The organism is Pseudomonas sp. GW460-LB5, assembly GCF_059423245.1.
On record NZ_JBWKXT010000002.1, the window covers coordinates 1 to 48,532 of the forward strand.

At 63.4% G+C, this 48,532-nt stretch carries 47 protein-coding genes and 1 pseudogene; 27 read left to right on the forward strand and 21 right to left on the reverse strand.

Annotated features, from left to right (window positions below; genetic code table 11):
* Both AC07XM_RS02075 and AC07XM_RS02080 read left to right on the forward strand, forming a co-directional pair.
* Positions 1-216: VOC family protein (locus tag AC07XM_RS02075; RefSeq protein WP_172455953.1), on the forward strand; the 216-nt coding region annotated here is incomplete at its 5' end.
* Between the two features lie 244 nt (positions 217-460).
* Positions 461-1,363 (forward strand): sterol desaturase family protein, encoded by a 903-nt coding sequence (locus tag AC07XM_RS02080; RefSeq protein WP_095114864.1) that lies wholly within the window; start codon positions 461-463, stop codon positions 1,361-1,363.
* On the opposite strand, the gene AC07XM_RS02085 is transcribed toward AC07XM_RS02080, so the two are convergent.
* A complete protein-coding gene (locus AC07XM_RS02085) occupies positions 1,325-2,011 on the reverse strand; it encodes a helix-turn-helix domain-containing protein (protein ID WP_016486072.1) in 687 nt (228 codons plus the stop codon). The genes AC07XM_RS02080 and AC07XM_RS02085 overlap by 39 nt on opposite strands.
* A gap of 207 nt (positions 2,012-2,218) precedes the next feature.
* Here AC07XM_RS02085 and AC07XM_RS02090 point away from each other — a divergent pair, with 207 nt between their 5' ends.
* Positions 2,219-3,892 (forward strand): MFS transporter, encoded by a 1,674-nt coding sequence (locus tag AC07XM_RS02090; RefSeq protein WP_016486073.1) that lies wholly within the window; start codon positions 2,219-2,221, stop codon positions 3,890-3,892.
* A 104-nt stretch (positions 3,893-3,996) separates the two neighbouring features.
* Here the strand turns inward: AC07XM_RS02090 and AC07XM_RS02095 are convergent, their stop codons facing one another.
* Together AC07XM_RS02095 and AC07XM_RS02100 are read right to left on the reverse strand one after the other, a co-directional pair.
* Complete coding sequence (locus AC07XM_RS02095) at positions 3,997-4,566, reverse strand: hypothetical protein (protein WP_102690222.1); 570 nt, start codon at positions 4,564-4,566, stop codon at positions 3,997-3,999.
* A gap of 30 nt (positions 4,567-4,596) precedes the next feature.
* Positions 4,597-4,983 carry a VOC family protein gene (locus tag AC07XM_RS02100; protein ID WP_102690223.1) on the reverse strand — a complete coding sequence of 129 codons (387 nt, stop codon included), beginning with the start codon at positions 4,981-4,983 and terminating at the stop codon, positions 4,597-4,599.
* Positions 4,984-5,146: 163 nt separating this feature from the next.
* On the opposite strand from AC07XM_RS02100, the gene AC07XM_RS02105 reads away from it, so the two are divergent.
* The 6 genes from AC07XM_RS02105 (at position 5,147) to AC07XM_RS02130 (ending at position 10,034) form a co-directional block, all read left to right on the forward strand.
* Positions 5,147-5,332, forward strand: a complete 186-nt coding sequence (locus AC07XM_RS02105) for a hypothetical protein (RefSeq protein WP_024717937.1) — start codon at positions 5,147-5,149, stop codon at positions 5,330-5,332.
* Positions 5,333-5,482: 150 nt separating this feature from the next.
* Positions 5,483-6,388 (forward strand): LysR family transcriptional regulator, encoded by a 906-nt coding sequence (locus tag AC07XM_RS02110; RefSeq protein ID WP_095114865.1) that lies wholly within the window; start codon positions 5,483-5,485, stop codon positions 6,386-6,388.
* A gap of 235 nt (positions 6,389-6,623) precedes the next feature.
* A complete protein-coding gene (locus AC07XM_RS02115) occupies positions 6,624-7,220 on the forward strand; it encodes a paraquat-inducible protein A (RefSeq protein WP_060516354.1) in 597 nt (198 codons plus the stop codon).
* Entirely contained in the window at positions 7,217-7,846 is a 630-nt protein-coding gene (locus tag AC07XM_RS02120) for a paraquat-inducible protein A (RefSeq protein WP_102690224.1), read from the forward strand. Before AC07XM_RS02115 ends, AC07XM_RS02120 begins: the two co-directional genes overlap by 4 nt.
* A complete protein-coding gene (locus AC07XM_RS02125) occupies positions 7,846-9,486 on the forward strand; it encodes a PqiB family protein (protein ID WP_060516350.1) in 1,641 nt (546 codons plus the stop codon). The genes AC07XM_RS02120 and AC07XM_RS02125 overlap by 1 nt, the downstream gene beginning before the upstream one ends.
* A gap of 11 nt (positions 9,487-9,497) precedes the next feature.
* Positions 9,498-10,034 (forward strand): PqiC family protein, encoded by a 537-nt coding sequence (locus AC07XM_RS02130; RefSeq protein ID WP_102690225.1) that lies wholly within the window; start codon positions 9,498-9,500, stop codon positions 10,032-10,034.
* Positions 10,035-10,044: 10 nt separating this feature from the next.
* Here AC07XM_RS02130 and AC07XM_RS02135 read toward each other — a convergent pair whose 3' ends face one another.
* The 3 genes from AC07XM_RS02135 to AC07XM_RS02145 all read right to left on the reverse strand — a co-directional run bounded on the left by AC07XM_RS02135 (position 10,045) and on the right by AC07XM_RS02145 (position 14,201).
* Entirely contained in the window at positions 10,045-11,559 is a 1,515-nt protein-coding gene (locus AC07XM_RS02135; protein WP_016486081.1) for an MDR family MFS transporter, read from the reverse strand.
* A gap of 10 nt (positions 11,560-11,569) precedes the next feature.
* Positions 11,570-12,238 carry a TetR/AcrR family transcriptional regulator gene (locus AC07XM_RS02140; protein WP_016486082.1) on the reverse strand — a complete coding sequence of 223 codons (669 nt, stop codon included), beginning with the start codon at positions 12,236-12,238 and terminating at the stop codon, positions 11,570-11,572.
* A gap of 208 nt (positions 12,239-12,446) precedes the next feature.
* On the reverse strand, positions 12,447-14,201 hold the full coding sequence (locus tag AC07XM_RS02145) for a phosphoethanolamine transferase CptA (protein WP_080641008.1): 1,755 nt from the start codon (positions 14,199-14,201) through the stop codon (positions 12,447-12,449).
* Between the two features lie 204 nt (positions 14,202-14,405).
* Between AC07XM_RS02145 and AC07XM_RS02150 the strand changes: the two genes are divergently transcribed.
* A complete protein-coding gene (locus AC07XM_RS02150) occupies positions 14,406-14,564 on the forward strand; it encodes a DUF2986 domain-containing protein (RefSeq protein ID WP_016486084.1) in 159 nt (52 codons plus the stop codon).
* Between the two features lie 232 nt (positions 14,565-14,796).
* Here AC07XM_RS02150 and AC07XM_RS02155 read toward each other — a convergent pair whose 3' ends face one another.
* Together AC07XM_RS02155 and AC07XM_RS02160 are read right to left on the reverse strand one after the other, a co-directional pair.
* Positions 14,797-15,171, reverse strand: coding sequence for a hypothetical protein (locus AC07XM_RS02155; RefSeq protein WP_031311767.1), 375 nt, complete (start codon positions 15,169-15,171; stop codon positions 14,797-14,799).
* Between the two features lie 204 nt (positions 15,172-15,375).
* The gene (locus tag AC07XM_RS02160; protein ID WP_016486086.1) at positions 15,376-15,966 is read right to left on the reverse strand and encodes a biliverdin-producing heme oxygenase; all 591 of its coding nucleotides are present in this window, start codon (positions 15,964-15,966) and stop codon (positions 15,376-15,378) included.
* A 183-nt stretch (positions 15,967-16,149) separates the two neighbouring features.
* On the opposite strand from AC07XM_RS02160, the gene AC07XM_RS02165 reads away from it, so the two are divergent.
* Positions 16,150-16,641: a GNAT family N-acetyltransferase gene (locus tag AC07XM_RS02165; protein WP_016486087.1), complete on the forward strand. Its 492-nt coding sequence runs from the start codon at positions 16,150-16,152 to the stop codon at positions 16,639-16,641.
* A gap of 14 nt (positions 16,642-16,655) precedes the next feature.
* On the opposite strand, the gene AC07XM_RS02170 is transcribed toward AC07XM_RS02165, so the two are convergent.
* Positions 16,656-17,564 carry a LysR family transcriptional regulator gene (locus tag AC07XM_RS02170; RefSeq protein WP_016486088.1) on the reverse strand — a complete coding sequence of 303 codons (909 nt, stop codon included), beginning with the start codon at positions 17,562-17,564 and terminating at the stop codon, positions 16,656-16,658.
* A gap of 93 nt (positions 17,565-17,657) precedes the next feature.
* Here AC07XM_RS02170 and AC07XM_RS02175 point away from each other — a divergent pair, with 93 nt between their 5' ends.
* The 7 genes and pseudogenes from AC07XM_RS02175 to AC07XM_RS02205 all read left to right on the forward strand — a co-directional run bounded on the left by AC07XM_RS02175 (position 17,658) and on the right by AC07XM_RS02205 (position 23,450).
* Positions 17,658-18,605, forward strand: a complete 948-nt coding sequence (locus AC07XM_RS02175) for a ketopantoate reductase family protein (RefSeq protein WP_016486089.1) — start codon at positions 17,658-17,660, stop codon at positions 18,603-18,605.
* Positions 18,602-19,000 (forward strand): VOC family protein, encoded by a 399-nt coding sequence (locus AC07XM_RS02180; protein ID WP_016486090.1) that lies wholly within the window; start codon positions 18,602-18,604, stop codon positions 18,998-19,000. The genes AC07XM_RS02175 and AC07XM_RS02180 overlap by 4 nt, the downstream gene beginning before the upstream one ends.
* Positions 18,997-19,452 carry a MaoC family dehydratase gene (locus AC07XM_RS02185; protein ID WP_016486091.1) on the forward strand — a complete coding sequence of 152 codons (456 nt, stop codon included), beginning with the start codon at positions 18,997-18,999 and terminating at the stop codon, positions 19,450-19,452. Before AC07XM_RS02180 ends, AC07XM_RS02185 begins: the two co-directional genes overlap by 4 nt.
* Complete coding sequence (locus AC07XM_RS02190) at positions 19,449-20,681, forward strand: CaiB/BaiF CoA transferase family protein (RefSeq protein WP_023047296.1); 1,233 nt, start codon at positions 19,449-19,451, stop codon at positions 20,679-20,681. The genes AC07XM_RS02185 and AC07XM_RS02190 overlap by 4 nt, the downstream gene beginning before the upstream one ends.
* Complete coding sequence (gene aroE, locus AC07XM_RS02195; RefSeq protein WP_016486093.1) at positions 20,678-21,496, forward strand: shikimate dehydrogenase; 819 nt, start codon at positions 20,678-20,680, stop codon at positions 21,494-21,496. The genes AC07XM_RS02190 and aroE overlap by 4 nt, the downstream gene beginning before the upstream one ends.
* A gap of 3 nt (positions 21,497-21,499) precedes the next feature.
* Entirely contained in the window at positions 21,500-21,937 is a 438-nt protein-coding gene (gene aroQ / locus AC07XM_RS02200; protein WP_102689903.1) for a type II 3-dehydroquinate dehydratase, read from the forward strand.
* 95 nt (positions 21,938-22,032) lie between these two features.
* Positions 22,033-23,450: pseudogene (locus AC07XM_RS02205) on the forward strand (MFS transporter).
* 28 nt (positions 23,451-23,478) lie between these two features.
* Here the strand turns inward: AC07XM_RS02205 and AC07XM_RS02210 are convergent.
* Positions 23,479-24,255 (reverse strand): LysR family transcriptional regulator, encoded by a 777-nt coding sequence (locus tag AC07XM_RS02210; RefSeq protein WP_016486095.1) that lies wholly within the window; start codon positions 24,253-24,255, stop codon positions 23,479-23,481.
* A 122-nt stretch (positions 24,256-24,377) separates the two neighbouring features.
* On the opposite strand from AC07XM_RS02210, the gene AC07XM_RS02215 reads away from it, so the two are divergent.
* Positions 24,378-25,109 (forward strand): SDR family oxidoreductase, encoded by a 732-nt coding sequence (locus AC07XM_RS02215; RefSeq protein WP_060516338.1) that lies wholly within the window; start codon positions 24,378-24,380, stop codon positions 25,107-25,109.
* Between the two features lie 48 nt (positions 25,110-25,157).
* Here the strand turns inward: AC07XM_RS02215 and AC07XM_RS02220 are convergent, their stop codons facing one another.
* Both AC07XM_RS02220 and AC07XM_RS02225 read right to left on the reverse strand, forming a co-directional pair.
* Positions 25,158-26,663: a nucleobase:cation symporter-2 family protein gene (locus AC07XM_RS02220; protein ID WP_102689904.1), complete on the reverse strand. Its 1,506-nt coding sequence runs from the start codon at positions 26,661-26,663 to the stop codon at positions 25,158-25,160.
* 121 nt (positions 26,664-26,784) lie between these two features.
* Positions 26,785-28,158, reverse strand: a complete 1,374-nt coding sequence (locus AC07XM_RS02225; RefSeq protein WP_016486098.1) for an 8-oxoguanine deaminase — start codon at positions 28,156-28,158, stop codon at positions 26,785-26,787.
* Positions 28,159-28,352: 194 nt separating this feature from the next.
* Between AC07XM_RS02225 and AC07XM_RS02230 the strand changes: the two genes are divergently transcribed.
* Positions 28,353-29,564, forward strand: coding sequence for an MFS transporter (locus tag AC07XM_RS02230; protein ID WP_095114874.1), 1,212 nt, complete (start codon positions 28,353-28,355; stop codon positions 29,562-29,564).
* Here AC07XM_RS02230 and AC07XM_RS02235 read toward each other — a convergent pair.
* The 6 genes from AC07XM_RS02235 to phnD form a co-directional block, all read right to left on the reverse strand.
* Positions 29,534-30,469, reverse strand: coding sequence for a LysR family transcriptional regulator (locus AC07XM_RS02235; protein WP_095114875.1), 936 nt, complete (start codon positions 30,467-30,469; stop codon positions 29,534-29,536). The two genes, AC07XM_RS02230 and AC07XM_RS02235, sit on opposite strands and share 31 nt — an antisense overlap.
* A gap of 69 nt (positions 30,470-30,538) precedes the next feature.
* Positions 30,539-30,844, reverse strand: coding sequence for a type 2 periplasmic-binding domain-containing protein (locus AC07XM_RS02240; RefSeq protein ID WP_371919283.1), 306 nt, complete (start codon positions 30,842-30,844; stop codon positions 30,539-30,541).
* Positions 30,845-30,972: 128 nt separating this feature from the next.
* Positions 30,973-32,082, reverse strand: a complete 1,110-nt coding sequence (gene psrA, locus AC07XM_RS02245; RefSeq protein ID WP_023047304.1) for an iron-containing alcohol dehydrogenase PsrA — start codon at positions 32,080-32,082, stop codon at positions 30,973-30,975.
* Positions 32,083-32,275: 193 nt separating this feature from the next.
* The gene (phnE, locus tag AC07XM_RS02250; protein ID WP_016486103.1) at positions 32,276-33,094 is read right to left on the reverse strand and encodes a phosphonate ABC transporter, permease protein PhnE; all 819 of its coding nucleotides are present in this window, start codon (positions 33,092-33,094) and stop codon (positions 32,276-32,278) included.
* Positions 33,091-33,891 carry a phosphonate ABC transporter ATP-binding protein gene (gene phnC, locus AC07XM_RS02255; protein ID WP_102689905.1) on the reverse strand — a complete coding sequence of 267 codons (801 nt, stop codon included), beginning with the start codon at positions 33,889-33,891 and terminating at the stop codon, positions 33,091-33,093. The genes phnE and phnC overlap by 4 nt, the downstream gene beginning before the upstream one ends.
* A complete protein-coding gene (gene phnD / locus AC07XM_RS02260; RefSeq protein ID WP_082421969.1) occupies positions 33,888-34,757 on the reverse strand; it encodes a phosphonate ABC transporter substrate-binding protein in 870 nt (289 codons plus the stop codon). The genes phnC and phnD overlap by 4 nt, the downstream gene beginning before the upstream one ends.
* 112 nt (positions 34,758-34,869) lie before the next feature.
* On the opposite strand from phnD, the gene AC07XM_RS02265 reads away from it, so the two are divergent.
* The gene (locus AC07XM_RS02265) at positions 34,870-35,736 is read left to right on the forward strand and encodes a LysR substrate-binding domain-containing protein (RefSeq protein ID WP_016486106.1); all 867 of its coding nucleotides are present in this window, start codon (positions 34,870-34,872) and stop codon (positions 35,734-35,736) included.
* A gap of 31 nt (positions 35,737-35,767) precedes the next feature.
* Here the strand turns inward: AC07XM_RS02265 and AC07XM_RS02270 are convergent, their stop codons facing one another.
* Both AC07XM_RS02270 and AC07XM_RS02275 read right to left on the reverse strand, forming a co-directional pair.
* On the reverse strand, positions 35,768-37,348 hold the full coding sequence (locus tag AC07XM_RS02270) for an aldehyde dehydrogenase (NADP(+)) (protein WP_102689906.1): 1,581 nt from the start codon (positions 37,346-37,348) through the stop codon (positions 35,768-35,770).
* A 118-nt stretch (positions 37,349-37,466) separates the two neighbouring features.
* On the reverse strand, positions 37,467-38,849 hold the full coding sequence (locus AC07XM_RS02275) for an APC family permease (RefSeq protein ID WP_060516325.1): 1,383 nt from the start codon (positions 38,847-38,849) through the stop codon (positions 37,467-37,469).
* 282 nt (positions 38,850-39,131) lie between these two features.
* Here AC07XM_RS02275 and AC07XM_RS02280 point away from each other — a divergent pair, with 282 nt between their 5' ends.
* The 3 genes from AC07XM_RS02280 (at position 39,132) to AC07XM_RS02290 (ending at position 43,089) form a co-directional block, all read left to right on the forward strand.
* Entirely contained in the window at positions 39,132-39,974 is an 843-nt protein-coding gene (locus AC07XM_RS02280) for a helix-turn-helix transcriptional regulator (RefSeq protein ID WP_016486109.1), read from the forward strand.
* 42 nt (positions 39,975-40,016) lie between these two features.
* Positions 40,017-41,399, forward strand: coding sequence for an aspartate aminotransferase family protein (locus AC07XM_RS02285; RefSeq protein WP_102689907.1), 1,383 nt, complete (start codon positions 40,017-40,019; stop codon positions 41,397-41,399).
* 196 nt (positions 41,400-41,595) lie between these two features.
* Positions 41,596-43,089 carry an aldehyde dehydrogenase gene (locus AC07XM_RS02290; RefSeq protein ID WP_016486111.1) on the forward strand — a complete coding sequence of 498 codons (1,494 nt, stop codon included), beginning with the start codon at positions 41,596-41,598 and terminating at the stop codon, positions 43,087-43,089.
* Between the two features lie 213 nt (positions 43,090-43,302).
* On the opposite strand, the gene AC07XM_RS02295 is transcribed toward AC07XM_RS02290, so the two are convergent.
* Positions 43,303-45,015 (reverse strand): FAD-dependent oxidoreductase, encoded by a 1,713-nt coding sequence (locus AC07XM_RS02295; RefSeq protein ID WP_023047999.1) that lies wholly within the window; start codon positions 45,013-45,015, stop codon positions 43,303-43,305.
* Between the two features lie 194 nt (positions 45,016-45,209).
* Here AC07XM_RS02295 and AC07XM_RS02300 point away from each other — a divergent pair, with 194 nt between their 5' ends.
* The 3 genes from AC07XM_RS02300 to AC07XM_RS02310 all read left to right on the forward strand — a co-directional run bounded on the left by AC07XM_RS02300 (position 45,210) and on the right by AC07XM_RS02310 (position 48,026).
* Complete coding sequence (locus AC07XM_RS02300; protein ID WP_016486113.1) at positions 45,210-45,986, forward strand: IclR family transcriptional regulator; 777 nt, start codon at positions 45,210-45,212, stop codon at positions 45,984-45,986.
* A 140-nt stretch (positions 45,987-46,126) separates the two neighbouring features.
* A complete protein-coding gene (locus AC07XM_RS02305; protein ID WP_102689908.1) occupies positions 46,127-47,179 on the forward strand; it encodes a Gfo/Idh/MocA family protein in 1,053 nt (350 codons plus the stop codon).
* 31 nt (positions 47,180-47,210) lie between these two features.
* The gene (locus AC07XM_RS02310; protein ID WP_016486115.1) at positions 47,211-48,026 is read left to right on the forward strand and encodes a sugar phosphate isomerase/epimerase family protein; all 816 of its coding nucleotides are present in this window, start codon (positions 47,211-47,213) and stop codon (positions 48,024-48,026) included.
* Positions 48,027-48,532 lie beyond the last annotated feature (506 nt).

The window sequence follows — 48,532 nt, forward strand, 5'->3', positions numbered from 1 at the left end:
GCACCGGGGGTGGAGGGGCGCAACCTGCACCATTTCTGCCTGCGGATCGAGCCGTTCGACGAGGCCGCATTGACCGCCTACCTGGAAGCCGCCGGGGTAACGGTCGAGCCCGCAGAAAAGCGTTATGGCGCCGAAGGCGAGGGGCTGTCCCTGTACTGCTACGACCCGGATGGCAACCAGGTGGAGTTGAAGGGGCCAGTCGCGGAGGCGATATGAGCGACCTGTACATTCGCGAGCACTGGATCGAACGGTTTTCTCGACTTTGACGCGGCCCCTGTGGAAACAGGCTTGGCCCGCGAACACCGGCAAAGCCCGCTTCCACAAGACCACTGTCTCTGTGTGGCAGCAGAACCCAAGGGGGCATTCATCCCCGATTCAGCGGCGTGCATGCGCCGTTCTTTCAAGCGCCTACCTGGCCTCAGGCCCGACACTGGTGGCTCCTGACAACCTGGAGTCACCCATGCGCACCCTCTACGCCCCGCTATTTTTCTTCGGTTACATTGCCGCGGCACTGTCATTGGCAGACCACCCGTTGTGGCTGCTGCCACTGCTGGCCAGTGCGGTGTTGCTGTCATTCACCTGCGAACGACTCATCCCCTACAAGGCCGCCTGGAACCAGACACAAGGCGATGGCCGCCGCGACCTTTGCCATGCACTGATCAACGAATGCCTGACCCTCTGCAGTGTGGCGGGCATCCCGCTGCTTGCCCACTGGCTGCCGGGAGCAGGGTTTTGGCCTGATCAGTGGCCGTTGGCCTTGCAGTTGCTGCTGGCCATTGCGTTGGCCGACCTGGGCATCACCCTGGTGCATTACGCCAGCCACCGTAGCCCGCTGCTGTGGCGGCTGCATGCGGTGCACCACAGTGTCACCCGCTTGTACGGCTTCAATGGGTTGATGAAACACCCTCTTCACCAGTTGCTCGAAACCTTGGGCGGCACCTTGCCGCTGCTACTGCTCGGCTTACCCGTGGATGTGGCAGCGTTGCTGGCATTCAGTGTGTCTATCCAGCTGTTGTTACAGCACAGTAATGTGGACATGCGCATCGGCGGCTTGCGCCATGTGTTTGCCTGGGCGCCGGTGCATCGCCTGCATCACCTGAAGTACGGCCGCACCGGCGACGTCAACTTTGCGCTGTTCTTTCCGCTCTGGGACCGCCTGCTTGGCACGCTACTGTACTTGCCAGGCTATGCGCTGGCGGATGACGACATGGGCATCGGTGATCGGCCTGACTACCCGCAGGCGTACCTGGCGCAATTGCGTGAGCCGTGGGTGAGCGGGGAGTTTCACCCACCTGCGCTATTGCCGGTCGGACTGCGCCAGGCTTTAGCCGAGCGTACGGAGGCGCAAGTGACGCAAAACTGACCGGGGGCTGAGGCCGAACTGGTGGCGAACGCTGCGGGTGAAATGCGCCGAGTCGGCAAACCCCGCCGCCAATGCCGCTTCGGTCAGGCTGGCGCCGCCCAGCGCCCGTTGCAGGGCCACGCGCAAGCGCTGCCACAGCACCAGCCGGCGCACTGACAGTTTCAGTGAGCCGCTGAACAGGCGTTCCAGCTGGCTGATCGACAGCGCTGCAGTGCTGGCCAGTTCCTGGGCCGGCAATGTCTTGTGGTCGAGTGCGCGAATTCGCTCGAGGGCTTTTTCCAGTCGCGGGTCGAGCGGGCGACGCGGCCAGCGCCCCAGGCTCTCAGCCAGAAGCTCTGCGCTGTTGCCGGCTTGCTCGCAGGCCTGGGCAAGGCCTGCCAGGTCGAACGCCAGCGGTTCGGCGAACAGGGTAAGGCAGGGTACGCCATGACTGAGGATGGCATGGGGTTGCCGCGACGCGATCAGCACCTGCGGGCCGCTGCAGATCTGCTCGCCCAGGCGCACCTCGACATCCGCACCGAGGCCGACAAGTATCTGATGCGCGTAGTGCACGTGGCTGTCGGTCCTGCCGAGCGTAGACCGCAGCAGGCAGTAATCGTCAGCCAACCAGATGTCGCCCTGCCAGCCCGGTGTTGCCTTGTCGTTCATGCCGCCCTCTTGTGTAGCGCCAGGCGGGTGGATATCCCGGCAAAGCCGATTATGCTTCATTTACCTTGCTGCGATCCGAGGCGGCCCGCCTCGTCGTGCTTCGCGCAACCAAAGCAAGCCCTAGGGCCTGGGTGCGACGGTGAAAGGGATGTGACTCACTCCCTGTGAGGTGCTCCGGCCTGCATGACGACAAGACGGAGGCAACCCATGGCGGTTATCGACAGCGCATCCACGGGCAGTAGCGCGCCCCAACGCGGCATTACCAAGGAGGAGCGCAAGGTCATCTTCGCCTCGTCTCTGGGCACGGTGTTCGAATGGTACGACTTCTACCTGTATGGTTCACTGGCCGCGATCATCGCCAAGCACTTCTTTGCCGGTGTCAATGAAACCACCTCGTTCATCTTCGCCTTGATGGCCTTTGCCGCCGGTTTTGCCGTACGGCCATTCGGGGCTATCGTGTTCGGTCGCCTGGGCGACATGATCGGGCGCAAGCACACCTTCCTCATCACCATTGTGATCATGGGCCTGTCCACGGCACTGGTGGGCCTGCTACCGAGCTACAGCGCGATCGGCGTGGCAGCGCCGATCATCCTCGTGACCTTGCGCTTGCTGCAGGGCCTGGCCCTCGGTGGCGAGTACGGCGGGGCGGCCACCTATGTGGCTGAACATGCGCCGAAGGGCCGACGCGGCTTCTTTACCGCCTGGATCCAGACCACCGCGACCTTGGGGCTGTTCCTGTCGCTGCTGGTCATCATGACCTGCCGCACGGTCATGGGTACCGAGGTGTTCGAGGCCTGGGGCTGGCGGGTACCGTTCCTGCTGTCGATCCTGCTGCTGGCAATCTCGGTGTACATCCGCATGCAGCTCAACGAGTCGCCGGTGTTCCTTAAGATGAAGGCCGAGGGCAAGGCATCCAAGGCACCGCTGACCGAGTCGTTCGCCCGCTGGGACAACCTCAAGGTGGTGATCATGTCGCTGCTGGGCGGCACCGCCGGGCAGGCCGTGGTCTGGTACACCGGGCAGTTCTATGCACTGTTCTTCCTGTTGCAGATGCTCAAGATCGAGCCGCAGACGGCCAACCTGCTGATTGCTGGCTCGTTGCTGATCGGCACGCCGTTCTTCATATTCTTCGGCAGCCTGTCCGACCGCATTGGCCGCAAGAAAATCATCATGGCCGGCTGCATCATCGCTGCGCTGACCTATTTCCCGATCTTCAAGGCGCTGACCGAGTACGGCAACCCGGACGTGTTCGTCGCCCAGGAGCAGAACCCGGTCGTGGTGGTGGCTGACCCTGGCCAGTGCGCGTTCCAGTTCGACCCGGTGGGCAAGGCCAAATTCACCAGCTCCTGCGACATTGCCAAGAGCCTGCTGGCCAAGCGCGCCATTCCTTACACCAACCAGGCGGCCGAACCTGGCAGCGTGGCGCAGATTCGTATCGGTGAGCGGGTACTGCCAAGCTTTGAAGGCAGCAGCATGGCCGCAGCGGATTTCAAAGTGCAGAACGAGGCGTTTACCGCCACCTTGAGTGGTGCGTTGAAAGAAGCAGGCTACCCGGAAAAGGCCGACCCCGCGAAGATCCACTACCCGATGGTGCTGCTGTTGCTGACCATCCTGGTGATCTACGTGACCATGGTCTACGGGCCAATCGCTGCCTGGCTGGTGGAGCTGTTCCCGGCGCGTATCCGCTACACCTCGATGTCGCTGCCTTATCACATCGGTAATGGCTGGTTCGGCGGCTTCTTGCCCACGGTTGCGTTTGCCATGGTGGCGGCTACCGGGGATATCTATTACGGCTTGTGGTACCCGATCGTGATCGCGGTAATGACGGCGGTGTTGGGGATACTGTTCCTGCCAGAGACCAAGGACCGGGATATCAACTGATGGGGCAGCTGTGCCGGCCGCTTTGCGGGCAAACCCGCTCTCACAGACTGTGTTGTACATGTGGGAGCGGGTTTACCCGCGAAGCGGCCGGCACAGGCAGTCAATCAGTCGAAGTACCCTCGCAAGCCGAAGGTATACCCCGTATCCACGTCAACTGGCTCACCCCGGCTCCAGCGCTTTTTCAACACGAATTCGAACGCCGGCTCGTACAGCCCGTCGCGCACCAGTGCCCCCGCCAGCACTTCCACGTCATACCAGCCGTTGTCCAGCTCGATGATGGGCCGCCCCGGCACTTGGTAGCGGGCAATCAGGTCACCCAGGGTCTTGGGCGTGAAGTGCTGCAGGATGCGCCAGGTGTACAGCATCAGCGCCCCATGCTCCACGCGCAGCACATAGCCATTGCGCCGGTGCTTGAGCCGGCTGCCGGCTTCGCGCAGGGCCGGGGTATGGCCATCGAGCGTGAACGGGATGCGGTAAGGCAGGTTGTCGACCCCGGCCAGCGGCAGCACGATGCCTTCGCGCACCGCCTTGTCGCCGCTGTCGTCATGGGTGAAGGCGTAGGCCAGGTCATCTGCAAGCTCATGCTCTTGCTTGAAGCGCTCGAGCAGCTGGATATCGCCAAGCAGAAAGTAATCGACCAGGTCGTTGAGTACTTCGCTGAATTCGTGGCGCATCTGTTTTCCTTATTGGTGCGCGTTGGGGTGTCAGTGTTTCTGGGCGATCTGGATCAGGTTGCCACAGGTGTCATCGAATACGGCCACGGTGACGGGGCCCATGTCGGTGGGCGGCCGGGTGAACTGCACGCCCGCTGCACACAGCCGTGTGTATTCGGCCTGGATATCACGTACGCCAAACGAAGTGGCGGGGATCCCGTCCTGCTTTAAGGCGGCCTTGTACACCCTGGCCGCCGGGTGCGCGTCGGGCTCGAGCAGCAGTTCGACGCCACTGGGATCGTTGGGGGAGGTCAGGGTCAGCCAGCGGTGCCGGCCCATGGGAATGTCATGTCTGGGCTCGAAACCGAGTACGTAGTGGTAGAAGGCCAGGGCCTTGGCCTGGTCGTCGACGAGAATGCTGGTGACCACGATCTTCATAAGCGCACACCGTTTACCTGGGGCCGATGACTATCAGTAAAGACGTTAGGGCGTTTTTGACCAGTGGCTGCATTGCCTGTGGGGCTTTTTTCCCGCTGCGTGGCAGTGGATGCGCGACCTATCGTTGGCCTGGCCTTACCTAACCCACCAAGGAGTGCAATGCGTGCAAGATGAACCGATGAAAGACCTGCCAGACACCCGTGATGAGGATCAGGCGGATGCCGCCAAGCCGTCTGCAACGCTGTCCCGGCGCAAGCGTAGCGTGGCCCCGGTTTGCGCAATGGGCTGTGAGTCGGGGTACAAGCAGATTGGGGAGGACTGCGTTCCGGAGAACCCGGAATTCGAGTGAAGCAACGGGCCGGGGCAACTCGGCCCATACAAAAAACCTGTGCAAGGCATAGGTAAATCCTTCCGCTCTCAGCACCCACTCGCCGCTGGTCAGGGGTAAAGTGTCAGGCATGATCCCAGTCTGCCCAGACCAGCGTCAGAGAGGTACCCTGTGGCTGCCTATACCTTGCGACAACTGAAGTACTTCGTCACCACCGTGGAGGCCGGCAGCGTGGCTGAGGCCTCGCGCCAGCTGTACATTGCCCAGCCGTCCATTTCCACGGCCATCAAGAGCCTGGAAGAAAGCTTTGGTGTGCAGTTGTTCATCCGCCACCACGCCCAAGGCGTATCACTGACGCCCAGCGGCAAGCGCTTCTACGCCAAGACCCGGTCGCTGCTGCAGATGGCCCATGAATTCGAGCAGAACGCCCTGGCCGACAACGACACCGTGGCGGGGCAGATCGACATTGGCTGTTTCGAAACCGTCGCACCGCTGTATCTGCCGCGGCTGATCGCCGGCTTTCGCCAGCGTTACCCCGGCGTGGATATCCGCCTGCGCGACGGCGAGCAGCAGGAGCTGATCCAGGGCTTGACCGCCGGCACGTTCGATCTGGCGTTTCTTTATGATCATGACCTGGACGGCACCATCGAAGCCGAGCCGTTGATGCCGCCGCAAAAGCCCTACGTGCTGCTGCCGGAAAACCACCGCTTTGCCGGCCAGGCCCACGTGTCGCTCCGCGACCTGTGCCCGGAGCCTATGATCCTGCTGGACGTGGCCCCCAGCCGCACCTACTTCGTCAGCCTGTTCAACGAGATGGGCCTGACGCCGAACATCGTCTTCAGCTCGCCGTCGATCGAGATGGTGCGTGGCATGGTCGGGCAGGGCTTCGGTTTTTCGCTGCTGGTGACCCGGCCGCATTCGGAATACACCTACGACGGCCAGCGTCTGGCCATCCTGGATATCGCCGAGCCGGTGGCGTTGTCGGGGCTGGCGGCGGCGTGGTTGAAGCGGGTGCAACTGACCAAGCCTGCACAGTTGTTTGTGGAGTTTTGCCGGGAAGAACTGGCGAAGTTCTGAGGCGGGCATGCCGTGCGGCACGCACTAGCAGCATGGAATGCCCGCCGATCAAGGGTTGACCTGATAGCCGCGCCGTTGCAGGCAACTGCTGTAGGCACTGGGCTGGGCCTGGGTTTAAGCCTCCCCTTGGCTGCGCCGGTCCGTACGCGGGCGCATACCGCCGCGCGCATTGCATTTTTCCCGTCTAGGCTTGCTGACTTAGGTGCAGCTTGCAGCCCTGTCCGTGGGAATCGAAATGACTCAGTGCCAGGATCTGATCATCTGTGAGTACTGCGACACGGTGTACCAGCGTGCGCCACTGCTCAAGCACGAGCGCGCCCTTTGCCGGCGCTGTGGCGGCGTACTGTATCGGCATACGTCATTGACCATCGAGCAGCGGCTCGCCTTGAGTGTGACCGGCGGCATACTGCTGGTGTTCGCCAACGCCTACCCGGTGATGACCATCGGCATGCAGGGGCTGACCCACTCGGCGACGTTATGGGATGCGGTGCAGATCCTCAGTCACGGCAGCATCACCTTCATTGCACTGGTCATGGCACTGTCGATCATCTTCGCCCCGCTGCTGCAGATTGCTCTGTTGTGCTGGGTGTTGAGTTTTGCCCTGGCCGGCCAGCGTGCCCCCGGTTTTGCCCTGTGCATGCGCGGCCTGGAAAGCCTGCGCCCGTGGAGCATGCTGGAAGTGTGCCTGCTGGGGGCCATGGTGGCGGTGATCAAGCTGGCCGGGCTGCTCGATGTGATCCCCGGTATCGGCCTGCTGGCCTTGGCCGCGTTGAGCATGCTGATCATCCATATCGCCGGCAAGGATATTCGCGACTTGTGGGTGCAGGTATGAATGACCCGGCCAACGCCGACGAGCTGGGCCTGTGCCTGTGCCATGGCTGCGGCCAGGCCTGTGAGCTGACTAGCGGCGCTCACAGATGCACCCGCTGCGGTGCAGCCATCCACCGACGCAAGGCCAATGCCATCACTCGGGGCTGGGCGTTTCTGCTGGCGGCGTTGGTGTTCTATATCCCTGCCAACCTGCTGCCGGTGATGCACACCCAAATGCTTGGCAGTGGCAGTGAAAGCACCATTGGTGGTGGCGTGCTGGAGTTCTGGGAGGCCGGCGCCTGGGACATCGCGCTGATTATCTTCATTGCCAGCGTGGGGGTGCCGGCCATCAAGTTCTTCTCGCTCGGCCTGTTGCTGCTCACCGTCCAGCAGCGTTCCACCTGGGCCTGCCGGCAGCGCTCGCAACTGTACCGTCTCGTCGAGCTGATCGGGTACTGGTCGATGCTCGATGTCATGGTAGTGGCGCTGGTGGCGGCGTTGGTGCAACTGCGCGGGCTGGGCACCATCGAGCCGCGCGTGGGCATCCTGTTCTTTGGCATGGTGGTGGTGCTGACCATGCTTTCTGCGATGAGCTTCGATCCACGCCTGATCTGGGATAGCCGTGCCAACGAGGGGAGGCCGCACTGATGGGGCAGCAGACTGACGAGCGTGAAGGCGCGGGGCAGGTTGAGGTACGCACCCGGCGCTGGAGTGTGTCGCTGGTGTGGATCGTGCCGATTCTGGCAGTCCTGATTGGCGCTTCACTGGTGGTGCGTAACTGGATGCAGCAGGGGCCAGTCATTGCCATTTCCTTCCACTCCGGGGAGGGGCTGGTGGCGGGCAAGACCCAGGTCAAGTACCGCAGCGTGGTGATTGGCGAAGTCACTACGGTGGACCTGGCCGACGACAAGAAAAGCGTGGTCGCCAAGGTGCAGTTGTCCAACGATGCCCGCGCGTTTGCCACTGAGGGCGCGCGCTTCTGGGTGGTGCGCCCGCGCATCGGTGTGGGCGGAATTTCCGGCGTGGATACATTGCTGTCTGGCAGCTTCATCGGGGCCGATTCCGGTGAATCGAAAGCACCGGAAAAGTCCTTTGTCGGCCTGGAACTGCCGCCACCCATTACCTTCGACGAAAAGGGCAAGCGCTTTTTCCTTACCGCCAGCGACCTGGGCTCGCTGGATGTCGGTTCGTCGATCTACTACCGCAAGATCCCGGTGGGTGAGGTGGTGTCCTTTGCCCTGCAGGACGATGGCAAAGGGGTAGAGATAGGCGTGTTTGTGCAGGCTCCCTACGACAGTTTCGTCACCGCGGATAGCCGCTTCTGGAATGCCAGTGGCGTCGACATGCAGATTGGCGCCAACGGCCTGAAAGTCGATACTGAGTCGCTGTCATCGATCCTGGTGGGAGGGCTGGCCTTCGGCTCGCCCGATTTTGCCCCGCAAGCCGAGCCCGCTGCCGATCAGGCCCGCTTCCAGCTGTTTGCCGACCGAGACGCTGCGTTGGCCCCTCCCAATGGCCAGGCGCAATACCTGCAGCTGCGCTTCGACCAGGCCATGCGCGGCCTGTCGGTGGGCGCACCGGTGGAGTTCAAAGGTGTGGAGTTTGGCCGGGTCACCTCGATCAAGCTTGACTACGATGCCGAGCGGCAGGCCTTCCCGGTGGTGGTCGATGCGGTGGTCTACCCGCAGCGGCTAGGGCCGGTGCAACGCAAGATGCTGGCGGTGTTCAAGCACACCGAGGGCGATATGGATGGGGCGCGGCGACTGATCGGTACCTTCGTCGAGCATGGGCTACGGGCCCAGGCGCGTAGCGGCAACCTGATCACCGGGCAAATGTTCATATCCCTGGACTTTTACCCGAATACTCCCAAGGTGGCCTTCGACATGGCCGCCAACCCCATCACCATCCCCACGTTGCCGGGTAGCCTGGAGCAGTTGCAGGAGCAGCTGCAGCGCGTAGTCGAGCGCATTGCCAAGCTGCCGCTGGAAAGCATCGCCAACAACCTGGACGGCAGCCTGCGTGAGCTGCGCGCCAGCCTCAAACAGTTCAATGGCCAGACGCTACCGGATGTGAAGGTGGCACTGGATGAAGTGCACAAGACCCTGCGCACGGCCAATGCGGCCATTTCCGAGGACTCGCCGCAGCGCGAGCGGATGGGTGAAACGCTGGACGAACTGGAACGCATGTCGCGTTCGCTGCGTGACCTGGCCGACTACCTGGGCCGGCACCCCGAGTCGCTGATTCGGGGGCGGCCGAAAGCGGCCGGCGCCGCAGCGCTTGAACCCTGAGGAGACAGCCGATGCAACGACTGCGCAATGTCTGTGTGGCCAGCCTGCTGGTGTGGCTCGGGGGCTGCAGCAGTACACCGAACAACTATCACACGTTGGTCCCGAGCGAGCCGATGCGCGACAGCGGCCAGCACATCCAGGTGACCCGGGTAGTCGTGCCGCCGCAGGTTGACCGCCCGCAACTGGTGGTGCGGCAAGGGCAGAGTGGCCTGGCCATTCTTGAGACAGAATGGTGGGGTGCCAACCTGGTGGACGAGTTTCGCAGCGCCTTGCAGGACCAGCTGGGTGGGCCAGCGGGTGGCGGCACTGCGGCACTGCGGGTGGACGTACAGCGCTTCGATACGGTGCCGGGGCGCTATGCCTCGCTGGACGCTGTGTGGCGGCTGAAGCGGGTAGGGCAGGCTGAGCTGACCTGCCGCACCTCGGTGCAGACGGTGGCTGACAACAGCATCACCAGCCTGGTGAATGCGCATCAGGCCAACCTGCGCAAGCTGGCCGAGGCGGTGCGGGGCAGTGCCGGTCGGGGTAGCTGCTTGCAAGCTGCCTGAAGGCCTGTCGTCAACCCTGCGTCGCTTTGCGTAGCGGCACCTCACGCAGCAGCCAGGACAGTGCGAAAGCCACGCTGGTGATCGCTGCGGCCAGCAGGAACACGCCATGCATCGCCCCGGAAAATGCCTGCAGGTAGCTGTGCTGCAGGGCGGCGGGCAGGGCATGGACGGCAGCTGGCGAAAGGCTTGCGGCTCCCCCGGCACTGGCGGCGAAGTCACTGCCCAGGCCACCCAGCAAGGCATGCGAGAACAGGGCGCCGAACAACGACACGCCAATGGCGCCGCCAATCGAGCGGAACAAGGTGGCCCCTGAGGTCGCCACGCCCATGTGGCGCAACTCGACGCTGTTCTGCACGGCCAGGATCAGCACCTGCATGACCATCCCCAGGCCGGCACCCAGCAAGCCCATGTACAGGTTCATCAGCGCCATGGGGGTATCCAGCTCCAGCCGGCTGAGCAGGCCCAGGGCAATGGCTTGCAGCAACGTGCCGAGGATCGGGAACACCCGGTAACGCCCCCAGCGGCTGATCAGCCGCCCGGTAATCGCCGACACCACCAGCAGGCCACCCATCAGCGGCAGCATCTGCAGCCCGGCGCTGGTGGGCGTGGCGTCCTTGACTACCTGCATGTACAGCGGCAGGAAGGTGACCGCGCCGAACAGCGACACCCCGACGATGAAACCTATCAGCCCGGCAAGCACGAAGGTACGGTGACGGAACAGGTGCAGCGGCATGATGGGCTCGGCGGCGCGGCGTTGTTCCAGGACGAAGCCGACCAGGCCGATCAGGGCGAACAGCGAAAGGCAAAGCATGTCCAGCGACTGCCACGCCAGCAAGCTGCCGCCCAGGCTGGTGATGAGTACAAGGGCCGCCAATGCCACGGTAAGAAAGAACGCGCCGATGTAGTCCACCGTATGCCGTACCAGGGCCACGTGCGGGCGGAAAACACTGCCGATAACCAGCAGCGCCAGCAGGCCCAGGGGCAGGTTGATGTAGAAGATCCAGTGCCACGACAGTTGCTCGACCAGAAAACCGCCGATCAGCGGCCCTACCACGGTGGCCAGGCCGAACACGCCACCGAACAGGCCCTGGTAGCGGCCACGTTCGGCAGGCGGGATGACATCACCGATGGCGGCCATCGCCACCACCATCAAGCCGCCGCCACCCAGCCCTTGCAGGGTACGGAAGACGATCAGCTGGGCCATGTCCTGTGCTGCGCCACACAAGGCCGAGCCCAGCAGGAACAGCACGATGGCCACCTGCAGCACGCGCTTGCGGCCGAACTGGTCACCGAACTTGCCATACAGCGGCACCACTACCGTGGAGGCCAGCAGGTAGGCGGTGACCACCCACGACAGCCAGCGCAGCCCACCGAGGTCGCTGACGATGGTTGGCAGTGCGGTCGAGACGATGGTCTGGTCGAGGGCGGCCAGGAACATCACCAGCATCAGCGCTGCCAGCAGCAGTGGAATGGAGGTTTGCGCGTCCGTTGCGGCGGGGGAGGTATCATTGGATACAGGTTGCACGGTGCTTACCTCAGCTGGGTGTGGCGTTGGCCTGGGCATGCTGCTGGCCAGCGTCCTGCAGGCCTGCAAGGGCAAAGCGGTAAAGCTGCGCAGCAACGGCCTCGCTGGGCATCTGCAGAATTTCGTGCAGCGCCCCGGAGCCGCCGCGCGGGCCGATCAGCAGCATTGCCCACGGCGCTGTGACGCACAGGATGCAGCGGGTCAGGGCCGGTTCGTCGACGGGGATGGTGCTGACCTCGCTGAACAGCCCCTTGAGCAGTGACAGGCGCAGGGGCGCGGCCGCCTGCAGATGCGCCTGGCCATGAGGGCTGGGGGCGAGGATTTCTGCGGCCAGTACCCGCAAGTGCCAGTTGTCCCGGGCCTGCGTGGCCTTGTACACCACCAGTTCCACCAGCACGCGCAGCTTTTCGGCCGGTGTCTGGCTGCCTTGGGTGATGCGTTGCAGGTCGCTGAGGTCGAGGAAGCGTTGGCGGGCCTCGTCGAGCACGGCCAGGTACAGGCCATTGCGGCTGCCAAAATGGTAATTGATCGACGCCAGGTCGACCTCGGCCTTGGCCGCGACGGCCTTGTTGCTGGTTTCGGCGTAACCCAGTGCGGCGAACAGTTCGCCGGCGGCTTCGAGGATGCGCGTACGGGTGACGGCGCCGTCCTTGCGGGGTTCGCGGGGGGCTGCGGACATGGTGGGTACTCTGCAAACCAGGAATGTGGGCAGAGCGTGGCTGAGACTTAATCTAAAATCAATTTAAATTTAATTTATACGGCAAACGGCCTATCGCGATTCTTGTTGGAGCAGCCTTGTGCTGCGAAGCGGCCGGTACAGGCCACGCATCCGTATGCCTCCAATACCGGCCTCTTCGCAGCACAAGGCTGCCCCTACACGTGACGATCTACTGGTGATTACTGGCCGTTTCCTGCACTTGCCCGGGCTTGTCCAGTGGCAGGTGGTCGAACTCGCGCAAGCCATCCTTGCGGTACGGGTCACCAATCCAGCGTGGTGCCACGACAAATTCTGTGCTCACCAGGCTCTTGGCCGGCTCAAAGCGGTCGTAGCTCAGCCCGGCCAGGTCGGACAGGGTATGGATCAGGTGCGAACTGCTGTAAGGGCGGCTGGCCATCGCCTGCAGGTCGCGGGGGTGCTCGGCCTGCCAGCGTGGCGAGGTCCACAGCAGGAACGGGATGGTGTACATCGGCCGGGTCGGCGCGCCTTCGTTGCGCCCCAGGCGGTCGTGGTTGCCGGAGCTGTACACGTCTTCGCCGTGGTCAGACAGGTACAGCAGGAAGCCATTGGGGCTGCCGGCCGCATAACGCTTGATCAGGCTCGAAACCACGTAGTCGTTGTAGCGCACCGCGTTGTCGTAGAAGTTGTAGGTTTCTACCTGGTCTGGCGTCAGCACTTTCGGTACGCCTTGGCCATCGGTGAAGTGCGCGTAGTCGTTCGGGTAGCGGAAGCGATAGTCCATGTGCGTGCCCAGCAGGTGCACAATGATGAACTTGTTTGGCGCCGGGTCTTGCAGGGCCTTCTCGAACGGCGCCAGCACCACGTCATCGTACTGGCTGGCGTTCTGGTTGCGCTGGTTGTTCAGGTAGACCGGCGCGTCGGTCTGCTGCGAGAAGGTGGTCAGCATGGTGTTGCGCTTGGTCATGGTCTGCTGGTTGGTGATCCAGAAGGTCTTGTAGCCTGCCTGTTTCATCAGGTTGATCAGCGAGGGATCGGTAAGGAAGCGGTCCGGGTTTTGCTCGTTGCCAAAGGTGAGGATCTGCTGCATCACCTCAATGGTGTACGGGCGTGGGGATACCACGTCGCGGAACACCGTCAGGCCCTTGTCGCTGGCCGCCAGTGCGTCGAGGTTGGGTGTGGTGTCGCGGTTGTAGCCGTATAGGTGCATGTGCTCGCGGGTGGTGGACTCGCCCAGCACCAGCACCAAGGTGCGTGGCGCCGTACCGCTGCTGTCACGCAGGTTTTGCAGAGGCGGTAACGCGGCATTCTGCGCCAGCAACTCCTGCATGTTGTCCAGTTGCTGGCGGTACTGACGGTAGCCCACCAGCAGTTGCCAGGGCACGGCGGGCTCCATGCGCTGCTGCACCTTCTCGGCGGCATCGGCGAAGTTGCGCTCCTGGGTGACCATCTGCTTGTAGAACGGGTACACCAGGTTGGCCACCAGCAACAGGGCCACCACCGGCAGGCGGCTGCGCAGGGGCAGGCTGACCGGGCGCACGCGCTTCCACAGCAGTACCGCACCCAGCGTGTACAGCAGCAGCGCCAGGCCCAGCCACACACTGAAGTACTGGCTGAAGTATTCACCGGCCTCGGCGGTATTGGATTCGAACATCACGAAGATGACGCTTTGCGAGAACTCCTGGCGATAGATGCCGAAGTAGCTCAAGCCCACCAGCGATGCAGCCCACAGCACCAGGCCGATGACGGCCGCCGTGGCACGGGTGAAGCGGGGCAGCAGCAACACCGGGGCCAGCCACAGGCTGCTGAGGAAGAACGCATCGCGAAAACCGGCGAAGCCGGTAGTACCGCTGAACAACAGCAATGCCTGGGTGACGCCAGAGAAGTACCAGAAGAACAGCAGCAGCCAGCCCAGGCCGGCCCAGTCCACGCGCGTGCGCACGGTGGGGGATGTAGTGTGTGACACGTATGCCTCGTCGTACCTTGACGGCCAGCGGATGTGCCCGTGACCTTAAAGGGCGTGACGCTAATCTGCGGCGTGTGAAAATAACGTCAACGTGGCGACTGACAGGGGCTGGCCGGTTACCCGGCGCCATGTTTACTGGCGCAATACGCCGACCACACAGGTACTATGTGGTCTGCAAAACCGCACTGACAGGCCCTGTGGATTATGAATCGTCGAAAGAAAATCAAGCAGCTATTGGAGGCGCATGCCAAAAAGGCCAATGCCAAACTGGCGCCGCGCAAGCCCAAGTACATCTGCAAGGCAGACCGCTTGAAGATGGAAGCAGAGGCGGCGGGGGATACCCCTGATGCAGCGCAAAGCTGATAGCGGAATTGGAAACTTACCCTGTGGGAGCGGCCTTGCGTCGCGATAGGGCCGCATAGCGGCCCCAGATTTCAGCGTCACGGCAACCCTTGCCGGGGCTGCTTTCACAGGTACTGCATAAGTCTGAAGCTTGCGCTGTACCTGTGGGCGCTGGCCAGGCGGCGATGAGGCCAGATCAAGCAGCACCAGACAGCTGTCCCACAGAGCGTGCGACCCGCATCAGGCGTGATGGTCAACGGCGGTAATAACGGTAGTCGCCATGGTGGCGCTGGTGCATGGCCCGCTCATGGCGGCGCTCCCAATCACGGCGCCGTTCCCAGTCACGCCGCCGCTCCCAGTCCCGCCGGGCTTGCTCCCGCCGCCACTGCTCACGGCGCCAGTCGCTTCTGTGGTCATGCCAGCGGTCGTCGTCGTGAGCCAGCAGCGTGGCCGGCTGTGCATTGGCTACACTGGCCACCCTCGACCAGGGGTTGGCGGCAGGCTGTAACGGTGACTGAACCGCAGGCGCCATCGCCACCGGTGCTTTCATTTGAGTTGCGGATGCCGTGCCCACCGCCGCGAACGAGAACAGGCCGAGCAGCACCAACCTTGCGACATGTATTTTCATGAGCGAAGCCAACCTCTGATAACAATTGAGCCATCTGGCCAGCAGGTGTGGACGAACCTTGTCTCGCGTTCCGCTACCTTTCTGTGCCTCCCACATAGACCGGCAAACGGGAAAAAGTTCGCTACAGCAACAACTTGTAGAAATTTATGATGCCTGGTCACTACGTTCCACAAGCCTGACTGTGCGCGTGCAGCGATCTACTGTTCATTGGCTTGCGAACACTTCTCGCAGGTGTGCCCGGTAACTGTCGAACGCGGCAATCGTACCCACAATCACCTCGGCCTCTTGCTCGTCAGTCAGCACCAGGCCATCAAGCCTGGCCACGAACTCGCGCCAGTGCAACGCGCGCCCATCGGGGTGCGGTGCCAGGTGGCGGGCACCCTGATCGCCATCCAGGCCCAGGCGCTGGGTTTGCTTGAACAGGAACGCCGCCCCCAGGTTCGAGCCTTCACTGCAATACAGCCATCCCAGCGCCTGGGCCGGGCTGGCGCTGACTTGTCGAGGCGGCGCTGGCAGCGACAGGCCCAGGTCACGCAAGTCGTCCTCTACTGCCGCGAAGCGTGACAGCGCCACCAGGCCCGGCAGGCGCTGGTTGAGTTGGTCATCCTGGTAAAGCGCCACTAGGCTGCCATGAAAACGGTGCTGCACCTGCAGAAAGCGGCCATAACGCTCGTGGCTCTCGAAGGGCCGGGCCGCCATTACCAGTTGATCAACGCTGTCATGGTCCCGGCTGCTAGCCGCTTTCAGGCGTTGGCAGCGGCTCGGCTGCAAGAGGTCGGAGTGTACAGCTGTCATGGGTGTATCCGTGGCAAGAAGGCAATGTGTCAATCATGCTTGCCAGCAAGGGTAGGCGGCAAGCGCGAGCGAGAGCCCCGCACGTCGGTGGGTCGAAAAAACACCAGCCCTTGGGCTATAGGAGCGGCTTGCCCGCGACTGATTTAACATGGCTGACGCATTCAAGTTCCCCGGGAGCCAGTCATGAGTACCCTACAGTTCCGTACCCCCACCGTTGCAGACGCCGAGCGCTGCTACGCCATTGAAATCGGCGCCTATGAAGGAGATGAAGCGGCCACGCTGGAAAAAATCCGCACCCGCATCGCGCAGTATCCGCACGGCTTCCTCATCCTGGAAAACATGGGTGAAATCGTCGGCTTCATCAATAGCGGTTGCGCCTACGAAGTGGTCATGTCTGATGAAGACTTCAAGGAACTGGTCGGCCATGACCCGGCAGCACCGAACGTGGTGATCATGTCGGTGGTGGTGGACCCTGCGCACCAGGGCAACGGTTACGCCAAGCGGTTGATGGACGAATTCATCGCCCGCATGAAGGCGTCAGGCAAACAGACCATTCACCTGATGTGCAAGCAGCAGCATGTGGCGCTGTACCAGAAGATGGGATATCAGTACGTCAAACCGTCGCCTTCGGACCATGGCGGCATGGCCTGGCATGAAATGATCCTCGCGCTGTAATCCATGGGCCAGGATCAGGCCGATCGACCGAAAAGACCGTGGATCACTTCCCTGAGCCAGCGGTTGCCACTGTCTTGGTGATAGCGCGCATGCCAGTGCTGTTTCACGGTGAAGCCCTCCACAGCGAATGGGCAGTCGTGCACTTGCAGGTCGTGCATGTCGGCAAGGGTCTGGCCGATATGCCTTGGTAGGGTGGCGACCAGGTCGGTGCTGCCAACGATCATCCCCAGCCCCAGGAACGCCGGTAGATCCAGCACGATCCGGCGCTCTATACCCGCCCGGGCCAGCCCCGCCTCCAGCAACTTCTGGCCGGTGCCTGCGCTGATCTGTACATGGCCTTCGGCTTGGTAGCGGGCCACGTTCATGCCATGGGCGAGGCGCGGGTGCTGGCGATTGCTCAGGCACACCCAGTCCTGATCGAACAATACCTGCTGATACATCCCGCCTCCCAGCCAGGGCACAAAACCAATGGCCAGGTCGGCCTCGCCCGACTCCAGGGCACTTTCGCTATTGCCGTCGATGCGCGCCGCCTCCAGACGAATGCCGGGGGCATGGCTGCGCAGGTAGTTGAGGATGCTCGGCAGCAAGGTGATATGGCTGGCATCGCTGACACACAGGCGAAAGTGTCTTTGCGCGGTGGCGGGTGTGAATTGCGGTTCCCACGCCGTCAGCCGACGCAGCGATTCGAGTACTTCGCGGCAGGGCCCGATCAACTGGTCGGCGCGCGGAGTCGGGGCCATGCCACCGGGGGTGCGGACAAATAACGGGTCGTTCAGTTGCTGACGCAGGCGGGCCAGCCAGATGCTGATGGTTGGCTGGCTTTGGCCCAGCTGCTCTGCGGCACGCGTAACGCTGCGGCAGTGATACAGCAGGTCGAACAGTTGCAGCAACTTGGGCTCGGGCAGGGCATCGGCGGCACTCATTATTGCAATTCTCAATAGGTGTATTGAGGCCATTGTATAGCCCGATCGGGAGACGCTGCATAAGGTAATCGCAAACCACAGGAGGTCTGCGATTTGAAAATCTGCATTCTGGGTGCCGGTGCCCTGGGCTGCGCTATTGGCGCGGCGTTGAGTGAGGCCGGGCACCAAACCTGGCTGCTCAACCGTGGCCGTGAGCATGTCGAAGCCATCAACCTGCACGGTTTGCAGGTACAGGACGAACACGGCGAGCGGCAAGTACGTGTCAATGCCACCACCGCTGCCAACGACGTGGGCGTGGTTGACCTGGTCGTAGTGTTGGTGAAGTCGTTCCACACCGCTGAAGCGATGGGCGGTGCCACGGCCCTGCTCGGGCCGCAGACGCTGGTACTGTCGCTGCAGAACGGCCTCGGGCATGAAGACATTCTGGCCGAGGTCGTCGGCAGAGCGCGAGTACTGGCGGGCAAAACCTATGTCGGCGGTGTGTTGTTGGCACCGGGTTCGATCCGAGCTGGCGTGGCGGGTAAGCACACTTACATCGGTGAACTGGACGGGCAACTGACGCCTCGCGTGCAGGCCATCGCCGAGGCCTTCAATGCTGCGGGGCTGGCCACCACGGTCAGTGACAATATCCTCGGCACCATGTGGGACAAGTTACTGGTGAATGTCGCAACCGGCGCGCTCAGCGGTATCACCATGCTCAGTTATGGCCAGCTGTACAGCGAACCGTTGCTCGAGAGCACCGCCAAGGCTGCCGTGGCCGAGGCAATGGCCGTTGCACAACGGGCCGGTATCAGGCTGGGCCTTACCAGCCCAGATGCGGCATGGGCACTGGCCGCCGAGGGCCTGCCGGCAAGCTTCCGTACCTCGATGCTGCAGAGCCTGGAAAAAGGCTCGATCACCGAAATCGACTTCATCAACGGCTCCGTCGTGCGCTGGGGCCAGCGCCATGGCGTTGCCACCCCCGTCAACGCGACCTTGGTGGCCTGTATCAAGGGCATTGAACGCGCGATGGCCGATCACCAGAAAAGGGATAACCCATGAGCCAGCCGAAAGCCTACCTCGAACACGTTGCCTTCTGGGTGCGCGACATTCAGTGGCATATTCGTTTCTTCAACGAAGTGTGCGGTATGGCCCTGCGAGAAGCGCAGGGCGATGTCGAGCAGCCCACGCAGTACTGGACGCTGGGCGGCCTGCAGTTCATTCACCAGCCTGACTTCGCCGGGCCGGAGGGGCGCATGGCCCACCTGGGCATCATGTGCGAGGACCTCGAAGCCGCCCTTGCCGCAGCCCAGCGCTTCGGCGTCAGCGAAATGCCTCAGGGCCGCAACTGGCTGCGCCTGCCGGACGGTTTGGCAGTTGAGTTCATCCAGGCCTCGCCGGCCACTTGCGTCGCCCAGGCACTGGCCATCGACCCGCGTGCGGAGGTATCGGCATGAGCGTAGTGGAGAAATTCTGGGACGATGCCCGCGAAGGCGATGAATGCCTCAGCCCCACCTACACGGTAACCCGCGAGCGCATCCTGGCTTACGCCGACCTTACCGGCGACCACACCCCGGTCCATGTCGATGAGGAATACGCCAATGCCAGCCATTTCGGCTGCCTGGTCGCCCACGGCTTGTTCGGGTTGTCGATCGCCGATGGCTTGAAGACCCAATGCCAATACCGCTTCGTGCCAGGCATGTCGCTGGGTTGGACGTGGGATTTCGTACTGCCGATCAAGGTCAACGATGTGCTGCAGGTACGCATGCGCGTGGGGTCGATGCGTCCCAGCAAAAGTCGCCCGGGCTGGGGCATCGTGGTTTTGCCGTCGGAACTGATCAACCAGAATGGCGAAGTCGTGCAGCGCGGTGAGCACCGCCTGATGGTGCCAAGGAGGGCAGAAGCATGAGCCAGGCGTTGCCTTTGGCGGGTATCCGCGTCATCGACTACAGCCACTTCCTCGCCGGCCCTTATGTGGGCCGCTGCCTGGCCGCGCTGGGGGCCGAGGTGATCAAGGTCGAACGGCCGGGCAGCGGCGATGCCGGGCGCCAGCATGCGTTTACCCTGGACGAGCAGCAGAGCGGCTACTTCCTGCAGTTGAACATGGGCAAGCAGGGCGTCAGCGTCAACATGAAGGACCCGCGTGGCAAAGCCTTCATGCAACGCCTGACTGATTCGGCCGACGTGTTCATCGAGAACTATCGTCCAGGTGCCCTGGACAAGCTTGGCCTTGGTTATGCCGAGCTGTCGGCGCGTAACCCGCGTCTGGTTTACTGCTCGATCTCCGCCTACGGCCACACCGGGCCTGATGCCCACCGCGCCGGCTTCGGGCTGATCGCCGAAGCCAAGAGCGGCATCATGCAGATGGTTGGCGTGCCGGGCGAAGCGCCGCCGTTGCTGCGCATTTCCCTTGGCGACATGTACACCGGTATCCATGCTGTAGCGGCGATCAACGCGGCGTTGCTGGGCAGGGTCAGCTCTGGACGCGGACAACATATCGACATGGCCCTGTACGACACGCTGGTGTCGATGCACGAGTATGCGGTGCAGTGCTACACGTTGTCGCAGGGCACAGTGCTACCCGAGCAGACCGGCCATGACATGCCGACCTCGACCCTGTATGGCGTCTTCCGCGCAGCCGATGGCGACCTGGTCATCGCCGCTCAGGTCGACGACGCCTGGCAGCGCTTCGCCGCCATGGTCGAGGCCAATGGCGGCCCGCCTGGGTTCGGTAGCGATGGCCGCTACCATAAGCTCAATGGCCGCAATGCACACCGCGAGGCGATTCTGGCGGTAGTCCGGGATTGGGTCGGCGTGCGTCGGGTCGCCGACATCTTGCAGCTGCTCGATGGCATCGACATTCCCAGCGCCAAAGTGCAACGCATTGATGAAGTGCTGGCCGATCCGCAGATTCAGGCTCGCAACATGGTCATCGAACAGCAGCACCCGCGCTACGGCACCTTGCGCCTGCCCAATCTGCCGTTCCGCTTTTCTGACTGCGATACCACGATCCATCAGGTTGCCCCGGACCTTGGCCAGCACAATGCCGAGGTCGCTGCGGGGCTTGGCTTCAGTCCCGAAGAAATCACCGCCATGCAAGCGGCCGGTGTGCTGTTCACCCACGGAGATGCACGATGAGCGACCGCTATGCAGTGATTGGCCGACCGATCAACCACACTAAATCCCCGTTGATCCACGGCCTGTTTGCCCAGGCCAGCGGTCAGACCCTGGAGTACGGCGCGATCGAGGGCGAGCTCGAGGGTTTCGAGACCCAGGTACTGCAATTTTGCAGTGCTGGCGGGCGGGGCATGAATATCACAGCGCCATTCAAGCTGCGCGCCTTCGAGCTTGCCGACCGGCGCAGCGAGCGGGCTGAGCTGGCGCGGGCGGCCAATGCGCTAAAGTTCGAGGATGGCCATATCTTCGCCGAGAACTTCGATGGCATCGGCTTGCTGCGGGATATCGAAGAGAACCTCGGTGAGCCGCTGCGCAACCGTCGGGTGCTGATGCTCGGCGCCGGTGGTGCGGTTCGTGGCGCGTTACTGCCCTTCCTGCAGGCTGGGCCCAGCGAGCTGGTACTTGCCAATCGCGACATGAGCAAAGCCCTGGCGCTGCGCAACGAGCTGGATCACCCAAGGTTGCGTATCAGCCGTTACGAAGCGCTGGAAGGGCAAACGTTCGACATCGTGATCAATGCCACTTCTGCCAGCCTTGTCGGTGAACAGCCGCCGTTACCTGGCGGGGTACTTGGCGGCACGCGGCTGGCCTACGAACTGGCGTATGGCAAAGGCCTCACGCCTTTCCTGCGCCTGGCCGGGGAGCGGGGTGTGACACACCTGGCCGACGGCGTGGGCATGCTGGTCGAACAGGCGGCAGAAGCGTTTGCCTGGTGGCGCGGGGTGCGGCCCGATACGCGTGCGGTGATTGATCGCCTGACGATCCCGCTGGAGTAAGGCATGGTCGCCAATGTCCTGATGCTGCACGGCATCAACCACAACATGTTCGGCAAACGCGACCCGCGCCAGTACGGTACGGCCACGCTGGCCGATATCGACCAGGCCTTGCGTGCGCTGGGCGAGGAACAGGGGGCGCGGGTCGAGAGCTTCCAGACCAACTTTGAAGGCGCCATGTGCGAGCGAATCCACCAGGCGTTTGAAGAACGGGTGGATGCGGTGCTGATCAATGCCGGGGCGTGGACGCATTACAGCTATGGTATTCGCGACGCACTGGCCATTCTCGAAGCGCCGGTGGTAGAAGTACATATGTCCAATATCCATGCCAGGGAGCCGTTCCGGCACCATTCGGTGTTTGCCGACGTGGTGCGGGGGCAGATCTGTGGCTTTGGCGTAGAGACCTACCTGCTGGCGTTGCGTGCGGCCATGCGCATGCTTTGAGCCAAGGCATCGACTTTTGTGGGCGTGGGCATGTCCGTGCCCACAGGGTGCGCTCAAAAGCCCATGATGCATCACCGACCCGAAGGAGCTCTACCGTGTCTAGCCCGGCAGTGACCAATACCTCCCGCCACGCTACCTGCATTGCCTTGCTGGTCGCTATCACCTTCTTCATGGAAAACCTCGACGCCACCGTGATTGCCACGGCACTGCCGCAAATGGCCAGTGACTTCGGTGAAAGCGCGGTCAGCCTGAATATCGGCATCAGTGCCTACTTGCTGGCCGTTGCGGTGTTCATCCCACTCAGTGGCTGGGTGGCCGACCGTTATGGCCCGCGACGGGTTTTTGCTGGCGCCATCGGGCTGTTTACCGTGGCTTCGTTGCTGTGCGGTATGGCCCCCAGCCTGGAAACCTTTGTCGGGGCTCGGGTACTGCAGGGCATTGGAGGTGCGCTGATGGTGCCGGTGGGCCGGTTGGTGGTGCTGCGCACAACCGAGAAAAAAGACCTGGTGAGAATGCTCGCGGTAATCACCTGGCCTGGCCTGGCCTGGTGGCGCCAGTATTGGGCCCACCGCTTGGCGGCCTGATCGTCACGCATTGGTCATGGCCCTGGATCTTTTACCTGAACATCCCCCTCGGGTTGCTGGCCATTGCGGCGGCCTGGCTACTGATTCCTGATGCGCGGTCAGCTGAAAAGCGCCGCTTCGACACGCTGGGGTTCGTTTGCCTGGCGTCGGCATGTGCAGCGTGGCTGGTCGGCCTGGAAATGCTTGGCTCTCTGGCGGGGGGTAGCCTGGGCGCCGGGCTGGCACTGGTGTCGCTGGGCGGCTTGCTTACCTGGTTGGCGATTCGCCATTGTCAGCGGCATCCATCGCCGCTTTTGCCACTGGATACCTTGTCTATCCCCACGTTCAGGGTCAGCATCGTGGGTGGGACCTTATTCCGCCTCTCGATCAGTGCCTTGCCGTTCCTTATCCCGTTGCTGCTGCAGATTGGTTTCGGCTTGTCGCCGGTGGATGCCGGGCTGCTGGTACTGGCGATCTTCGCTGGCAACCTGGCGATGAAGCCGTTTACCACCGGCTTGCTGCGCCGCTATGGTTTCCGCCGCGTGTTGCTGGTCAACGGGCTGATTGGCGTTGGTTGCATTCTGGCTTGCCTGGGCTTGCAGCAAGGCATGCCGTGGTACGGGATGGCTGTGGTGTTGTTCGTGGGCGGGCTTTCGCGCTCGATGCAGTTCACCACCTACAACGCCGTCGGCTTTGCCGAAGTGCCCAAGCAGCAGATGGGCGAGGCGTCGACGTTATTCAGCATGTGCTTCCAGCTGGCGATGGCGTTGGGTGTTGCGGTGGTGGCATTGCTGCTGCGTGTGGCGATGATGGTGCGGGGCGGCGAAGGCGGGTTGACGGTCAGCGACTTCCACTGGGCGTTGATTGGCGTTGCCTTGATTGCCTGTGTGGCGTTGGCCGATGCCATTCGCTTGCCGCGCAACGCCGGGGAACAGGTGCTGCGCACCTGAGACCAGCGACAGGGCCGGTACCGGTCACTCAACCCTGCAAGGCATCGCGCAACTGAATGACGCCGTCAAGCGTCAGCGCCTGGGCCGAGTAGCACAGGCCGATACGCCGGCGCAGGTCGAGCTGCGGCATTGGCTCGATGCGCACACCGCGGTGTTCGGTGGCAAGTGACTCCGGCACGATCGCGGCACCCACGCCTGCGGCAACCAGCTCCAGAGCCAGGGCAAAGGTGTCTGCTTCTGCGACCAGAATACCGCTGTAGAAAGGTTGCAGGCGCTGATGGCTGGGCTGTGCGGGGCAGGTGACCCAGCGCGCTTGAGTAGTTGTTGTTTGGTGCGCAACCGCGAGCACGAACGGGTCGCTGTGCAGTGGCAGAAACAACTCATCTTCACAGCGCAGTTCTTCGCTGGCCAGCCGCACCTCGCCCATGCAGCCGCTCACCAGTTGCAGGCGCACCGGGGGCTGAATGCCCGCCGCTGCCAGCACCACCTGGCCCAGCACAGCGGCACTCACGTCCTGCTCCACACCGATCTGCAACGGCGCACGTTCACGATCGCCTTTGAAACGGCCGAGCAGGCGGTTGGCGTCGGCGACCATGCGCTGCGCTTCGGGGTACAGCGCGCGGGCATCCTCGGTCACCTCGACGCCGCGGGCCTGGCGCACGAACAGCGTGGTGCCCAGCGCCTGCTCCAGTGCCCTGATGCTACCGGAAAGCGCCGGTTGGCTGAGGTGTATCGAACGCGCGGCGGCGGTGATGTTGCGTTCTTCGAACACGGCGATGAAGGCGCGAAGCTGGCGATAATCCATGAGGTACCCATAAGTGATGCCGATGGCTGCGAAAAGAATTTCCCATTTTTCGCAAGAAAAAGCCGCTTTTATACTTGCTCTACTTCTAACCCATAGGCAAATCGGATAACAGGATGGCGACCATGACCCACACCCATAAACCTTTGGTAGTCATTACCGGAGCCAGCTCCGGCATCGGCCTGGCCACCGCCAAGCTGCTGTCCAGCCGTGGCCACGCCCTGTTGCTGCTGTCCCGCCGTCTGGCACCCATGCAACAACTGCAGCTGCCCAACAGCCTGGCGCTGGCGGTCGATGTCACCGACCGCGCGGCTGTGCTGGCAGCCGTTGCTGAAGCCGAGACGCGCTTCGGCCCGGTAGACGCGATCATCAACAATGCCGGCGTGATGCTGCTGGGCAATATCGCTACCCAGGACCCAGAGCAGTGGGACCGTATGCTCGACGTCAACGTGCGTGGCCTGCTCAACGGGATCCATGCGGTCGCCAGTGGCATGGTCGAGCGCAGGCAGGGCACCATCATCAACGTGAGTTCCGTGGCCGGGCGCAAGGCCTTCCCCAACCATGTCGCCTACGTCGGGACCAAGTTCGCCGTAACCGGCCTGTCGGAAAACCTGCGTGAAGAACTGGCCCCGAGCAACGTGCGGGTAATCACCATCGAGCCGGGCGCAGTCGACACCGAACTGCTCAGCCACACGACCGATGCCGCCATCAAGGCAGGCTACAACGACTGGAAGCAGGAGATGGGCGGGGTGCTCACGGCCGAGACCATTGCCGAGACCATCGGTTTCGCCTATGGCCAGCCGCAGTCCGTGTGCATCCGCGAAATCGTGGTGTGCGCTACCCGCCAGCAGCAATGACTGGCCCGATCGCGACATAAGGCCGCGCCAGGCTTTAGAGATGTGCTGTCAGTGCATGTGCGCCACTGGCACCTTGACCGGTTTCAAATGCCCCTCATCAGGCTCCATGATCGGCACCTCGTTGCCATGGCGGTCATACAGCTTGCCATCACGGAACACATCACCTTCATTCAGCCCGGCGATATCCCGGTAGCGCAGGGTGCGTTCGCTGGCAGCGACAAAGACCGACTGTTGGTCGGAGTTGCCGGCGCGCAGGTGGTTGAACAGCAAGTTGAGCAGAATCGCCATGATCGCCGCCGAGCTGATGCCGGAGTGGAAAATGGTCTCGAACCAGGTCGGGAAGTGGTGATAGAAGCCCGGCGCCGCGATCGGGATCATGCCAAAGCCGATCGAGGTGGCGACAATGATCAGGTTCATGTTGTTGCGGTAGTCCACCTGGGCCAGGGTGCGGATGCCGCTGGCTGCGACCGTGCCGAACAGCACCAGCCCGGCACCACCGAGTACGGCGGTAGGTACCGCGGCCACCAGTCTGCCCATGACCGGCAGCAGCCCCAGCGTGACCAGGATCAGGCCGGCGCTGGCCACCACGTAGCGGCTCTTGACCCCTGTCACGGCGACCAGGCCGACGTTCTGCGCGAAGGCACTTTGCGTGAACGAGCCGAACAACGGCGCCAAGGCGCTGGAGATCATGTCGGCCCGCAGGCCATTGCCCAGCCGTTTGGAGTCCACCGGGGTGCCGATGATTTCACCTACGGCCAGGATGTCTGCCGAAGTCTCCACCATGGTCACCACAATGACGATAAGCATCGACAGTATCGCTGCTACCTGGAACTGCGGGGCGCCAAAGTGCAGCACTTCGGGCATGGCCACCCACCGCCCTTGCAGCGCCTGGGAGAAATCGGCCATGCCGGTGGCCATCGCGGCCAGCGTGCCGATCACGATTGCCAGCAAGATCGACAGGCGCGACAGGCTGGCACTGCCCAGCTTGCTCAGCAGCAGTACCGAGGCCAGGGTGAACGCCGCCAGGCCGATGTTTGCCGGGCTGCCGAAGTCGGCGGCCTGGCTGTTGCCGCCCATGGCCCAGCGCGCGGTAACCGGCATCAGGGTCAGGCCGATGGTGGTGATGACGATGCCTGTCACCAGCGGTGGGAAGTACTTGATGATGCGCGAGAACAGCGGCGTGATCAGCAGGCCGACCAGTGATGACACGATTACCGCGCCGAACACCACCTGCATGCCGCCGGTGCCGTCATTGCCGATGATCGCAACCATGGTGGCGACGCTGGCAAAGGAAACCCCCTGCACCAGCGGCAAGCGGCAGCCGAAGAAGGGAATGCCCAAGGTCTGCAGCAATGTCGCCAGGCCACCGGCGAACAACGAGGCGGCAATCAGCAGGCCGACATCGCCAGCGCTGAGGCCTGCGGCCTGGCCGATGATCAGCGGTACGGCGATCATGCCGCCGTACATGGTCAGCACATGTTGCAGGCCATAGGCCAGGTTGGCGCCCACGCCGAGGTTCTCGTCTTCGGGACGAGGGGAAGCGGGAGAAGTCATGGTGAGTAGCTCGCTTTATTGTTTTATGCGTCTAACAGCACGGTCTCAGTCGCATTCGTTGAGTTTTGAGTGGGAGGCGTGGGCTACTGCAACCGGTCTTGGCCGCAGCAGCCCGGGTCCATCAGTTGCCGCTGACCAACTGGTGTGCCAGCTGGTTGTGGCGCTCCAGCACGCGTGGCAGGTCGACGGTGGCCAACTGGCCGTCTTTCACCACGACGCGGCCGTTGATCACGCTGGTGTGCACCTGGGTCGGGGTGCAGAACACCAGTGCCGCCAGCGGGTCGTGGTGGCCACCGGCATAGGCGACGTGGCCGAGGTCGAAGGCGACGAAGTCGGCGACCATGCCCGGGGCCAGGGCGCCGATGTCGTTGCGGTTGAGCACCTTGGCGCCGCCGAGGGTGGCGATTTCCAGTGCTTCGCGGGCGGTCATGGCGTCGGGGCCGAAGCCTACCCGCTGCAGCAGCAGGGCCTGGCGCACTTCACCGATCATGCTGGCGCCGTCGTTGGAGGCAGAGCCGTCGACCCCAAGGCCCACCGGTACGCCGTGGTCGCGCATCTTGCGTATCGGGGCAATGCCCGAGGCCAGGCGCATGTTCGAGCATGGGCAGTGGGCGACGCCGGTGCCGGTGCGGGCGAACAGCTCGATGCCGTGCTGGTCGAGCTGCACGCAGTGGGCATGCCATACGTCGTGACCGACCCAGCCGAGGTCCTCGGCGTACTCGGCAGGGGTCATGCCGAACTTTTCGCGGCTGTAGGCGATGTCGTTCATGTTCTCAGCCAAGTGAGTGTGCAGCGACACGCCATAGTGGCGTGCCAGCACGGCGGCTTCGCGCATCAGGTCACGGCTGACCGAGAAGGGTGAGCAGGGTGCTACCACGATGCGGCGCATCGAGCCGTGGCTGGCATCGTGGTAGTCCTCGATCAGGCGTTGGGATTCCTTGAGGATGTCAGCTTCCTTTTCCACCACCGCGTCCGGCGGCAGGCCGCCCTGGCTCTGGCCCACGCTCATGCTGCCGCGCGCGGCGTGGAAGCGCATGCCGATCTCGGCGGCGGCGTGGATGCTGTCGTCCAGCTTGCAGCCGTTGGGGTAGATGTACAGGTGGTCGCTGGAGGTGGTGCAGCCCGACAGGATCAGTTCGGCCATGGCGGTCTGGGTCGACACCGCGATCATCTCAGGGGTCAGGCGCGCCCAGATCGGGTACAGGTTGGTCAGCCAGTTGAACAGCTCACCGTCCTGGGCTGCCGGCACCACGCGAGTGAGGCTCTGATACATGTGGTGGTGGGTGTTGACCAGGCCTGGGATGACCACTTTGCCGGCCATGTCGAGGACCACGTCGGCCTGTTGTGGCAGGGTGTCGGTGGGGCCGACCTGGGTGATCAGGTTGTCTTCGATGTACAGGCCGCCGTTCTTGATCTCGCGGCGTTCGCCGTCCATGGTGACCAGAAGTGCGGCGTTTTTGACGAGGAGGGTTTGCTTACCGGTTGCAGATAACATGGCTTAAGCCCGTTGCAATACGCCTTGGCGATTACCGAGGTCGTAGGCGAGGGATAATGTAATCAGGAAACCTGTAAGTTGTATACATTCAACTGCAATTGATGATCTTGATTCATTCAATTCGTGAAAAATAACCAAAAATAGGAATTTTATTTACCAATAGACTGGCAGCATCTTTTCTGGAGCCTGTTTTGATGTCTGCTTTTGAACCCCGCCTTGGGGCTACTGCCACCGGCCGTACTGCTGCAATCAGCGTCGCGATCCTTGCCTTTTCGGCCTTTTTGATCGTCACCACCGAGTTCTTGATTGTCGGCTTGTTGCCCGCGCTCAGCCAGGACCTGGGGGTTTCCATTTCGATGGCGGGCCAGTTGGTCACGCTGTTTGCCTTTACTGTGATGCTAGCCGGCCCATTCCTGACGGCGGCATTGGCGCACCTGGACCGCAAGCGGTTATTCATCACCATTCTGCTGGTATTTGCCGCAGCCAATGCATTGGCTGCGGCCTCGACCAGTTTCTGGGTGCTGGCCATCGCGCGGGTCGTGCCGGCACTGGCGTTGCCGGTGTTCTGGGGCACGGCCAGTGAAACGGCCGGCCAGTTGGCCGAGCCTGATAAAGCAGGGCAAGCCATTTCCAAGGTGTACCTGGGCATCTCGGCGGCGATGTTGCTGGGTATTCCGCTGGGCACCGTGGCGTCCAATGCCGTGGGTTGGCGTGGCGCATTCTGGGTACTGGCCGCCCTGTCGTTGCTGATGGCACTGGCCATGTGGGTGTGGATGCCGCACGTTGCACGCGCGGCAAAAGTCGACTTCATGCAGCAGGCACGCATTTTCAAAGAGCGCTTTTTCCTCGCCAATGTGCTGCTTTCGGTGGTGGTGTTCACCGCGATGTTCACAGGCTACAGCTACCTGGCCGAGCTGCTGCAGCGGGTGGCGGGTGTACCACCCGCGCACACCGGTTGGTGGCTGATGGGCTTTGGCGCGGTGGGCCTGCTCGGCAACTGGATGGGTGGGCGGGCGGTGGACCGTTCACCGCTCAGGGCGACGGCGCTGTTTCTGGTGCTGCTGGCCATCGGCATGGCGGCAATCGTGCCGTTGGCCCATGCAGGTCTGGTGTTCTGCCTGGCACTGGGGGTGTGGGGTGTGGCCAACACAGCGCTGTACCCCGTTAGCCAGGTGCGGGTGATGGGTGCTGTGACGCATGCCCAAGCCTTGGCCGGTAGCACCAATGTGTCCGCGGCCAATGCGGGGATTGGCTTGGGCGCTGTACTCGGTGGCTTGACCATCCCTGGCCTGGGTATCGAATACCTGGGCTATGTTGCCGCAGGCGTGGCGCTGGTAGCGCTGGGGCTTGTACCGCTGGTCGCCAGCCTTGCGCATCAGCGCGCATCGCTTGCCCGCGTACCATGAGGCGTCAGCCGAGGCAGCAGGTAGTCCAGCAGCGCGCGGACCTTGGGTAGCCCCTCGCGGCTTTTGAGCCACACCAGGTTCATCGGCAGGCCGTCGGTGGCCAGCGCGGGCAACACTTCGACCAGGCGCCCTTGATCGAGGTGTTGCTGGGTCAGCCAGGTAGGTAGCTGGCCAATGCCATGACCGGCCAGCACCGCTGCAACTTCCCCTTCGCCGTCGCCTACCGCGATGCGCGGCTGTACGGTGCGGCGTTCCATTTCGCCAGCTTGGCGGCCCTTGAAGAACCAGGGGCTGACCCTGCCGTCGGTATGCCCGTAGCCGACGCAGTGGTGGTGTTCAAGGTCGCGTTCGTCTTGCGGTACGCCGTGCTTTTCGAGGTAGGCGGGTGCGGCACAGAACATCAGGCGCTGGGCGCCAAAATACTGGTGGCCGAGCGCCGCCGGCCAGGCATCCGGGCCACCGATGCGCACCACGATATCGATGCCCTCGTGTACCGGGTCGACAAAGCGGTCAGAAAACGACACGTGCGGCTGCAGCAAAGGGTGTAGGCGAATGAAGTCAAGGATCAGCGGCAGCACATGCAGGCGGCCGTATGAGGCTGGCAGTTCTATGCGGACTTTGCCATGGGGTTCGTTGTCGCGGTTGACCAGCGCGTGCTCGACCTCTTCCAGGTCGGCCAGGACCGAGGTGCAGGTGCGGTAGAAGATGACGCCAGCCTCGCTGAGCGACAAGGTGCGTGTGGTGCGGTTGAACAGGCGTGCCCCCAGGCGGGCCTCGAGCCGGGCCACGCTTTTGCTGATGGCCGAACTGGTGAGGCTGAGCCGCTCTGCGGCTGCCGTGAAGCTGCCCAGATCAGCGACGGCAACGAATACATCAATGCCTTTGAGGCGTTCGGAGGAGTGCATGACCGGCCTTTTTGATGAATTTATTTCCATTGTCAGTGGAGCATATTGAATGCTGACAAGGAAATTTCATCAATGGCGTATGTGTATCAGCCCTTCGTGCAGCAGCAGGTTTGCCCGCGAAACAGATGACGCGTTGTTCGCAGGCAAACCGGGCCATGCCGTCAGGTTCAACTGCCCTGCGGCATTTCTCCACGCGCCAGCCCGGTTAAACATGGCCAGAATCGGGTAGTTGCGGTAAAGCCGGGTGTTCAGGCGCTGGTTGAACTCCAACAGGGCCAAGATGGCCAGGTCGATGTCGAAGTTGTACACCCGCTCCAGTGTCCCGGCTTCGCTGCCCAACGACGTCTCCAGTTCGATTTGCGGGTAGCGCGCCATTGCGCGAGGCGAAACGGCATTGTGCTGGGCAGCGCGCCAGTCAGGGTTTGTGCACGGTTCATGACGGTTTCCTTTTGTTCTCTGGCGCCGGCCCACGGGGCACGGCGAGTCGGCACTCTTGAAAGGTGCTACAGGAAAAACGCGAAATGTCCGGCGGCTTGCGCGCCGATGAAATTGCGCCCGCGGGCGCCCTGCATTGCGGCGTCGATCATCGCCTCGGCCTCGGCGGCTGTCACGCCATAGTCTGCAAATTCAGTGCGCACGCCCAGCTGATGGAGAAATGCTCGCAAGCGCTGTTGGGCCGCTGCCAGGTCGCGGCCGAAGGCCTTCTGCAAGGTCTGGTCACGCTCGGCATCACGGCCCCAGGCCAGGCCCAGCACCAACGGCAGGGTGAAGGAGCAGGCGATGCCGTGGGGCAGGCCATGGCGCAAGGTCATTTCGTAGGAAATGGAGTGAGCCAAAGCGGTCTTGGTGTTGGAAAAGGCCAGCCCGGCCTTCAGTGCAGCCAACGCCATGCGTGCCCGCAGCTCGCGGTTGCCCAGGTCCTGCTGCAGGCGTGGCAGGCAGTCGAGAATATCGTCGATGGCCGACAGGGCGAAGGTGTCGGAAAGCGGATTGGCGTTGTGGTTCCAGATCGATTCCAGCGCGTGGGACAAGGCATCCAGCCCGGTGGATACCGTCACCCCGGCCGGGACGCTGAGCATCAGTTCCGGGTCGATCAGCGCCACGCTGGGCCATGTACAGGTCAGGTGCAGCGAGTACTTCTTCTGCTGGCCGGCGTCCCACAAGGTGGCCCATGGCGTCACCTCGCTGCCGGTGCCAGCGGTGGTGGGTGCTGCTACCAGGGTCTTGTGTCGCGCCGGGGTGAACGGTTTGCCGCTGGCCAGCAGCTCGAGCAGTTCATCGAAGTGGCCAGAAGCGGTACCGACGATCAGCGCCTTTGCGGTATCGATGGCGCTGCCTCCGCCCAGCGCCAGCACCGTATCGCAGTCGCCGTGCCGTGCCCAGAACGCTTCGTGCACACCCCGCAGCCAGGCGACATCCGGGTTGGGTTGCACCTTGTCGATCACACACACCAGTCGCTCGCCCAGCAGGCTGCGTACCCGCGCGACCAGTCCGAGCTGTTCGGCCTCGGGGAAGGTGACCAGGGCGACCTTGCCGGGGCAGTGTTGGGCGATCTGATCCAGGCTGCCACCGCCAAAAATGGTGGTGACCGGGTTGTGGAAGCAGGCAGGCATGGGCAGTTCCTTATTGTTGTTGGAAGGTGCAGCCATGCTCGTCGGCGGGCAGGTTTCGATCCAATCGATTGATTGCAGGGGGCTATCGGTTGAGCCGATAGCTGGTGCAAGGGGCATGGGCTTGAACTCCAGGCATGGTCTGCCCGTCGCGCGCCAACCGGGCGCACGCGGCAAGGGGTGGTTGGGCGACGCGTCAGTGGCGGGCGTTGCCCTGAATGGCGTGCCGCAGGCGGTTGGAGAGCAGATCGGCGAGCACCACCATCAGGGTGATGACCAAGATGCAAGTGGCGGTTTCCTGGTACTTGAACAGCTTCAGGCTGCTGACCAGTTCGAAGCCCAGGCCACCGGCACCGACCATGCCCAGCACCGTAGCCGAACGCAGGTTCACCTCGAAGCGATACAGCACCACGGCGATCCAGGCGGTGATCACTTGCGGCAGCACGCCAAAGGCGATCACCTGCAGTGGCCGCGCACCGGTGGCCTGTAGCGCTTCAATGGGCCCTTGGTCGATTTCCTCGATGCTTTCGGCAAAGAACTTGCCGAGCATGCCCACACCATGCAGCGCCAGGGCCAGCACGCCAGGAAAGGGCCCCAGGCCTACCGCCGAGACAAACACCAGGGCCAGGATCAGCTCGTTGATGCTGCGAATCACGTTCAGCAGCTGCCGGGTGCCCTGGTACAGCCAGCGGTTGCCATGCAGGTTACGCGCGGCCAGAAAGCCCAGCGGCACGGCGAGCACGATCCCCAGCAGGGTGCCCCACAGCGCGATCTGCAGGGTTTCCAGGGCCGGGCGCCACAGACTGGGCATTATGCTCAGGTCTGGCGGCAGCGAGCGGCCAAGGAAATCCCCGATCTGTGGCAGCCCGTTGGCCAGCTCGCCCCAGCTTAGCTGTGCCCCTTCAGCGCTCCACTGCAGCACCAGGACGATCGCCACTAACAGCGCGCCAGTGCCCAACCAGCCACGGGCGCGAGTGGGTGTGTTGACCAGCCATTGATGGCTCTGCGTGTTCATGCCGAGGCTCCTGTGCCCGTGGCCAGCATTGGCCGTGGTGCAGCCATTGCCTGCGCAGGCTCATTGGCTGATGGGGTGTGATAGATGTGCTGCAGTGCGGCTTCGTCCAACTGACCGGGTTGGCCGTCGAATACCAGGCGCCCGTTGGCCAGGCCGACGATGCGGTCGGCGAATGCCCGCGCCAGTTCCACCTGGTGCAGGTTGCACACCACGGTAATGCCGAGCGTGCGGCTGATTTCGCGCAGGTACTGCATCACCACATGTGCGGTGTTCGGGTCGAGGCTGGCCACCGGTTCGTCGGCCAAAATCACCTGTGGTCGCTGGGCGAGCGCACGGGCGATACCCACCCGCTGCATCTGCCCGCCAGACAGCGCATCGGTGCGCGACCCGGCCTTGTGCTCAAGCTCGACCCGGCGCAGGCAATCAAGGGCCAGTGTCACGTCGTCACGGCGGAACAGCTGCAGCAGCGAGGCGAGGGTGCTGCAGTGGCCAAGACGGCCGGTCAGCACGTTCTTGAGCACCGACAGCCGCGGCACCACGTTGTGATGCTGGAAGATCATCGCGACCTGCCGGCGCAGCGCGCGTTGGTCGGCTGCACGCATGGCGTTTACCCCGGCCACTTGCAGCTCCCCGGTGTCGGCCTGGGCCAGCCGGTTCATGCAGCGCAGCAGGGTCGACTTGCCGGCGCCGGACTGGCCGAGGATCACCACGAATTCACCGGCCTGAACATCCAGATCGATGCCGCGCAGTACCGGGTTGTCGGCGTAGCCCTTGGTCAGCTGGCGGATGCGGATCATTTCAGGCTCCGCAGGTCGAGGTCGAGCACTTTGGCGGTGTCACGAACCACGTTGTAGGCCGCGTCAGTGGTCGGCTGGAAGCCATTGAGCATGCCTTGGTCGCCCCATGGCACGTCCTTGATCCCGGCAAAGGCGGTGCGCAGTTTGGCCTGCAGTTCGGGGTCGAGGTTGTTGCGCCAGACCATCGGTGACTCGGGAATGTCCGGTGAGGTCCACACCACCTGGAAGTCCTGTTGCTGAACCTGCCCGTTGTTCACAGCCCCGGCCAGGATACGGTCGGCCACGGCCGCCGCATCAACTTTGCGGTTTGCCACGGCGAGAATGCTGGCATCGTGCGAGCCGGAGAAGATCACCCGTGAGAACAGGGTTTTCGGATCATGGCCAGCGTGCTCCAGGCCGGCCTTGGGGAACAGGTGGCCGGAGGCCGAGCTGGGGTCGACGAAGGCGAAGGTGTGGCCCTTGAGGTCGTCGAGCGTACGAATGCCGCTGTCCCGGCGGGCGATGATCAGGCTGTGGTAGGCGCTGCTGGCGGTCTTTTTGGTCACCGCCACGGCAAAGGCTTCGGCCCCCGCGACCTGGTTGGCCAGTACGTAGGAAAACGGGCCGAGATAGGCGACGTCCAGCTTGCCGGCGCGCAGGGCTTCGATCACCCCGTTGTAGTCAGTCGCGACGAATGGCTTGACCGGCATGCCCAGGCGCGCCTGCAACTGGTCGAGCACCTGCTGGCTGCTCTTGATCATGGCCTGGGAGTCTTCCGACGGGATCAGGCCGACGGTCAGCACCTGCTGCGCCTGCACGGCGGGGGCGAGCAGCAGTGGCAGCAGGGCGAGGCGGGCACAGCGCAACAGTTTCGGGAAGGGCGTCATGGCAGTACCGGAGTGGTTGTTGTCGGTAGCGCCAACGTTAGGGCTGTCATGTGACAGTCACAGCATCAATTCAATATGCGTTTGGCCAGCCAACCATTCAAAGGATCTATGGATGTCTACCGCTCGCCTGCGCACCTTTCTTGCCGTGGCCCGGCACGCCAGCTTCAGCGCTGGGGCCAGGGCCATCGGCCTCAGCCAGCCGACCGCGACCAACCAGATCCAGGGGCTGGAACGCGAATTTGATGTCGAGTTGTTCCACCGCCGCGGTCGGCGCATCGAGCTGACCGCAGTTGGCCGTGCCTTGCTGCCCATTGCCCAGCAGATGTCGATGCTCGAAGCCGAGGCGACCAGCCTGCTGCGCGACAGTGGCCAGCTCAACCGGGGTGAGCTGAAGATCGGTGCAGTGGGGCCGTTTCATGTGATCGAAATGGTCGACCGCTACCGGCAGGCGTACCCACAGATCGACGTGTCCATCCGCGTGGGCAACTCGGCGTCAGTGCTGGCCGACCTGCAGGGCTATGTGACCGATATCGGTGTGTTGGCGGGGCTGCACCATGACCCGGCGTTTGTCGCACAACGTTATGCCAGGCACCCGGTCATCCTGTTCGCCCGCGCCGATCACCCCTTCGCCCGCCACGATCAGGTGCCGCTGCAAGCGCTGCAGGGGCAGCCGTTGCTGCGCCGTGAGCAGGGTTCGACTACGCGGCTGGCGCTGGACAACGCGCTGGAAGCGGCGCAGGTAACACCGCGCATCGCCATGGAAATCGGCAGCCGCGAGGCGCTGCGCGAGGCGGTGATCCGTGGCATCGGCATTGGTGCGGTGTCCGAGGCGGAATACATTGCCGACCCGCGCTTGAAGGTGATCCGCATTGCGCACGACCCGGTGTACACAGAGACTTACCTGTATTGCCTGGCGGATCGGCAGTGCAGCCAGGTCATTGCGTCGTTTCAGCGTTGCCTGCAAGCCTGGCACGGCTAGGTTACACCGTGCCTGCTCAGCATCCGCCGTGTCACACCGCGTCGCGGCTGTTCACGCCATCGAGCAACCGCGCAATCCCCAGCGGGTTACCGTTTTTCAACGCATCCGGCAGCAGTGCATCGGGGTAGTTCTGGAAGCACACCGGGCGCAGGAAGCGGTCGATGGCCAAGGTACCGACCGAGGTGCCGCGTGCGTCGGAGGTGGCCGGGTAAGGCCCGCCATGCACCATCGCATCCGACACCTCCACCCCGGTCGGGTAGCCGTTGAGCAGCAGGCGCCCGGCCTTGCGCTCCAGCAGCGGCACCAGCGAGGCATAGGCCGCCAGGTCGTCAGGCTCGGCAATCAGGGTGGCGGTCAGCTGGCCCTGCAGGTGGTTCAGCGCTTCGGCCAGTTGCTTGGCATCGGCGACCTCCACCACTACGGTGGTGGGGCCGAACACTTCTTCCTGCAGCAGCGGGTCGCCGTTCAGCAGCAGGCTTACGTCTGCCTTGAACAGCTGCGGCTGGGCCTGGTTGCCGGTGTGTGGCTGCCCGGCCAGGTGCTGGATACCCGGGTGCGCCAGCAGATGCTGTACACCGTTCTGGTAGCTGCGCAGGGTGCCGGCGTTGAGCATGGTCTGCGGGCCTTGGTCGGCCATGCGTGCAGCCAGCGTTTGCACGAAATGCTCGAACTGCGGCGACCGGATGCCCACCACCAGGCCTGGGTTGGTGCAGAACTGCCCGCAGCCCATCACCACCGAGGCGGCCAGTTCGCCGGCTATTTGCTCGCCACGGGCTTGCAGCGCCTGGGGCAGTACGATCACCGGGTTGATGCTGCTCATTTCGGCAAACACCGGAATTGGCTGCGGGCGTGCTGCCGCCATGTCGCACAGGGCGCGGCCACCGCGCAGCGAGCCGGTAAAACCGACCGCCTGAATGGCCGGGTGCTTGACCAGCGCCTCGCCCACACCGGCACCGTAGATCAGGTTGAACACGCCTGCCGGCACGCCGCTGCTGGCTACTGCGCGGTCAATGGCGGCAGCCACATGGGCGGCAGTGAGCATGTGCCCGCTGTGTGCCTTGAATACCACCGGGCAGCCAGCGGCCAGCGCCGAGGCGGTGTCACCGCCAGCGGTGGAGAACGCCAGCGGGAAGTTGCTAGCGCCGAACACGGCCACCGGGCCCACGCCGATTCGGTACTGGCGCAAGTCCGGGCGCGGCAGCGGGGTACGCTGGGGCAGGGCACGGTCGATGCGTGCGGCGTAGAAATCGCCACGGCGAACCACCTCGGCAAACAGCCGCAGCTGGTTGCTGGTGCGGCTGCGTTCGCCACGGATGCGGGCTTCGGGCAGCGCGGTTTCGCGCATCACATGCTGGATGAAATCGTCACCCAGTGCGTCCAGCTCGTTGGCAATGGCGTCGAGGAAGGCGGAACGCTGGGCCGGGCTGGTGCTGCGGTAAGCCGGGTAGGCGGCCTCGGCGGCCTGCACGGCGGCCTCTACTTCGTCGCCGGTCGCCTGGTGGAAGGCGTATGGCAGCGGCTCACCGGTGCGGGCGTCGACGCTGTTCAGCAGTACGTCACCGTTGCCGCTGAGTTGGCCGGCGATATGGTTCAGGCGATGTTCGATGGACATTTCGTTTCCCGTTGGCAATGACAGTCGTTGCGCTGAGACTGTAGGGCGCGAACGGGGGGCTGAATAATGATTAATGCGGATCGGGTGATAACGACCAGTTATCACCCCGAGTTTTGCGTCACTCCGCCATCTGCAACTCCGGCAGCTTCACCCGGAACGCGCGAGTCAGCCCCATCAGCACCACCAGGCCCATGCCCATCCAGCACAGGCCGATAGTGAACGACAGGCTGGTCAGGCTGCTCCACAGCCACAGCGTGCTGAGAAAGCCCAGACCAGGAATGGCACCATATAGCAGGTAGTTGCGGCCACCGCGCAGTTTCTGGTCGACCAGATAGTGCTTGACCACCGCCAGGTTCACCGCCGAGAAGGCGAACAGCGCGCCAAAGCTGATCATGTTGGCCACGGTGTCGAGGGTGATCACCAAGGCGATCAGCGACAACAGGCTGACCACCAGGATGGCGGTGGCCGGCACGCGCTTTTTCGTCATCAGTTGGCCGAACGCCCGCGGCAATGCGCCGTCGCGGCCCATGGCGAACAGCACGCGTGACACGCTGGCCTGGGACACCATGGCCGAGGCGAAGCAGCCGGCCACGTAGGTGGCAGTGAAGGCGGTTACCAGCAGTTCGCCGCCGACACGGCGCATCACATCCACAGAGGCCGAATCCGGGTCAACGAAGCTGCCCCAGTCTGGGAACACCATCTGCGCGCAGTACGACACCACCAGGAACAGCAAGCCACCGATCAGCGAAACGGCCAGGATCGCCACCGGTATGCGGTAGGTCGGGTTGGTCGTTTCTTCGGCCATGGTCGAGACGGCGTCGAACCCCAGGAAAGACAGGCACAGCACCGCGGCGCCGGTCATGATCAGCGGCGCGCTGAAGCCTTCGTGGTGGAAGGGCGCCAGCAGCGATACCGGCTCCGCCTGTCCGCTGAGCTTCAGAATGGACAGGGCGACAAACACAATGATGAACACCAGTTGCATGACCACCAGGATCCAGTTCACCCGGGTGATGGACTCGATGCCGATCAGGTTGAGGAAAGTGACCAGGGCGATGGAGCCTGCCACCCACACCCAGGCGTGGATGGCCGGAAAATACTCCGACATGTAGATGCCGATCAGCAGGTAGCTGAGCAGCGGCAGGAATATATAGTCGAGCAGCAGTGTCCAGCCGGTAATGAAGCCGATATGGCTGCCGAAGGCCTTGCGCGTGTAGGTGTAGACCGAGCCGGAGTAGGGGTGGGCCTGGACCATGCGGCCATAGCTGTAGGCGGTCAGCAGCATGGCGGCAAGGGTGAGCAGGTAGGCGGTGGGCAGGTGCCCTTTGGTCATCTGGGTGACCAGCCCGTACGTGGTGAATACGGCCAGGGGCACCATGTAGGCCAGGCCGAACAGTACCAGGGCAGTCAGCCCCATGGACTTGCGGAAACGGCCGGTATTGGCGCCGGGGTGCGCGGCGGTGTCATGGGCGGGGCTATGGGCTGTACTTGTTGTTGTATGCATTGCTAACTCCTGGAAAAGGATGCAGGACACCGCAGTACGCGAGCAGGCTCGTTACCGGTGGGTGAAGTGCAAGGAGGTCGAGCGGAAGGCTCGCAGCGCTGGGGCGGGTTGATGCTCCCACACCCTGCAGGTACCCGGAATCACCCTTTGGGGTGAGCGGGAACAGCCCTTGCCCGGCTCACCCCAAAGGGTGATTTCGGCGGCGGCGGTGGCGTGGGAGTATCTGGTCAACAACGCACCGCACTGGCGGCGGTGTCACTGAATAGGAACGGCAGGCCCACAGTGACTAATCAATTGCTTTCAGAACAGTGGTTCGAGCACCTGGCCAAGGTCACCGAGGCAATCGGCCGGCCGGGCTTTGCCGCCAACCTGTTTGCCGCACTTGGCGTGATCCGGCCGATCCAGGCGACCACGGTGTACCTGTACCCGCACGACGGCATGCCTTGTGCGCTGTTCGAGCAGGACGACAAGGCACCCTGGCAGCCCGAGGGCAATGTCAGCCGCTACTTGTCTGGCTTTTACTTGCTCGACCCGTTCTACGGTGCCTGTGTGGAACAGGTAGCGTCGGGGTGCTATGGGTTGTTCGAAGTGGCACCCGACCATTTCGAGGTCAGCGAGTACTACCAGTCGTTCTACCGCCACTCGCACCTGGAGGATGAGCTCAACTACATCTTGCAGGTCGCGCCGGGGCAGAGCCTGGCGGTGTCGCTGGCGTTTACCGACAAGCTGGATGCGCACACCCGCGAGCTGTTCGGGCGTATCACGCCCTGGGTGCTGGCGGTGCTGAGCAAGCACTTCGCCGGCCTGGACAGCCGTACCGGGCGCTTCGAGAACATCCTCGAACAACGCATCCACGCCGCGCTGAACAACTTCGGCAGCTCGCTGCTGACCGAGCGTGAGTGCCGTATCGCCCAGCTGATCCTGCGTGGCCACTCGACCAGGTCGCTGGCCGAGCGCCTGGGGGTGTCGGAAGACACCATCAAGTCGCACCGCAAGAACGTCTACGCCAAGCTCGACATCGGCACCCAGTCCGAGCTGTTCTCCCTGTTCATCGACGCGCTGGCCAATGCCCAGGGCGTGCTGGGCAAGGACCCGCTGGAAAGCTACATGGGCAAGCTGCGCTGAGCGCCAGCCACCCTGCAACCCCACCGCAAAGGAAAACCAACAATGAATGCGCCTTTCGCCCCGCAACGCCAGACCCGCGACTACCAGGCAGCCGATGCCGCGCACCATATCCATGCCTTCCTCGACCAGAAAGCGCTGAATGCCGAAGGGCCGCGGGTGATCGTCGGTGGCGAACGCCTGCACCTGTGGGACAGCGAGGGCAAGCGCTACCTGGATGGCATGTCTGGCCTGTGGTGCACCCAGCTCGGCTATGGCCGTCGCGACCTGACTGTCGCCGCGGCCACGCAGATGGACCAGCTGGCCTACTACAACATGTTCTTCCACACCACCCACCCGGCGGTGATCGAACTGTCCGAGCTGCTGTTCAGCCTGCTGCCCGGGCACTACAGCCACGCCATTTACACCAACTCCGGCTCCGAGGCCAACGAAGTGCTGATCCGCACGGTGCGCCGCTATTGGCAGGTGGTCGGCCAGCCGAACAAGAAGGTCATGATCGGCCGCTGGAACGGTTACCACGGCTCGACCCTGGCGGCTACGGCGCTGGGCGGCATGAAGTTCATGCACGAAATGGGCGGGCTGATCCCGGATGTTGCGCACATCGATGAGCCGTACTGGTACGCAGAGGGTGGCGAGCTGACCCCTTCCGAATTCGGCCGCCGCTGTGCCTTGCAGCTGGAAGAAAAGATCCTGGAACTGGGGGCCGAGAATGTCGCCGGCTTTATCGCCGAGCCGTTCCAGGGCGCAGGCGGCATGATTTTCCCGCCGGAAAGCTACTGGCCGGAAATCCAGCGCATCTGCCGCCAGTACGATGTGCTGTTGTGCGCCGATGAGGTGATTGGCGGCTTTGGCCGCACCGGGGAGTGGTTCGCACACGAATACTTCGGGTTCGAGCCCGACACCCTGTCGATTGCCAAGGGCCTGACCAGCGGCTATGTGCCGATGGGTGGCCTGGTGCTGAGCAAGCGCATTGCCGAGGCACTGGTGGAACGCGGCGGGGTGTTTGCCCACGGCCTGACCTATTCCGGCCACCCGGTGGCGGCGGCGGTGGCGATTGCCAACCTGAAGGCGCTGCGCGACGAAGGCATCGTGACCCAGGTGAAGGATGACACCGGGCCGTACCTGCAGCGCATCCTGCGCGAAGTGTTCGCCGACCATCCATTGATTGGCCAGGTACAGGGCGCCGGCTTGGTGGCGGCGTTGCAATTCGCCGAGCACAAACCGACGCGCAAACGCTTTGCCAACGAGAATGACCTGGCCTGGCAATGTCGCACCTTTGGTTTCGAGGAGGGGGTGATCATTCGCTCAACCTTGGGCCGGATGATCATGGCGCCGGCCCTGATCGCCAACCACAGCGAGCTGGATGAGCTGGTGGAGAAAACCCGCATTGCCGTGGACCGCACCGCTCGGTTGGTTGGCAAGCTCTAAGCCGTTGCCAAGGGCAACCGGTTTCCCCTGTGGGAGCGGGCATGCCCGCGAACACCGGCCAAGCCGGTGCCATCCTCCGTGTCGCCTGATTCGCGGGCACGCCCGCTCCCACAAGGGGGAGCACGGCGCGCTTGCGGACTGTGCGGTACCTGTTACTTCCGCAAAATGATCGCCACTGCGGTCGCCTGGAGTACAAATGTACACCCTCGAATGCTGGCAACAACGTGCCTCTGACCTCTACCTGCCATCCAAAGCGCTGATCAATGGCAAACCCGTCGACGCACAGGATCGCAACACCTTCGCCGCCATCAACCCCGCCACCAACACCGTACTGGCCCAGGTCGCCGCCTGCGGCCAGGCCGAGGTCGATCTTGCAGTGGCCAGCGCCCGGCGCGCGTTCGAACATGGCCCCTGGCCGCGCATGGCCCCCGGCGAGCGCAAGAAGGTGCTGCTGCGCCTGGCCGAGCTGATCATGGCCCATCGCGAAGAACTGGCGTTGCTGGACTCGCTGAACATGGGCAAGCCGGTGATGGACGCCTACAACATCGACGTGCCGGGCTCGGCCCATGTGTTTGCCTGGTACGGCGAGGCACTGGACAAGCTCTACGATCAGGTGGCACCCACTGCGCCCAATGCACTCGCCACCATCACCCGGGAAGCACTCGGCGTGGTTGCCGCCGTGGTGCCATGGAACTTCCCGCTCGACATGGCCGCCTGGAAGCTTGCTCCGGCGCTGGCAGCTGGCAACAGCGTGGTGCTCAAACCTGCCGAACAATCACCATTCTCGGCGCTGCGCCTGGCCCAGCTGGCGCTGGAAGCCGGCGTGCCGGAAGGGGTGCTGAACGTGGTGCCGGGCCTGGGCGAGCAGGCCGGGCAGGCGCTGGGCCTGCACCCGGATGTGGACTGCCTGGTGTTCACCGGTTCCACCCAGGTGGGCAAGTACTTCATGCAGTACTCGGCGCAGTCCAACCTCAAGCAGGTGTGGCTGGAGTGCGGCGGCAAAAGCCCCAACCTGGTGTTCGAAAACTGCCAGGACCTGGACCTGGCGGCGGAAAAGGCCGCATTCGGTATTTTCTTCAACCAGGGCGAGGTGTGTTCGGCCAACTCACGGCTGTACGTGCAGCGCTCCATCCATGACGAATTTGTCGAGCGCCTGCAAGCCAAAGCCCGCCAGTGGTTGCCCGGCAACCCGCTGGACCCGGCGAGCCGTGCTGGTGCCATTGTCGATGCCGAACAAACCGGCCGCATCGAAGCCGCCATTGCGCGCGCCGGGCAAGAGGGCGCACGGTTGGTGTGTGGCGGTCGGCGCCTGAGCATCGAAGGCTCTGACAACTACATCGAGCCGACCATTTTTGCTGGTGTGGATGCCCGCATCAGCCTGGCGCAGGAGGAAGTGTTCGGGCCAGTGCTGGCAGTCAGCGCCTTCGACACTGAAGAAGAAGCGGTGCGCCTGGCCAACGACAGCATCTATGGGCTGGCGGCATCGGTGTGGAGCGATGACTTCAACCAGGTGCACCGGGTAGCGAGGGCGTTGAAAGCCGGCACCGTGTCGGTGAACACGGTCGATGCGCTGGATGTGACGGTGCCCTTCGGCGGTGGCAAGCAGTCGGGGTTCGGGCGCGACCTGTCGCTGCATTCGTTCGACAAGTATTCGCAGCTAAAGACTACCTGGTACCAGTTGCGCGGCTGAGGTTCGCAGAGCACCCGGCATTGCCGAACGGGTGATGGCGATTGCCGACAACTTCGAGCGCAGGAATGCCTGCCACCTGATGCAAGCATCGGGCGACAAAAAATCAGATCAGGCTGACAGTTATGTCCGCCGCAGCAGTTTCAGCGCCTGTGAGATCGAGCGCCGCCCGCGCGGCGCTCGATCTTGCAAACGCTGCAAACCTTTCGGCGTACCTCACTCGTACCCTTGCACCCCGGCAATGTGCCGTCCGGCCACATAACCAAAGGTAAGCGCCGGGCCCAGGTTGATGCCACCCGACGGGTACCAGCCACCAAACACGCTGGCCATGTCTGTACCCGCCGCATACAGCCCCGGGATCGGCTGCCCGGCCTCATCCAGCACGCGGGCACTGCCATCGGTGCGCAGCCCGGCAAAGGTGCCAAAGCAGCCAGGCTTCACCTTCACCGCATAGAACGGGCCATGCTCGATGGGCGCTACACAAGGGTTGGGCCCTTTGTACAGCGGGTCGCCCTGTTTGCGGTTGAACGGTGTAGAGCCACGGCCAAATGCCGGGTCCTGGCCTTTGCGGGCATGGGTGTTGAAGTCATCCACCGTGGCGCGTAACCCGGACGGGTCGATCCCACAGGCCTGGGCAAGTTGTTCCAGCGTGGCGCCACGTTTGAGGTAGCCATTGCGCACATGCGGCCATACCGGCAGCGGTGCCGGGCGGGCATGGCCCAGGCCATAGCGGCGCAAGAAGCGATGGTCGCAGACCAGCCATGAGCACACTTCCTCAGCCGGCGGCACCGCCGCGACCATGGCAGACACATAGTCGTAATAGCCATGCGCTTCATTGACAAAACGCTTGCCGTTGGCCAACACGCCTATGATGCCGGGCTTGCCGCGCTCGATGATGTGCGGGAAGTGGCCGACGCTGCCATCGCGGTGCGGCACTTGCGAAACCGGTGCCCAGGCCACAGGCGATTTGAGGTCGGTGGCGACCACGCCACCGGCCGACTCACCCAGGCGCAGCCCGTCACCGGAACAACCCTGTGGCGGCAGGGCGAGGTTGTCGTAGCCGCTGGCATCACGCGGGAAAAGCTGCCGGCGCCGGACGTTGTCGTTGGGGAAGCCACCTGCCGCGAGTACCACGGCCCTGGCCCGGATCTGCCGATCACCTTTCGGTGTGCTCACCAGCACCCCTCGCACCTGGCCATCTTCGACCAGCAGGCGTTTGGCCGGCGCCGATTCCTGCAGGTGCACGCCCAGGTCTTGTGCCGACTTGGCCAGGCGCGCCACCAGCGCCACACCATTGACCAGGTGCATCGCCCGGCCATACCGGGCCAGGTGATACAGGTGCCGGCCAAAACGTTTGCACACGTGCAGCAAGGCCTTGGGCGACCGGGTCATGTTGAGGAAGGCGGCAAGGTCGGCGCCGGCCATGATCGGCATGCCCATGAACGAGGTTTCGCGAAGGGTCTTGCGCAGGCGTGGCAGCAAGGCGCCAACCTGGCGGGCATCGTACGGCGCAGCGATCACCTGGTGCCCGCCCTGGGCGGCACCTGGCGTGTCGCCATGCATGTCCGGAATACCGTTGCCGTCGGCAAACTGCAGGGCTGTGTGCTTCTCGAAGAACGCCACCATATGCGGGCAGGCCTCGAGGAAGGCATCCACGCGCTCGGCGTTGTAATACGCCCCCAGCTCATTGCGCAGGTAGGTGCGTGGCTGCTCGATGTCTTCCACAATGCCCGCCCGCTGTGCCAAGGGGTTGCGTGGCACCCATGCCCAGCCGCCAGACCAGGCGGTGGCACCGCCAAACACGGGCTCCTTCTCTAGCACAATCACCTTCTGCCCATGCCACGCAGCCGTCACGGCCGCAGCCAGCCCGGCGGCGCCGGAGCCTATGACCAGTACATCGTATTCGGTATCAAGAGCAGCAGAAGGCATTGCGGCGTTCCTGTTTTGTTATTAGAACAAGGTTCCATATTTTTGTCCGCAGCGCCTGTGCCTGCAAGGGCATAGCCGCTTGGTAAGGCAACTACTGGGCGATAACCGGACATTTCACCGCGTCCTGGCTGCGCCCTCTACCGCTGATGTGGAATCATCTTCTAGAATCCGCAAAAAATTCAGGGACCTGTGTCATGGCTGGTAGTCAGATCGAACGCGCCTTCAGTCTTGTAGAAAGCCTTACCGGTGAACCTCAGGGGCTGCCATTGCAAACCCTGGCCGAGCGCCTGGACATTCCCAAGAGCGCAGCCCACCGCATGCTCACCGAGCTGGTGCGGCTGGGCTATGTGCGGCAGAACCGCGACAACAGCCGCTACCAGTTAACGGCAAAGCTGGTGGCGCTTGGGTTTCGTTACCTGTCCAGCAACGGCGCCGACATCATCCAGCCGATTCTCGACCGCCTGGCCCAAGACAGCGGTGAGCTGGTGCGCCTTGGGGTGATCGACGGTGCCCGGCAGACCTGGATCGCCAAGTCCCAAGGCGCCCGCTCCGGGCTGCGCTACGACCCGGACATGGGCCGCGATGCGCCGCTGTTCTACACCGCCTCCGGGCACGCCTGGCTGGCCAGCCTGGACGATGAGCAGGCGCTGCAGATGGTGTTGCGCCAGGGCATTGCCGACCCTTCACAGTTCGGCCCGAACGCGCCACGCTCCACCGACGCGCTGCTCGCCTACCTGCACCGTGCCCGGGAGCTGGGATATGCCTGGGTGGAGGAAACCTCGGCCGTCGGGACCTCGGCCTTGGCGGCGGTGGTGCGTCGCCCGCAAACTGACGAGGTGATCGGCGTATTAAGCATTGCCGGCCCCAGCGCACGGATGGCGCAAAGCCGCCTGGCAGAACTGGCGCCTCTGTTGCTGGCGGCGGCGCAAGAGCTGTCCGCTGCTAGCCGGGCAAGCGAATTATTCGCCTGAAGGCACATTACTGGTCGATTACCGCACAGTCTGTTCTGCCGGTTCTTTTGAAAAACTGAACATGGTTCTAAATTGTCGAGTACTGATTCTGGAATCTGGTTTCAGAATCAGCACAACAACAATCACAAGAGGACAGGCTGTTGAACGCACCCCTTCGTATTGCCCTGATCGGCGCCGGCATCATGGGCCGCCAGCACTACCAGCACTTGCGTAATGTGCCGCAAGCCCAACTGTGTGCGATAGCCGACCCCGGTCCGCAGGCCGAAGTTTTTGCCGCCGAATGGGGTGTGCCCTGTTTTGCCGACCACCGACAGATGCTGGAGCGTGTGCGCCCCGAGGCAGTGATCGTTGCCAACCCGAACAACCTGCATGTGGCGACCGCGCTGGATTGCATCGAGGCTGGCGTGCCAGTGCTGGTCGAGAAACCGGTGGGTGTGCACCTGGATGAAGTCCGTGCGTTGGTAGAGGCATCGCGCAGCCGGGGTGTACCGGTGCTGGTTGGCCATCACCGGCGGCACAATCCACTGATCACCAAGGCGCACCAGGTGATTGCCGACGGCAAGCTGGGCCGGCTGATCAACGTCACCGCACTGTGGCAGCTGCAAAAACCTGACAGCTACTTCGACACCCCATGGCGTCGCGAGCCGGGGGCTGGCTTCTTGCTGACCAACCTGATCCATGACCTCGACCTGCTCCGCCATCTGTGCGGCGAGGTGGTGCAGGTGCAGGCATTCACCCGTAACGACGTACGCGGTTTTGCCAACGAAGACAGCGCGGCGGTGCTTTTGCAGTTCGCCAACGGTGCGCTGGGCAGCCTCACCGGCTCCGATGCGGTAGCCGCGCCCTGGAGCTGGGAGCTGGACTCTGGCGAAAGCCCGATGTACCCGCGCCAGGATGGCCAGCCGTGCTATCTGCTGGCTGGCACCCAAGGGGCGTTGAGCATTCCCCAGCTCAAGCGCTGGCACTACGCCGAGGCGGGGTCGGGCTGGCACACGCCGCTGCTGCAGAGGGAAGAAACCATTCCTGGCGGCGAGGCATTGACCTTGCAGTTGCAGCATTTCGTGCGGGTTGCCCGCGGTGAGCAGGCGCCGCTGATCGACGCTGCCGACGCTGGCCGCACCCTGGCGCTGGTCGAAGCCATTCGCCAGGCCTCACAAAGCGGCCGAGCCTGTGCGCCCGAGCAGATTGCCTAAGCCGACCTTGACTTATTTTTGGTGACGAACAATGACTGATCGAATTTTCTCCCTCGCCGCCCTGACGGTCCTCGAACTGTCCCCGCCGGACATGGTCGAGGCAGCTGCCCGCGCCGGTTACAGCCACGTTGGCCTGCGCCTGGTGCCGGCCACCGAACAGGAGCAGCATTTCCCGCTGGTGGCCGACGCCGACCTGCGCCGGCACACCCAGGCGCGCCTGCGCGACACCGGTATCAAGGTGCTCGACCTGGAGATACTGCGCCTGAAGCCCGAAACCTGCGTGGCCGATTTCGAGCCTATTCTGGCGGTAGGCGCCGAGCTGGGTGGCACAGAGCTGCTGGTGGCTGGCAACGACCCGGATGAAGCCCGTCTGACCGAGCGCTTTGCCGCGTTGTGTGACCTGGCAGCGGGGTATGGCATTTACCCGCATCTGGAGTTCATGCCCTGGACTGATGTGCGCGACCTGAGCCAGGCCATGCGGGTGGTGGCCAACGCCGACCGCAGCAATGGCTGCGTACTGGTGGATGCCTTCCACTTCAATCGCTCCCGGTCTTCGCTGGACGACCTGGCACAACTGGCGCCGCAGCGCATGCGCTACGCCCAGCTGTGCGACGTCGCCGGCCCGGTACCGGCCGACATGGACGAAATCCTGCGCCAGGCGCGTAACGAGCGGCGCTTCCCTGGTGACGGCGATGCCGATCTGGTCAGCTTGCTGCGCGGCTTGCCGCCAACCGTGCCGCTAAGCCTGGAAATCCCCACTCGGCAGTTGCTTGAGCAGGGCATCAGCGGCGAACAGCGCGCGCGTATGGCGCTGGAGAAAGCCATGGCGGTATTGGCCACAGCCTGATTCGACCGGCAATGTGGCTTTGCGGGAGCAACCGTCTTGCTCACACGATGAAGTTTGCACGATCACAGTGGGACCGGGCTTACCCGCGAACACCGGCGGAGCCGGTGCCATTCACCGTGTTGGATTCTTCGCGGGTAAACCCGCTCCCACAGGTAATCGCGCAGGCTTCAGGCTTATGCAGTACCTGTGGGGACAACTGTCTTGCACAACACCTGAGAGCTAGCGCGATCATTGTGGGAGCGGGCTTGCCCCGCGAACACCGGCGAAGCCGGTGCCATTCACCGCGCTGGATTCTTCGCGGGCACGCCCGCTCCCACAGGTAATCGCGCAGGCTTCAGGCTTATGCAGTACCTGTGGTGACAACTGTATTGCGCAACACCCGAGAGCTAGCGCGATCACTGTGGGAGCGGGCTTGCCCCGCGAACTCCGGCGGAGCCGGTGCCATTCACCGTGTTGGATTCTTCGCGGGTAAACCCGCTCCCACAGGTAATCGCGCAGGCTTCAGG

Coding starts and splice junctions, on each gene's coding strand:
- AC07XM_RS02080 (WP_095114864.1), top strand. CDS start 461: ATGCGCACCCTCTACGCCCCGCTATTTTTCTTCGGTTACATTGCCGCG.
- AC07XM_RS02085 (WP_016486072.1), bottom strand. CDS start 2,011: ATGAACGACAAGGCAACACCGGGCTGGCAGGGCGACATCTGGTTGGCT.
- AC07XM_RS02090 (WP_016486073.1), top strand. CDS start 2,219: ATGGCGGTTATCGACAGCGCATCCACGGGCAGTAGCGCGCCCCAACGC.
- AC07XM_RS02095 (WP_102690222.1), bottom strand. CDS start 4,566: ATGCGCCACGAATTCAGCGAAGTACTCAACGACCTGGTCGATTACTTT.
- AC07XM_RS02100 (WP_102690223.1), bottom strand. CDS start 4,983: ATGAAGATCGTGGTCACCAGCATTCTCGTCGACGACCAGGCCAAGGCC.
- AC07XM_RS02115 (WP_060516354.1), top strand. CDS start 6,624: ATGACTCAGTGCCAGGATCTGATCATCTGTGAGTACTGCGACACGGTG.
- AC07XM_RS02120 (WP_102690224.1), top strand. CDS start 7,217: ATGAATGACCCGGCCAACGCCGACGAGCTGGGCCTGTGCCTGTGCCAT.
- AC07XM_RS02125 (WP_060516350.1), top strand. CDS start 7,846: ATGGGGCAGCAGACTGACGAGCGTGAAGGCGCGGGGCAGGTTGAGGTA.
- AC07XM_RS02130 (WP_102690225.1), top strand. CDS start 9,498: ATGCAACGACTGCGCAATGTCTGTGTGGCCAGCCTGCTGGTGTGGCTC.
- AC07XM_RS02140 (WP_016486082.1), bottom strand. CDS start 12,238: ATGTCCGCAGCCCCCCGCGAACCCCGCAAGGACGGCGCCGTCACCCGT.
- AC07XM_RS02150 (WP_016486084.1), top strand. CDS start 14,406: ATGAATCGTCGAAAGAAAATCAAGCAGCTATTGGAGGCGCATGCCAAA.
- AC07XM_RS02155 (WP_031311767.1), bottom strand. CDS start 15,171: ATGAAAATACATGTCGCAAGGTTGGTGCTGCTCGGCCTGTTCTCGTTC.
- AC07XM_RS02160 (WP_016486086.1), bottom strand. CDS start 15,966: ATGACAGCTGTACACTCCGACCTCTTGCAGCCGAGCCGCTGCCAACGC.
- AC07XM_RS02165 (WP_016486087.1), top strand. CDS start 16,150: ATGAGTACCCTACAGTTCCGTACCCCCACCGTTGCAGACGCCGAGCGC.
- AC07XM_RS02170 (WP_016486088.1), bottom strand. CDS start 17,564: ATGAGTGCCGCCGATGCCCTGCCCGAGCCCAAGTTGCTGCAACTGTTC.
- AC07XM_RS02180 (WP_016486090.1), top strand. CDS start 18,602: ATGAGCCAGCCGAAAGCCTACCTCGAACACGTTGCCTTCTGGGTGCGC.
- AC07XM_RS02185 (WP_016486091.1), top strand. CDS start 18,997: ATGAGCGTAGTGGAGAAATTCTGGGACGATGCCCGCGAAGGCGATGAA.
- AC07XM_RS02190 (WP_023047296.1), top strand. CDS start 19,449: ATGAGCCAGGCGTTGCCTTTGGCGGGTATCCGCGTCATCGACTACAGC.
- aroE (WP_016486093.1), top strand. CDS start 20,678: ATGAGCGACCGCTATGCAGTGATTGGCCGACCGATCAACCACACTAAA.
- aroQ (WP_102689903.1), top strand. CDS start 21,500: ATGGTCGCCAATGTCCTGATGCTGCACGGCATCAACCACAACATGTTC.
- AC07XM_RS02210 (WP_016486095.1), bottom strand. CDS start 24,255: ATGGATTATCGCCAGCTTCGCGCCTTCATCGCCGTGTTCGAAGAACGC.
- AC07XM_RS02215 (WP_060516338.1), top strand. CDS start 24,378: ATGACCCACACCCATAAACCTTTGGTAGTCATTACCGGAGCCAGCTCC.
- AC07XM_RS02220 (WP_102689904.1), bottom strand. CDS start 26,663: ATGACTTCTCCCGCTTCCCCTCGTCCCGAAGACGAGAACCTCGGCGTG.
- AC07XM_RS02225 (WP_016486098.1), bottom strand. CDS start 28,158: ATGTTATCTGCAACCGGTAAGCAAACCCTCCTCGTCAAAAACGCCGCA.
- AC07XM_RS02230 (WP_095114874.1), top strand. CDS start 28,353: ATGTCTGCTTTTGAACCCCGCCTTGGGGCTACTGCCACCGGCCGTACT.
- AC07XM_RS02235 (WP_095114875.1), bottom strand. CDS start 30,469: ATGCACTCCTCCGAACGCCTCAAAGGCATTGATGTATTCGTTGCCGTC.
- AC07XM_RS02240 (WP_371919283.1), bottom strand. CDS start 30,844: ATGGCGCGCTACCCGCAAATCGAACTGGAGACGTCGTTGGGCAGCGAA.
- psrA (WP_023047304.1), bottom strand. CDS start 32,082: ATGCCTGCCTGCTTCCACAACCCGGTCACCACCATTTTTGGCGGTGGC.
- phnE (WP_016486103.1), bottom strand. CDS start 33,094: ATGAACACGCAGAGCCATCAATGGCTGGTCAACACACCCACTCGCGCC.
- phnC (WP_102689905.1), bottom strand. CDS start 33,891: ATGATCCGCATCCGCCAGCTGACCAAGGGCTACGCCGACAACCCGGTA.
- phnD (WP_082421969.1), bottom strand. CDS start 34,757: ATGACGCCCTTCCCGAAACTGTTGCGCTGTGCCCGCCTCGCCCTGCTG.
- AC07XM_RS02265 (WP_016486106.1), top strand. CDS start 34,870: ATGTCTACCGCTCGCCTGCGCACCTTTCTTGCCGTGGCCCGGCACGCC.
- AC07XM_RS02270 (WP_102689906.1), bottom strand. CDS start 37,348: ATGTCCATCGAACATCGCCTGAACCATATCGCCGGCCAACTCAGCGGC.
- AC07XM_RS02275 (WP_060516325.1), bottom strand. CDS start 38,849: ATGCATACAACAACAAGTACAGCCCATAGCCCCGCCCATGACACCGCC.
- AC07XM_RS02285 (WP_102689907.1), top strand. CDS start 40,017: ATGAATGCGCCTTTCGCCCCGCAACGCCAGACCCGCGACTACCAGGCA.
- AC07XM_RS02290 (WP_016486111.1), top strand. CDS start 41,596: ATGTACACCCTCGAATGCTGGCAACAACGTGCCTCTGACCTCTACCTG.
- AC07XM_RS02295 (WP_023047999.1), bottom strand. CDS start 45,015: ATGCCTTCTGCTGCTCTTGATACCGAATACGATGTACTGGTCATAGGC.
- AC07XM_RS02300 (WP_016486113.1), top strand. CDS start 45,210: ATGGCTGGTAGTCAGATCGAACGCGCCTTCAGTCTTGTAGAAAGCCTT.
- AC07XM_RS02310 (WP_016486115.1), top strand. CDS start 47,211: ATGACTGATCGAATTTTCTCCCTCGCCGCCCTGACGGTCCTCGAACTG.